We start from the raw sequence: 57671 nt of genomic DNA on the forward strand, positions 1-57671 counted from the left end.
TTAATATCATTAATGGCTACAATACTGGTGAAAGGCGTTACCCTTTGGAATGCAAAACCGGAACTGCTGGAAAAATCTTTCCCTGAAATATTGCACAGAAACCTCATATAGCTCAAGCCTCTTACCAACAAAGATTTTCCTGTTCCTCCCTCTATCAGTCCGATCTCATTAACAATACTATCAAGCAGTATCACAGCCTTTGCCAGTGCAGGATTTTGGAATGTATGAAGCATATAGCCAATCATTACCTCGAATGAAAGGATTCTCTCTTCTATATTTCCCGCAACATTGTGTATAAACGTTCTAAATGGAATAAACTCTTCCAAACAAGGCTCATTATAACTAAAACCTCTCTGAATGATCTGATCGTAAAAAACATGATGTTCTAAATCCTCATAATCTACAGTTTTAAGAGTTTTTGCCTGTACTTTTACCACTGTATTTTGGTAGCAGAAATAACTTATTTCCTGCGTATCCCTAAGTGGATTAAGCTCTTCATGTCGCAAAAATGATAATGTCGCATCTTCTGAAATCTGCCGTGCTTTATTGATCCAAGCATTTTTGATTTCGTATTTGGTCACTCCGTACTCGAGTTCTGATTCCTGATCGAAGTTTTCATCAAGATATTCAAGTGCTGTCTGTATGATGTCCGACTTATTAACAATTTTTACAATATTATCCTGTATTCTGACAAGATGTTCAACTCCAAATATTTTGGCTCTTCTGAATCCCAAATCTTCGGTATATTCTATATAACCGTACGTATCAAACCGTACTTTACCCTTATCAGTAACTTCAAATGGAATTTCTATTTTTTTGCTATTCTCCATTTTATTTTTTCAACTTTAATTGATTAGACTTCAAGAATTCCTCTACCTCAGAAAGCTTATACCGAATATTCTTATCCATCGGATAAGTAGGGAAATCGGGATTAGCTTTCTTAAATTTGTAGAGGTGTGAAATTGAGATTTGAAGATGTTCGCATAACTGCTTATCTGTCAAAAGCTTTTCCTGACCCACAGGCGTCCCTGCTAGTCCCAAGCCTTGCTCCGTCAGTAGAGATAGTACTCTCTCTGCTATCCGAACCTCCAGCTCCGAAAAAACTTTTGTTAGATGATATGTTAGTGCGTTGTTATCCATGATCCTGTCTCAATTTGACGGATCAAAAGTAGAATAGCGAAGAATTTTTTGTAGTACGATGTGTAAAATCTCAACCGTATTTATACGTTTTACACATCAGGAATAAGTTTTTAATTTTTAGCAGGGCGAATACTTGTAGAAAAAGTATCAATGAATTGATCTACTGTATAATCGATATTTTTTATTTTCTTTTCAATATAATCCTCTCTGATGAAAGGAAATGAATTATACAGGACTTTTGTAAAATCTATTTTGCCAACCTCATTTAATGCGAAAGATTTTTTTAACTCTTCTAATTTTTCGGGTGTGGGATAAAATTTCTTACGGTTTTCATTCACTTCTATCGTTCTGCCTGTTTCAATAAGTAATCCTTTGCTGTCAGTACGTTTTTCTTTAATTACACCATTTTTTAATCCCTTAGCAAGATCTTCACAGTAATTGGCAAAGTACTTTTCATATTTAGCTTTTTCAGATTTATAAAATTTATTATAACTATCATAAAGCGTATAAGCCTTACTTTTGAAATCTCCTACATTGTGAACTTCTATATAAAGTAATGAAACAAGGTAAGGATTGAACTGAAAATCGAAAGAATTATTAAAAAATCTTTCTATATCATGATCGGAAAAAATATCTCTGAAAATTTCAAATACTTCCTCTTTGAATCTGTTTTTATTTTGTGAAAATGTTTTATGTCTACTTTCAAAGTCTTCTATAGTTTGAGGAACAAAATAGAGAGGTATTCTGTAATCAATAATTTCTTCTTCATAAGGAAATTGCAGATCCTTAAAGTTTTTATACTTTCTTTTGTGGTTTTTGGCGATTCTCTCCAACGAATTCTTCATTCCCTCTACACTGGATAAGAATTCCTCTGAATTTTCCTGAATTCTTCTTACAGTTTCATCTTCCATTCCCCAATCATCTTTTTGTTTGTTTAACCACGAGGTAAGTTTAGGTTTAGAATAATATTCAACTCCATATTTACAGATAAAGTACTGTTCCAAAATAGTAAACCTTTTTATTTTCTCCTCAAATACATCCAAATCGAGAAATTCTTCTAAAGTATTCTCCAAAAATGTAAATATTTTTGGAAGTGATTCTAATGGTAAATCAGTTAATTCAAGAGTAATAATATCGTTTCTTTTCATATAAAGACTTTCGGAAGAACTAAGATAAAAATATTTGGTGGAATCTGAGGGAATATCGGAGATTGACGAAAATGGAAATTTTCTCAATCTCTTTAGGCAAAAGGGATAGAGATATAAAATGGAGAAATGATTTGATCAATTTTATAATCACAAAATCATTTTAATTTTTATTTTAAAATAGAACCATATTCTTGCGAAGTCAATCCAGCAAGGCTTTTCCGAGGAAGTTTAAGCGTATATTTCAGCGTTGTGGTTTTGGGAAATAAAAAAGCCCCATAAATAGGGGCTTGTCGAGTTTTTGTAGTGGTCCCACCTGGGCTCGAACCAGGGACCACCTGATTATGAGTCAGGTGCTCTAACCAACTGAGCTATAGGACCTCAAAACTTGGTTAAATTTTGTGATTGCAAAAATAGCAAAATTTCTTTCACTACAAAACTTTTTATTGCTTTTCTTGACAAAGTTCTACCAACACTCCGTTCGTGGATTTTGGGTGCAGGAAGACAACTAATTTGTTATCAGCACCTTCTTTAGGTTCTTCGGAGATAAACTGAAATCCTTCTTTTTTTAATCTTTCAATCTCTTCAAGGATATTTTCTACACCAAATGCCAAATGATGGATACCTTCACCTTTTTTATCAATAAACTTCGAGATCGGGCTTTCCGGGTTACTGGCTTCTAACAGCTCTATTTTACTTCCTCCCGCTCCGTAAAAAGAAGTGACAACCCCTTCCCTTTCCACACTTTCTTTTTTATAAGATTCTTTTCCTAACAGTTTGGTAAAAAGGTCATCAGAAATTCCTAAAGATTTTACGGCAATACCGATATGTTCTAGCTTCATAAATACTAATAAATATAATTAAATCGTAAATTTGATACCGGAGCTGAATTTCAAAGGTATCAATTCAAACAAAAGTACTAAATTTGCATAACTTATGGAAAGTAACAGACAAAGAAAAGTAGCACAGATCATCCAGGAAGACTTCGCAGAGCTTTTCCGCAAACAGGCTTCAGAAAGCAAGCAGAGCATATTGGTATCCGTTTCAGATGTAAAAGTATCGGCAGATCTGGGTATTGCTAAAATTTATTTAAGTATTTTCCCGCAGGAATTCCGTTCCGCGGTGATGAAGGAAATTGAAGAAAACAAACCTCAGTACAGAAATTTTATTGGCCAGAAAATGGCAAAACAGGTACGTATAATTCCGCAGCTTAACTTTTATCTGGACACCGCTCTTGATGATGTTGAAAAACTAGAAAGAGAATTAAGAGGCGAAGGCGACAATCCGGTTTTATAAATCTTGAAAAATATTGCATTTTACATAGCATCCAGATACCTTTTGGCTAAAAAGGGAAGCACGGCCGTGACGTTTATAACGTGGCTTTCGGTAGGGGCTATGACGGTTGCTGTGACTGCAATGTTTGTGATCATTTCAGTGTTTTCAGGCCTTGAAACCCTGAACAAAGACCTGATTTCCAATCTTCATGCTGATCTCACCCTGAAAAGTATTTCAGGAAAAACAGTGAAAGATCTGGATAAGGTCACTACAGTTTTAAAAAACAATAAGGCAATCAGCAGTTTTTCCCGCGTCATTGAGGAAAAAGTATATGTCAATTATAAAGGTAAAGGTGATATTGCCTATTTAAGAGGAGTTGATTCCGCTTATATAAAAGTCAATCCCATTGATAAAGATGTATTCTATGGAACTTATCCAAGTTTCCAGTACTCCAATGAAGTGTTAATGGAAACAAACCTGCACAACAGGCTTTCAATTCCTATAGATTCTACAAGCAATTACGCTACAATCTTTATGCCCAAGCCGGGAACCGGTATCATTAACAAAGAGGAAGACATCTATAATAAAAGAGATTTTCTGGTAACAGGAGTTTTCCCGGGAAAAGAACAGCTGGACAGCTATATCATTGCCCCAATAGAGCTTACCGAAGAATTACTCAGCCTGCCAAAAAAATCAGCGTATCAGATTGTCATCAAATTAAAAAATCCGGAAAATGCTGATGCCGTAAAACAGAGCCTTCTTACTTCATTGGGAAAAAATATTGAAATAAAAACCAAGGAAGAAGAAAATGCTGCGTTCTGGAAAATGATCAATACGGAAAAGATGTTCATCTATCTTATCTTTGCCCTGGTGATTTTCATTACGACCTTCAATCTGGCCGGAGCGATCATTATTCTTCAGCTTGATAAAAGAGAACAGTCCAGATCCCTTATTTCACTGGGCTTTCCAATCAGCCATTTAAGAATGACCTATTTCTATACCGGGCTGCTTATCGTGATTTCCGGAGTAATCTCTGGCCTGATCGCAGGAACCCTACTCTGCTATTTCCAACTTTATACGGAATTCTTCAGAGCTAATGAAATGCTCCCTTTCCCTGTAAAAATCGTTGGAAAAAATTATCTTATCGTAGCTTTCACTGCTTCCCTGTTTGGGATCATTATCTCCTGGTTTTTTTCCAAAATCAGCAAAGACTATATTACTAAAAGTTAATATATCCGATTTGAAATAAAATCAGCTTCATTTTCAATTTTTTGTACCTTTACGGCCCAATTTTTTTTAAATGAAACGAATTTTATCTTTTTTCTTACTGAGTGTCACATTTATTTTCGCCTCAGCTCAGGCTCCTGCAGGTTATTATGATAACGCTGCAGGGCTTACGGGTGCTCCACTTAAAACTGCACTTAAAGGCATAATTGAACAAGGGCATCAGGATCATGGCTACGGTGGCCTATGGACAGGCTATGCAACAACTGACCGTGACTTTTTTTACGAAAATGACGGAACTATTTTGGATATTTATTCTGAAAAGCCAAACAGCTCTGATCCTTACACATACACTCTGGGTACAAACCAGTGTGGCAGCAGTGGGTATAACAGCGAAGGAGACTGCTACAACAGAGAACATATTGTACCTCAAAGCTTATTCGATGAAGCCAGTCCAATGGTATCAGATATTCATTTCATCCGCGCAACCGACGGAAAAGTGAATGGGATGAGGTCAAACTACCCTTTTGGTAAAGTACAAATTGCCTCTTTTACATCAGAAAACGGATCTAAACTCGGAAATTCAGTATCACCAGGGTATGGAGGGACTGTATTTGAGCCTATTGATGCTTTTAAAGGTGACGTAGCTAGAATGATCTTCTATTTTGTAACGAGATATGAAGCTGGACTTCCAGGTTTCAGTACCGGAAATATGCTGGGTGGATCTACCTATCCTGGGCTTCAGACATGGGAATTGAATCAGCTTTTGGCGTGGCATATAATGGATCCCGTTTCATCTGAAGAAATTGCCAGAAATAATGCATCTTATACTTATCAGGGAAACAGAAATCCATTTATAGACAATCCTTCTTATGCTGAGCAGATCTGGGGAACACCGGTTATAGACACACAGGCTCCAACTGCTGCGACCAATCTTATTACCCAGAACCCAACTTCGAATACGATTTCTTTAAGCTGGACTGCTGCTACAGATAATGTTGGTGTTACAGCTTATGATGTTTATGCTAACGGAATACTGAAAACTACAGTTGCAGGAACTACAGCTACTGTTCAGGGACTATCTCCGTCTACTACCTATACTTTCTATGTGATTGCTAAAGACGCTTCAGGAAACTCTTCTCCACAAAGTAATTCTGCAGACGGAACAACTCTCGCAGGGCAGCCTAGCGGAAATACAAGCTGTGGAACTGAAAACTTTGAGAATATTCCGGCATCAGATTCCCAATATTCAACAAGAACATGGACAAACAATAATATTTCATGGACAGCTAACTTCGCAAGAACAGATCAGACCATTAACGGAAGAGCAATTACTATTCAAGGTGGAGATTTGACAAGTTCTACAATTTCAGGAGGAGTACAGTCTATAACAATAACCACTCAACGAAAATTCACTACGGGTTCAAATGGTAATTTAAATATTGAAGTTAATGGAACTGTGATAGGAACTGTTCCATACAGCACAACAGTAACTACAACAACAGTTAACGCAAATATCAGTGGAAATGCAATTATTAAGATCACTAACCCTGGTTCAAACAGAGTTGCCATAGATGACCTTACATGGACATGTTTCGGTTCACTGGGAACTTCTGACATTAAAAAAGACAATTCTGAATTCATCATCTACCCTAACCCGGTAAAAAACAATGAATTATTTGTAAAAGGTGAAAACTTAAGCAAAATTTCAAAAGCTGAGATTTATGATCTTTCTGGAAAACTGATAGAAGTTATTGCAAATCCTTTCAAAAACTCCAATAAGATCAATATTAAAGGACTTACTAAGGGAAACTATATATTGAAAACAGACCGGTTCTCTACAAAATTCATGGTAGACTAAACCGTAAAAATATTTGATAATAAAGACCGATTTATTCGGTCTTTTTTTTATTTTTGATACATGGATTCCAATAAAAAATTAGGACTGATAGGAAAGAATATTTCCTATTCCTTTTCCAAAAAATTCTTTGAAGACAAGTTCCAGAAGCTGATGCTGAAAGACTTTACCTACGATATTTTTGACCTAAATGAAATTGATGAAGTAGAAACCCTTCTGAATGATCCTGAACTTTTAGGATTCAATGTTACTATTCCTTACAAAGAAAGGGTCGTTGACTATCTCGACGAACTTAGCGACGAAGCAGAAAAGATTGGTGCCGTCAATTGTGTTCTGATCAGAGATGGTAAAAAAACAGGTTACAATACTGATGCTTTTGGTTTTGAAAAAACACTTCTGCTCCACAAAAAATCCCATCAGGACAAAGCATTGATTCTGGGAAACGGAGGTGCTGCAAAAGCTGTGAAATATATTATGGATAAGCATGGAATTCCATCCGTTACTATTTCCAGAAATTCCGAAATCAATTTCATGAATCTGGACAGGGAGACGGTCCGCGACCATAAGATCATCATCCAGTGTACTCCTGTAGGGACATTCCCAAATGTAGAAGACTGCCTGGAATTCCCTTTTGAAGGAATCACCCCGGAACACCTGATTATTGACCTGATCTACAACCCGAACTACACCCAGTTCATCATTAAAGCCTCCGAAAAAGGAGCCAAAACAGTGAATGGTTATTATATGCTTGAGCAGCAAGCAGAAAAAGCTTGGGAAATTTGGAATTTTCAAAAAAAATAAACTAAATTAGTACCTTAATTGGCTTTACTGCTATATACAAAAGGATATTAACGCCACTCACATAAAAGATTTGCTATGATTACAGAAAACAATCTTTCTGAAAACGAAGAAAACAAAAATTCTAACGAAGTATCTCAAGAAGAAACATCTGAAACACCTGTACCTCATGGTGAAAGCGCTCATGAAGATGACGCAGAACACCTGGAAGAGGATCATGCTGATGATATTTCCCTGGCCGATGCTTTAAAAGAAATGGAAACCATCATCAACTCGGCTAATGCAGGCGAGAATTTCAAAAGATTCAATCAGTTAAAAGAAAAAGCAGGTCATTACATTCATGATGAAGTGGAAGACAAAAAGCATGAGTATGTAGAAGGCGGGAATCCTCCTGAAAACTTTAGCTACGAGCATCCTTTACAGTCCAAATTCTCCGCTCTGGTTAATATTTTCAGGGAAAAACATGACAGCTACCAGAAATCTCAGGATGAAGAACAGAAAAAAAACCTTGAGCACCGCCAGAATATCATAGAAAGACTTAAAAACCTTTATACCAATTCTGAACCGGGAACCAATCTTTTCAAATCCATCCGTGAAATCAAAGAAGAATGGTCAAAAGCCGGCCAGGTTGCAAAATCCGAATTCAAGATCCTTAATAATAATTACTTCCACCATCTGAACCAGTTTTATCAGATGCTGGATCTGAATAAAGAATTTCTGGAGCAGGAATTCAGCCATAATTTAGAGAAAAGACAGCATATCATTGCGCGTGCTAAAGAACTGGAAAGTGAGCCTATAATTCAGAAAGCCCTGAACGAGCTTCAGTATCTTCACAAGCTTTGGAAAGAAGAAGCTGAGCCTGTAGCAGAAGAATTCCGTGAAAAAACATGGGAAGAGTTCAAAGAAATCTCCAACAAGATCCACGAAAGAAAATCTGAGCTCTCTGCAGCTATTGAAGGCGAACAGAATGATAATCTTGAAAAGAAAAACCAGATCATCGCAGAGATCAAAAAATTGTCTGAGCCTTCCGAAACTCCTAACCACAGCTACTGGCAGAATTCTATCAAAAGAGTTGAAGACCTTCGTACTGAATTCTTAAAAACAGGAAGTGTTCCAAGAAAATTATCCAACCAGAACTGGAATGATTTCAAAACAACACTCAGAGCTTTCAATACAACAAAAAATAATTATTATAAATCTCTCAAAGGTTCCCAGCAAACCAATCTGGAAGAGAAATTAAAACTGATCCAGACTGCACAGGACAATATGAACAATGAAGAATGGGATATTGCCGTTCCTCTGTTCAAAAAGCTTCAGGAAGACTGGAAAAAAATCGGACACGTTCCAAAGAGCATGACCAATAAAATCTGGGACGAATTCCGTGATGCCTGTAATACGTTCTTCAATAATTACAGAGAGAAAAACAATGCTTCTAACGATAATTGGAAAGAGAACTATAAACAGAAAAAAGAAATTCTCGAGGATCTGAAAACCGTTTCCAATGACGAAGGCAGTATTGAAAGAATAGAAGCAATAAAAACCGCCTGGAACAACATCGGGAAAGTACCAAGAGACAAAATCTCAATCAATACCGAGTTCAACAGAACGTTAAGAGAAAAGCTGAAGCTGAATAAGATCAACGAACTTGAGCTGAAAGAAGAAGGTTTAACAGAAAACCAGCTTACAGACAAGGCAAGAAAGATCAAGAGCCAGATTTCTGACCTTGAGGGTGAGATTGTAAAACTGGAAAATAACCTGGCATTCTTTAACAAGCCTTCAAGAGAAAATCCTCTTCTTAGAGATACATTCAATACAATCGACGAGAAGAAGGCTCATCTGGAAACCTTAAAGCAGAATCTTCACAATATCATTACCGGAGATTAATCTATTAAATAATATAAAAAAGGCGAAGCAAAGAAATTTGTCTTCGCTTTTTCTTTTTACTTTATGAACAACGACGAATTATACATCAAAAGATGCATTGAGCTTGCTCAGAAAGCACTGGGCAAAACCTACCCCAACCCTCTTGTAGGCAGCGTGATTGTCCATAACGGAAAAATCATCGGGGAAGGATACCATCATAAAGCCGGAGAAAACCACGCTGAGATTAACGCGATCAATTCTGTAGAAAATAAAGATCTTATACCCGAATCTACGATCTATGTTTCACTGGAGCCCTGCGCCCATTACGGTAAAACGCCACCATGTGCTTTAAAAATTAAAGAACTTGGTTTCAGGAAAGTTGTCATTGGCGCCATGGATTCTCATGACAAAGTGAACGGGAAAGGGAAAAAAATCATTCAGGATGCAGGTATTGAAGCGGTTTCAGGAATACTGGAAAAAGAATGTATCGAGCTGAATAAAAGATTTTTCACCTATCATGAAAAGAAAAGACCTTACATTATCCTGAAATGGGCCGAATCAGGAGACAGGTTTTTAGATAAGGATTTTAAACCAACAGCCATTTCAAATTCTCTGGCCAATCAATTTGTACATCAACTAAGAGCCGACGAACATGCTATTTTAGTGGGAACACAAACCGCTTTAAATGACAATCCAAGCCTGACCGTAAGAAATGCTGAAGGAGTAAATCCTATAAGAATACTCATTGATTTTGATCTGAAAGTACCGGAAAATTTCAAAATCTATAATGATGAAGCAACAACTTTGGTAATCAACAGCAAAAAAGAAGGGACTGAAAACAACATTAAATTTATCAAAGTAGGAAAAGAGAATTTCCTGCAGGATCTGATGGCTACACTTTATAAGGAACAGATACAATCCATCATTATAGAAGGAGGCAGCTATACCCTATTACAATTCATCAATGAAGAACTTTGGGATGAAGCTATTGTAATCAAAAACGAAAACCTGAAACTGGAGAATGGGACTAAAGCACCTAAACTAGATTTGAGGCCTTACGAGAGTAAAACCATTAGAGATAATACCATTTTATTTTACCAGCCCGATAACTTAGATTAGCATCATATAATTTAAAATATTTTTAAGTCATTTATGTAACATGATACCAACAATATCTTCAAAAGATTGACTTAACATAATAAAACTCCCGCAAAATTATATTTTCAGTTGAAATTAATTAAGTAACTTAACGGTGAATTAAATAATTAAACTCTAAATTATCATGAAAAACTTAAAGAAAATTTCAAGAACCGGTTTAAAAAATATTAGCGGTGGTGCATTTGTATTTGTAGACTGTACTTTACCTACCGGGGAATCTACCAGATGCAGAGACAAGTGTCCTCAGGATTATTGCGGACCGACAAGCTATATGTGTCTACTTCCTTTAGATTATTGCGGATCATAGGGAGGATTCAATATCACATTAAAAGATTTAGGAAGCTGTCAAAATATTGATGGCTTCTTTATTTATGATTGCGTAACTTATGTTGTATTTATACTTTTGCATTGATAAAGCCGGCTATAATGACGTTCGAATATAAAACCATAGAAAAACCCATAGAAAATACTTTATTAAAAGAAAAAGGAAGCAAATTCATTGGATTTGCCTTTCCGGTCAATAACGAAAGGGAGCTGAAAGAAGCATTGGAAAAAATCCGGACAGAACACCCTAAGGCTACCCATCACTGTTACGCTTTCAGAATGGGCCTGGAAGGTGAAAACTATCGGGCAAATGATGACGGTGAGCCATCAGGAAGTGCAGGTCTTCCTATCTACAATCAGCTTTTAGCACACGAAATCACCAACGTTTTGGTTATATCGGTCCGTTATTATGGCGGAACAAAACTCGGGGTTTCAGGGCTTGTAAAAGCCTATAAAGAATGTGCAAAGATCACATTGGAAGAGGCCAATATCATCACAAGAGAGCTTGAAACAGAAATTGAAATCCAGTTCAACTTCAATCAGCAGAATACTATTTTTACCCTGCTTTCCAAATTTGATGCTAGGGTTCTGAATTTTGATGCTAATGAAAACTGCATCCTCACTGCATCTTTAAAATTAGCCCAAAAAGAAAGCATTTCAGATAAATTATCCGAAATGCAGTATGTTTCATTTGAATTTAAAGATTAATTCCTTCTTCCACCAAGGAGTAATGAACCCCAATAAAGAAGCTGAGCCAGTGATCCAAGGGCTGCCACAACATACGTTCTTGCTGCCCATTTTAAACTGTCCTGTACTCCTACAAATTCTTCCTGGGTAACTGTTCCCGTGTCTTTAATCCACTTCATTGCTCGGTTACTGGCATCATATTCCACTGGAAGGGTTACAAAAGCAAAAAGTGTAGTCAATGCAAACATTGCCACTCCTATCGCCAGAACCGTCGTATTTCCGTTGGGATCATCAATAGATCTTGTTGCTGCCATAATCCCGATACCTGCGATAAGGACAAACTGCATCAGATTAGAACTTATATTCACAACAGGAACCAGCTTTGAACGCAGGTTCAGCATCGAATATCCTACAGCATGCTGCACTGCATGCCCACATTCATGCGCAGCCACAGCCGCAGCAGCTGCATTTCTCTGCATATAGACTCCTTCTGAAAGGTTAACTGTTTTATCTGCCGGGTTATAGTGATCCGTCAGCTGGCCGGGAACAGAAATTACCTGTACATCAGTGATTCCGTTATCTCTCAGCATTTTTTCTGCTATCTCTTTCCCTGAAAGTCCATTTCTAAGATGTACATTGGAATAGTATTCAAATTTCGATTTTAATCTGGACGAAACCCACCAGCTTATCAGCATTGAAACACCGATAATAATATAATAACCCATCATTTTATATAGATTTTTTGTGTTTAATTTTAAACATAATGATGTAAAAACTGTGCCAAAGTATTACATTTTATTATCTATATTTGCTCTCTAATTATCCCTTTATCTATGTCTAAAGTTTCAGTTATTGAAGTGAAAAATCAAGACGAATTAAAAAAATTCGTAAGATTTCCAATGGATCTTTATAAAAACAATCCCTATTATGTTCCTTCCTTTATTAAAGACGAATTTAAAATTTGGGACGCAAAAGAAAATCCGGCTTTAAATTATTCAAAATCCAGGCAGTTTCTTGCCCTGAAAGACAATAAAGTAGTTGGAAGAATAGCCGTGATCATCAATCACAAGGAAGAAAAGGAATTAGGCATCAGAAAAGTACGTTTCGGATGGATTGATTTTATTGATGATAAAGAAGTTTCTCAGGCGCTGATCCAAAAAGCAATAGATTACGCCAAGGAAAATAATATAGACAAGATTGAGGGCCCAATGGGCTTTACCAATCTTGATAAAGCAGGCATGCTTACCATGGGCTTTGATAAGCTGGCCACCATGATTGGAATCTACAATTATGAATACTACCCAAAACACATGGAAGATCTTGGGTTGATCAAAGAAAAAGAATGGGTGGAGTATGAAATGAATTTCCCAAAGGTTTTACCTGAAAAAGTAGAAAAATTCAGTGGTCTGATTGCTCAGAAATACAAACTTAAAGTTCTCAATTTCAAATCAAAACAGGAGATTCTCCCGTTTGTAGAACCTATGTTTAAATTGCTTGACGAAACTTATAAGCACCTTTCAACCTATACCCCTATTTCGGACGAACAGATACAGACTTACAGGGAAAAATACTTCCCTTTTATAGACAAAAACTATGTGATCTGTGTAGTGGATGAAAATAACGAACTCGTGTCATTTGCCATTACAATGCCTTCTTATTCTAAAGCCCTACAAAAATCTAAAGGAAAGCTGTTTCCTTTCGGATGGTGGCATTTTTTACAGGCAGGAAAGAAAAACGACCGTGCGAACTTTTATCTGATCGGAATTCATCCCGAATACCAGAGAAGAGGCGTTACAGCCATTATATTCAAAGAAATTTTTGTGCGTTTTACCAGCATGGGAATTGATTTTGCAGAAACCAATCCTGAACTGGAAGAAAATAAAAGTGTTCAGGTGCTTTGGCAGGATTACAATCCCGTCAATCACAAAAGAAGAAGAACCTATTCACTAGCAATTAATCATCAGTGATAAATGATGAGTTATTAGTGACTTATTTTAAACCGAAAGCTGATAACTCATACTTTACACTTCAGAAAACTTCCCTTAAAAACCTGAATTCTTTTCGTAAATTTATCCTATGAAACCACATCTCATTGTTTTCGCTGTTCTGATTGCAGCATTTATCGCTTACAACTTGTTTTTTCGGATCGAAGATGACCGAATGAATACCGTAGTCAATATAACACTGGTCAGCATTCTTTTTGGATACATATCGTTCATGGCCTACTCTCTCCTCAAAAAAATGAAGAAATAAGCGCTATTTTTATTGATTCTAAATTACCGCTTTTCCCTATTTTAATCCCACTTTTAAGCTTATTAATTTCATGCTTTCTTGTTTATTCGCTAAATTTGCAAATTGAGATAATAATGCAAAAATGAATTTACCTGAAAGTTATATTCCAATCCTTATTCAAGCAGGTGTAGCTATCGCATTCGTAGCCGTTTCTTTGCTTGGAGCCCATTTTCTGGGACCAAAACAGAAAAAAGGAAATTCTGTAAAAAACCAAAGCTGGGAATGTGGAGTTCCTGTAGAAGGAAATGCGAGAACACCGTTTTCCATCAAATATTTCCTGACAGCAGTATTATTCGTGCTATTCGATATTGAAATCGTATTTTTTTATCCATATGCTGTAAACTTCAGAGAATTCGGAATGGAAGGATTCCTTGCTGTCTTAACCTTCGTCGCAATTTTCTTCATGGCGTTTTTCTATGTATGGAAGCGTGGCGCATTAGATTGGGATAAATAAAGAATAGAAATTTTAAATGACAATTTTAGATCAGAAAATTAGAGTTAAGTTAACATTAACACCAATTTAGAATCTAAATTTAAATCTTAAATCAATCAAATGTCAGATAACAAACCAGTAATAAGAACAGATGCACCTGCTCCCGAAGGATTTGAAGGAGAAGGGTTTTTCGCAACGAAACTGAGCAGTGTAATCGGGATGGCCAGAAAATTCTCTCTTTGGCCTTTACCATTTGCTACCTCTTGTTGTGGTATCGAGTTTATGGCTACCCTGAACCCTACGTATGACGCTTCAAGATTTGGTATGGAAAGAAACTCTTTCTCACCAAGACAGGCGGATATGCTAATGGTTTGCGGGACTATATCTAAAAAATTAGGACCTGTCCTAAAAGAAGTGTACACTCAGATGGCCGAGCCAAAATGGGTGGTTGCTGTTGGAGCTTGTGCTTCCAGCGGTGGTATTTTTGACACCTACTCTGTTTTACAGGGAATTGATAAAATTATTCCGGTTGACGTTTATGTTCCGGGATGCCCTCCAAGACCGGAGCAGATTATTGAAGGCGTAATGCAGGTTCAGGCTTTGGCAGAAAGCGAAAGCATCAGAAGAAGAGATATGCCTGAATACCAAAAATTGTTAGATTCTTACAACATTAGCAACTAAAACGGAAATGACGAACGAATTTGTATTAGAAGCAATCACAAGAGAATTTCCGGAGTCTGTAATCTCTAGTTCAGAGCCTTATGGAATGTTAACTATTGAAGTAAAAAAAGATGATATCAAAAAGATTATTCATTATCTGAAAGATTCATCGTTGGAATTTAACTTTCTTACCGATATCTGCGGTATCCATTACCCTGAATTTCCGGACAAGGAAATCGGTGTCGTGTATCACCTGCACAATATGATGGCTAATGTCAGATTACGCCTGAAGATCTTTATGGCCAGAGAAAATATCGAAGTGGATTCTCTTGTAGATTTATTTGCCGGAGCCAACTGGATGGAAAGAGAAACGTTTGATTTCTACGGAATTAAATTTAAAGGACATCCTGACCTGAGACCTATCCTGAATATGGAAGATCTCGGATACCACCCTATGCTGAAGGAATACCGTCTTGAAGATGGAACCAGAACAGATAAGGACGATAACATGTTCGGAAGATAAAAAAATATAAATGATTAATGATGGTTGGTTCATGATCAATTATCGCTTATCGATTATCAATTATATATTATGAAAGATAACTCATTATCTAATATACTTAACCAATACGAAAGTAAGGAGCAGATTGACGGGCAGCTTTATACCCTCAATTTGGGACCTACCCACCCTGCAACCCACGGGATCTTCCAGAACATCTTAACGATGGACGGAGAAAGAATCCTTCACGCGGAGCAAACAGTAGGCTATATCCACAGAGCATTTGAAAAAATTTCTGAAAGAAGAAATTATGCTCAGATCACTACCCTTACCGACCGTATGAATTACTGTTCAGCACCAATCAATAACCTTGGCTGGCACATGACAGTAGAAAAGCTGATCGGTGTACAAGTTCCAAAACGTGTAGATTATATGCGTGTGATTTTAATGGAATTGGCCAGAATCGGTGATCACCTGATCTGTAACGGGGTAACCGGAATGGATGCAGGAGCCATTACAGGTCTTACTTATATGTTCATCGAAAGAGAGCGTATTTACGATATGTACGAGCAGATTTGTGGTGCAAGAATGACGACCAATATGGGAAGAATCGGAGGTTTTGAAAGAGATTTCACTCCAAAATTCCATGAGTTATTAAAAGACTTCCTGAAAACATTCCCGGGAAGATTTAAAGAATTCTGTACTTTATTGGAAAGAAACAGGATTTTCATGGACAGAACCATTGGAGCGGGAGCAATTTCTGCTGAAAGAGCATTAAGCTACGGTTTTACAGGTCCAAACTTACGTGCAGCAGGCGTAGATTATGATGTAAGAGTTGCACAGCCCTATTCTTCTTACGAAGATTTCGATTTCATCATTCCGGTAGGAACTGCAGGTGACACTTACGACCGTTTCATGGTTCGTCAGCAGGAAATCTGGGAATCACTTAAAATTATCAATCAGGCATACGACAATCTTCCTGAAGGACCATTCCATGCGGATGTTCCGGATTTCTATCTTCCTGAAAAGGCGGATGTTTATCAGAAAATGGAAGCCTTGATCTACCATTTCAAAATTGTTATGGGAGAAACCGATGTGCCAAAAGGAGAAGTTTATCATGCTGTAGAAGGTGGAAACGGAGAATTAGGTTTCTATTTAGTGAGCGACGGAGGAAGAAGCCCGTACAGACTTCACTTCAGGAGACCATGCTTCATCTACTATCAGGCATATCCCGAAATGATCACTGGTTCTGTAATTTCAGATGCGATCGTTACGATGTGTAGTATGAATATTATTGCGGGAGAATTAGACGCATAATACATTAGACAAAAAGATAAAAGAAGAAAGATAAAAGACTTTCTTCAACCCAATATAAATACGAATTTAGAATAACGGACTTCAGAATCTTTTTTCTTTGTTCTTTACTCTTTAATCTTAGATAAAAAATGAGCGAAACAATAGCTTTTAAACCGGAAAGTTTAGAACAGGTACACAAAATTATCGCAAGATATCCTGAGGGAAGACAAAAGTCTGCTCTTCTTCCTGTACTTCACTTAGCACAGAAAGAATTCGGAGGATGGTTAGACGTTCCTGTGATGGATTATGTTGCTGAATTATTAAGTATTAAGCCAATTGAAGTATATGAAGTAGCTACTTTTTATACCATGTTCAATATGAAGCCGGTTGGTAAATATGTTTTGGAAGTGTGCAGAACAGGGCCTTGTATGGTTTGCGGAAGCGAAAAGATCCTTGATCATATCAGAACCAAGCTGAACATTAAAGACGGAGAAACTACTGAAGACGGTATGTTTACCCTAAAACCTGCTGAATGCCTCGGAGCTTGCGGATATGCACCAATGATGCAGTTAGGGAAATTCTTTCATGAAAATTTAACGATAGAAAAAGTAGACGAAATCCTTGATCTTTGCAGACAGGGACAAGTTGCTTTAGATTAATTAAAATATACGATGAGTAAAAAACTTTTACTTAAAGATGCACATATAGAAGGTATTCGCTACTTTGAAACTTACCGCAAACAGGGAGGTTACACCGCAGCAGAAAAAGCCTTGAAAATGACCCCCGACGAAATTCTTGAAGAAGTAAAAGCTTCAGGACTTCGTGGACGTGGTGGAGCCGGATTCCCAACAGGAATGAAATGGAGCTTTCTGGCAAAACCGGAAGGCGTGCCAAGACACCTTGTTGTCAATGCTGATGAATCTGAGCCGGGAACTTTCAAAGACAGATATCTGATGGAGTTTCTTCCTCATTTGCTGATCGAAGGAATGCTTATATCCTCTTACTGTTTAGGTTCCAATGTTTCTTATATCTACATCCGTGGAGAATACTCATGGATTCCTGATATTTTGGAGGAAGCTATTGAAGAAGCTAAAGCGGCAGGATTTTTAGGTAAAAATATTTTAGGAACCGGTTTTGACTGTGAAATTTACGTTCAGAGAGGAGGAGGAGCTTATATCTGCGGTGAAGAAACTGCATTGCTTGAATCCCTTGAAGGTAAAAGAGGAAATCCAAGGTTAAAACCACCATTCCCGGCTGTAAAAGGACTTTGGGAAAGACCAACGGTGGTAAACAACGTGGAATCTATTGCAGCTATCGTTCCGATTATTGATATTACAGGAGCTGAATACGCAAAAATAGGAGTTGGAAGATCTACAGGTACAAAATTAATTTCTGCTTGCGGAAATATCAACAAACCTGGAGTTTATGAAATTGATATGACGATCACTGTTGAAGAATTCATCTATTCTGATGAATACTGTGGTGGTATCAAAGACGGGAAAAGGCTGAAAGCCTGTATTCCTGGAGGAAGTTCTGTTCCGATTGTTCCTGCCAATTTATTGTTGAGAACCGTAAACGGAGAACCTAGATACATGAACTACGAATCACTGGCAGACGGTGGTTTTGCTACCGGAACCATGATGGGTTCAGGAGGTTTCATCGTTTTGGATGAAGATCAGTGTATCGTAGAACATACCATGACTTTGGCAAGATTCTACAATCACGAAAGTTGCGGACAATGTACCCCTTGCCGTGAAGGTACAGGATGGATGTACAAAATTTTAAAGAAGATTGAAAAAGGAGAAGGAAAAATGGAAGATATTGACCTTCTTTGGGATATACAGAGAAAGATTGAAGGAAACACGATCTGTCCGTTGGGTGATGCAGCAGCTTGGCCAGTTGCAGCAGCGATCCGCCATTTCAGAGATGAATTTGAATGGCATATTAAAAACCCTGAGCTGTCTCAGACACAAAATTATGGATTGGCTAATTATGCTGATCCGATTCCGGCTGTTGAAAAAAATGCATAGCTAAAAAAATGAAGAAGTTATTGGTTGTCGGCTTAATGATGTCGGGGTTTGCTTTCGGGCAGGTAAAACAGGATACATTAGACAAAGAATATAAACTGGAGGTAGCTCCAAAGAAAGAGAAAAAGCAGAAACCCAATCCTTTGAGCAAGAAAGGTCAGGTGTTTGTTTTTTACGGATGGAACAGAGGAGCTTTTAGCAATTCTGATATCCATTTTACAGGAAACGGTTATGATTTCCAGCTGAATAACGTACAGGCAAGAGATAAACCTACCAAGTTCGGAATCGTTTATATCGATCCAAGCTGGTTTACCGTAACGCAGTACAATTTCAGACTGGGATATTTTATCAAAGATAATTTAGCCCTTGTTTTAGGGATAGATCATATGAAATATGTAATGAAACAGGACCAGACAGTTGATTTTTCAGGTACAATTTCAGATCCTAAATATGCAGGAATGGTACAGAACGGACAGGTTAATTTAGCTGATACACAGTTTCTTACTTTCGAGCATACAGACGGATTAAATTATGAAAATTTGGGTCTTGAGAAATACAGGAACCTTATTCATAAGAAAAATATAGATCTGGTATGGTCTTATGGAGCAGGAATCGGGGTGATGTTTCCTAAAAGTAACATCAAGCTTTTTGGAAATGAAAGGAGCGACCGTTTTCACGTTGCAGGTATGGGAACCGATCTTAGAACCAGCCTTAACATGGTTTTCTGGAAAAACTGGATGATCAGGGCAGAGGCAAAAGCAGGATATATCAATATGTGGGATATTAAAACTACATTAAATAACAAGCCGGATAAAGCCCGTCAGGATTTTGTTTTCGGACAGGTCCTTGCAGGAGTCGGATATACATTTAACACGAAGAAGTATAATTAAAATATAGCTTAACGCCTTAAAAGCATAAGCGAAAGCATAGAATATGAGCGAAGAGGTTAAAAAATTCAAAATAACTATAGACGGACAGACTACTGAAGTTTTGCCTGGAACTTCTATTTTGGAAGCAGCCAGACAAATCGGTGGAAAATCTGTACCTCCTGCAATGTGCTATTACAGCAAATTGGAAACCAGTGGAGGGAGATGTAGAACTTGCTTGGTTGAAGTTTCAAAAGGTTCCGAAGCAGATCCGCGCCCTATGCCAAAACTAGTCGCGAGTTGCAGAACTAACGTGATGGATGGTATGGAAGTGAAGAATCTTTCTTCCGAAAAAGCTCAGGAAGGCAGAAAAGCCGTTACCGAATTTCTATTGGTGAACCACCCTTTGGACTGCCCTATCTGCGACCAGGCCGGTGAATGTCACCTTCAGGATCTTGGGTATGAGCATGGAAACCTTGAAACCAGAACCGAATTTGAAAGAAATACGTACGAAGCAGATGATCTTGGTCCGAATATCAAGCTGAATATGAACCGTTGTATTCTTTGTGCAAGATGTGTATTGGCTGCCAACCAGTTAACAGGTGAAAGAGAGCATGGTATTCTTTTCAGAGGAGATCACGCTGAAATTTCTACTTATTTAAATAAAGCTTTGGATAACGACTTCATCGGAAACATTATTGATGTTTGTCCGGTTGGAGCCTTAACAGACAGGACTTCCCGTTTTGCAAGCAGAGTCTGGTTCACAAAACCAATGAATGCTACCTGCAAATGTGATAAATGTTCAGGAAAAGCCGTAGTTTGGATGAAAGGTGATGAAATCATAAGAGTTACTGCCAGAAAAGACCAATGGGGAGAGGTGGAAGAATTCATCTGCGACACTTGTCGTTTCGAAAGAAAAGAACTTTCTGACTGGAACATCGAAGGTCCTAGACATATCGACAGACACTCAGTAATTTCATTGAACCACTATGAAAAACCAAAGGATGAGCTAAGAGTATTAGACAATCCTATGGCAAAAGAAATCAGTGAAAAAGACGAAAAATAATTAATAAGACATCAGATTTCAGACACCAGACTTCAGACAATAGATTTTAAATCTGATATCCAGCATCTGACATCTTAATATCTAAATAAAAAATGGATTTACTAACATTTAAACTTATACTTGTACTGGCACTTTTCCTGCTGTCTCTTACGATAGCCGCCTACTCTACCTGGGCAGAAAGAAAAGTAGCGTCTATCATGCAGGATAGAATTGGTCCCAACAGAGCCGGACCTTTCGGATTGCTGCAGCCTCTTGCTGACGGTGGAAAGTTTTTCTTTAAGGAAGATTTTACCCCTGCCAATGCAGAAAAATTTCTTTTCGTGTTGGGACCGGCATTGGTTATGTTTATTTCACTAATCACAGGAGCAGTTATTCCCTGGGGTAAAAGTTTAAATATTGCAGGTACTTCTTTTGATTTACAGGTTGCCAACATCGACGTTGGGGTACTTTTCATCATCGGAATGGCCTCAATCGGTGTATACGGAATCATGATCGGAGGTTGGGCTTCGAATAACAAATATTCATTATTAGGAGCTATCCGTGCTTCTTCACAGATGATTTCTTACGAATTGGCGATGGGATTAGCTTTACTTTCTATCATTATGATGACGGGAAGTTTAGACTTAAAAGAAATTACTGAAAGCCAAACGACAGGAAAACTTTGGGGAGTTATTCCCTGGGTTTCCGGACTGAACTGGAATATTTTCTATCAGCCAATCGCTTTCCTTGTATTCTTTGTGGCAGCTTTGGCAGAAACCAACAGACACCCTTTCGATTTACCTGAATGTGAATCTGAGCTTGTAACAGGATATTCTACAGAATACTCATCAATGAAGTTAGGTTTATACATGTTCGGTGAATACGTAAACATGTTTATCTCCAATGCTTTCATGGTCGTTCTTTTCTTCGGTGGATACAACTATCCGGGAATTGAATGGGTAACTCAGAACTGGGGTGAAAACGCTGCAGGAATTTTGAGTATCGTAGCATTCTTAACAAAAACGGTAATCGGAATTCTGATCTTCATGTGGATCAGATGGACGCTTCCAAGATTTAGATATGACCAATTGATGCACTTAGGATGGAAAACTTTAATTCCAATGGCATTGGTAAACTTATTAATTACAGGTGCTGTAATTTTAGCGTTTGGAAATTAATTAAACCGTATCTAAACCTTATAGGTTTTAAAAACCTATAAGGTTTGTGTAAATTAAATATTAAAAATTAAGATAACAGGCAAGATTAGTCTAAAATCTAACGTCTAACATCTAACATCTATAATTAAATGAAACTTACGAACAGATCAAAAGTTGTTTCCAATAAAGAAATGACCCTTGCTGAAAAAATCTACCTTCCTGCTATCTTTACAGGGATGGGGATTACATTCAAGCATGCTGTAAGAACCGTGATAAAAGGAGCTCCCGCAGTATATTCGTATCCTGAGGTACAAAAGCCAAGAACTACTATCTGGAGAGGTCAGCACGTTCTGAAAAGAGACGAGGAAGGCAGAGAAAGATGTACAGCTTGCGGTCTTTGTGCTGTAGCCTGTCCTGCAGAAGCTATTACGATGACCTCTGCTGAAAGAACGAAGGAAGAAAAACACCTTTACAGAGAAGAAAAATATGCATCAGTATATGAAATCAATATGCTGAGATGTATTTTCTGCGGAATGTGTGAAGAAGCCTGTCCGAAATCTGCCATCTATCTTACAGACAGATTGGTAGATGTAGAAACTAACAGAGGTTCTTTCATCTACGGAAAAGATAAGTTGGTTGAAAAAATAAATGAAAGGATTGACATTACGACAAGACAGTCCGAGAAACAAAAAAATGCGGTAAAATAATGGATCAGATTTTATTTTTCTTGGTGGCGTTTTTAGCAGTGGCAAGTGCGGTTTACTTTGTGTTTGCAAGAAATCCTCTTTATGCTGTTTTGTCATTAATTGTTACGATGTTTTCCATTGCAGGGATGTACATCCTTCTGAATGCACAATTCCTTGCCATCATCCAGATTATAGTGTATGCCGGAGCCATCATGGTATTATTCCTTTATATCCTGATGATGCTTAATCTTAATAAAGAAGACGAAAGTAAGAAGGGCAATACTTTAAAATTTGTCGGAGTTTTTACAGCCGGTCTTTTATTAATTGGGGTTTTAGGCGTATTCAGAGGTGTTCAGGACAACCACATTGTTGTTGACAATGTAGACAAAGGTGTGGGTCTTACGAAAAATCTGGGAAGGCTTTTGTTTAACGAATATGTTTTGCCGTTTGAGCTTGCATCCATCCTTATTTTGGCAGGTATTGTAGGTGCGGTATTAATCGGTAAAAAAGATTTATAAAATTATGGGAGAAGTAAATACATTTATACAAAGCGTCCCTCTGAATTATTTCATCATTCTTTCTTCAGTATTGTTCTGTCTGGGAGTGTTGGGAGTATTGCTGAGAAAAAACGCTATTGTTATTTTGGGCTGTGTAGAGCTTATGCTGAATTCTGTAAACCTTTTATTGGCTGCTTTTTCAGCATATAAAGGAAACGGAGACGGACAGCTTCTAGTTTTCTTCATTATGGTGGTAGCCGCCGCTGAAGTAGCGGTAGGTCTGGCAATTATTGCTATGCTGTATAGAAATACCCGTTCTGTAGATGTTAGTATATTTAATAAATTAAGAGGATAAGGAATGGAAAATTTAGTGTATGCAATAGTACTTTTACCACTTTTAGGGTTTCTTATTAACGGTTTATTCGGGAAAAATCTTCCAAAAATATTCGTAGGCTCTCTGGCTACAGCAATGGTTTTCGGATCATTCTGTATCGCGGTAAGTCTTTTCCTGAATATGAATTCTGAAAGCCAGCCGGTTATCGTAAAAGCATTTGAATGGTTTACAGTAAACGGAGTTCAGATCAATTTCGGATTCCAGATTGATCAGCTTTCTTTGATGATGGTAATGATCATTACAGGGATTGGATCTTTAATTCACCTGTATTCTATCGGATATATGAGCCACGACAAAGGTTTCTATAAGTTCTTTACTTATCTGAATCTTTTCATCTTCTCTATGTTACTTTTGGTAATGGGAAGCAACTACCTGATCCTGTTCATCGGATGGGAAGGTGTAGGTCTTTGTTCTTACCTGTTGATCGGATTCTGGTATACCAACGAAGAATACGGTAAAGCGGCAAGAAAAGCTTTCATCATGAACAGAATTGGTGACCTTGCATTATTGATCGGTATTTTCATGATCGCTTCTCAGACCAATGCTGTAGATTACCTTACAGTAGCACAGAACGCTTCAAAATTTGAATTAGACGGAACAGTAATTATCTTTATTACAGCCAGTTTATTTATCGGGGCTACCGGTAAATCAGCTCAGGTTCCTTTATATACATGGTTACCGGATGCGATGGCCGGACCAACTCCTGTTTCAGCATTAATCCACGCGGCAACGATGGTAACTGCGGGTATCTACTTAGTAGTAAGATCAAACTTCTTATTTACTTTGGCACCTACGGTTCAGGGAGGAATTTTATTCATCGGATTCTTAACAGCTGCTTTGGCTGGATTCTATGCACTTCGTCAGAACGACATCAAAAAAGTATTGGCCTACTCTACCGTTTCACAGCTTGGATTTATGTTCATTGCTTTAGGATTGGGAGCTTATACTACAGCGATGTTCCACGTAATGACACACGCATTCTTCAAGGCTTTATTATTCCTTGGAGCAGGTTCTGTGATCCACGCGATGAGCAACGAGCAGGATATGCGTTTCATGGGAGGTCTGAAAAAATACATTCCTATTACACACGCTACTTTCCTTATCGGAACATTAGCCATCTCAGGTTTCCCTTTACTTTCAGGGATGATCTCAAAAGACGAAATTTTAGTAGCAGCATTCGCTAAAAACCCTGTCTACTGGGTAATTTTATTTGCTTTAGCGGCAATGACTGCAACCTATATGTTCAGACTGTACTACCTGACATTCCACGGAGAGTTCAGAGGTACGGAAGATCAAAAGCATCACTTACACGAAAGCCCTTCCAATATGACCCTTCCGTTGATCGTTCTGGCTATCCTTTCAGTACTTGGAGGTTTCATTAACCTTCCTCACTTCATAGGACACGGTCATTATGCAAAATTAATGGAATGGCTGAAGCCTGTTCTTACTGAGCAAAGTTATAACCAGATGGAAGCGACTCTTTCGGGAGTTCCGTTTGGTACCGAAATGATATTATTGGGAGCTACAGTGCTGATGTTCTTCTCCGTATGGTTTATCGTAAAAAATACCTACGTAAAAAAGAAAAAGATGGCGCTGGCAGAAGAAAGCTATACCGGATGGGAAAAGCTTTCTGCTAAGAAATTATATGTAGACGAACTTTACAATGCATTGATTGTAAAAACTGTTGAAGGATTAGGACGCGGAGGAAAGATGTTTGATAAAGGGATCTTAGACCGTTTTGTAGACTTCGTAGGCGAAGGCGCTGAAGACAGCGGAAAAGCGATGAAGCGTATCCAAAACGGAAATGTAGAGACTTATATTCTTATCATGTCTTTAGCAGTGGGAATTATACTGATTGTTAACTTTATATTACAATAATGTCTGGTTTATTATTAACATTATTACTATTACCTCTAGTAGGTTCGGGATTAGTTTTTGCATGGAAAAATAAATCCAGCAAATATTTGGCGTTGGGAATTGCATTAGTCCAGATGCTTATTACTTTCTACATCACAGCGGATTTTAATTTTAATCCAACGGTAGACAGTGTATTGCAGCACGAAATCAATTATCCTTGGTCGCAGTTTATTAAAAGCTCACTTCATTTCGGAATTGACGGAATGAGTCTGCTTCTTTTATTGTTGACCAATATTTTGACGCCCATCATTATTTTATCTTCTTTCAACGAAAATGTAAGCTACAGAAATACATTCTACGGCCTGATCCTGCTGATGCAGTTCGGTCTTGTTGGAGTGTTCACTTCTTTAGACGGACTATTATTCTATATTTTCTGGGAAGTAACTTTGATCCCGATCTGGTTCATTGCCGGACTTTGGGGCCAGGAAAACAAAAGATTTGAATTCACTACGAAATTCTTCGTTTATACATTCGTTGGATCATTATTTATGTTAGCCGGATTGATCTATGTGTACAACCACTCTGCCTCATTCGCTTTAACAGATCTATATAATGCTCAGCTTAATGAGGCACAACAAACGGTGGTATTCTGGTTTATCTTCTTTGCATTTGCAGTGAAATTACCGGTATTCCCTTTCCATACATGGCAGCCGGACACGTATACCTACTCTCCTACTCAGGGATCCATGCTTTTATCAGGGATCATGCTGAAGATGGCGGTGTACGGTGTTATCCGTTACCTTCTTCCAATCACCCCGCTTCCTATTGCCGGCATTTCAGGACAGATTGTAATTATCCTGGCTATTGTAGGAATTGTCCATGGTGCACTGATTGCCATCATCCAGACCGATACGAAGAGAATCATTGCATATTCTTCTTTCTCTCACGTAGGATTAATGGTAGCAGGGATCTTTTCTTCTGCAGTGATCACTTTAAGAGGAACATTCAATATCGAAGGAGCTGAAGGAGCATTGGTACAGACTTTTGCCCACGGTATCAACGTAGTTGGATTATTCTACTGCTGTGATATTTTATACAAACGATTTAAATCAAGAGATATCAGACAAATGGGAGGTTTAGCGAAAGTAGCCCCTAAATTTGCCGTTTTGTTCCTGATTATTATATTAGGTTCAATGGGAGTTCCATTGACTAACGGATTCATCGGAGAATTTATCCTGTTGAAATCGGTATATGATTTTAACGGTTTGGCTGCAGTGATCGCAGGTCTTACGGTAATTCTTGCTGCTGTATATTTATTGAGATTCTACGGAAAAGCAATGTTTGGTGAAGGAAATGAAGCTGTTTTAAGTACTGTAAAAGATTTATCTGCAGTAGAGTTTTCCGTATTGGCTAGCATAGCGGTTTTTGTAATTGTATTTGGTATCTTCCCTCAACCGATAATCGATATGGTGAATAGTTCGCTGACGTTTATCTACACAGCGATGGCCAGCTAAAAAATTAAAAGATTTAAAAATTAAAAAATTAAGAGATTAGAGAAGAGTAAAAAGAAAGGAAACAAGGAGATTAGAGACGGGAGATTATTCTACTGAACTTTAAACTCTGAACCTTAAACTTTAAACTCTCAACTTAAAATCTCACATCTCAAATCTATATTATGAGTGTTTTAATTATTGTTTTCCTAACGGCAGTTATTGCGTTATTTTCAGGAGTTTTTGAACAGGGAAAATTCGCAAGATACATTGGGATTTTAGGATTGATCGTCGCTTTATATGTAAGCTTCTTACCTGAATGTGCTTTCTTCGAAAAGTACAGACACATGTATGAGTATACTGCAAATACAGCGTTATTCACCAAAATATCTATTGTAACAACCTTATTGTTATTCTTCCTGGGAGGTTTTGCATTCAGCAACCACAGAAGCCACCAGTCAGAATTATATGCACTGATGCTTTTTGCATTATGCGGAGGAATTATCCTATTTGGATTCCAGAATATGGTTACTCTTTTCTTAGGAGTAGAAATTCTTTCCATTCCGTTGTATGTAATGGCCGGTGCCAACAAAACTGATTTAAGATCTAATGAAGCTTCGATCAAGTATTTCCTGATGGGTGCATTTGCAACAGGTTTCTTACTGTTTGGTATTGCATTTATTTACGGAAGTACCGGAAGTTTTGATTTATATAAGATCCAGGATTTCGGAGTTAAAAACCCTAAAGACGTTATGTTCATTTTAGGAGTTCTTCTTATTCTTTGCGCACTGGCATTCAAAGTGGCATTGGCACCCTTCCACATGTGGAGTCCTGATGTATATTATGGAGCCCCTTCACTCATCACTGCATTTATGGCGAGTGTGGTAAAGATCTCAGGATTCTTTGCTTTATTCAGATTAATGACTATCGGATTTGGAGGTGTTACTGAAGAATGGATCAATGTGTTTGGCGTATTCCTGATCATCACATTACTTTTAGCCAACGTTATGGGTCTTGCCCAGACCAATGCAAAAAGAATGCTCGCTTACTCCTCTGTTTCCCACGCAGGATACATTGGATTGGTTTTCTTTGGAATGACGAGCCTTTCTACTTATAATTTAGCGTTCTATTTATTTGCTTATGCTTTATCAACGGTAGGAGTTTTCATGTGTTTGATTTATGTTGAAAAATTAAAAAGAGAAACCTCTTTTGGAGCTTTCAAAGGATTGGCAAAGTCTGAACCTCTATTGGCCACAGCTGCGGCGATCTCTATGCTTTCAATGGCAGGAGTTCCGCTAACAGCCGGTTTCATGGGGAAATTTGCTTTATTCTCTCAGGCAATGAATTCAACGCACGGAGTTTTCTTAGTATTGGTAGCTGTATTAGGTTCTGCAGTATCTATTGCCTATTATTTAAGACTGATTATTTCAATGTTCTTCTTCAAAGAAACAACATTCAAATCTTCAGAAAAAGTAACCCTTACTTACAATATCGTAGCGGTATTTGTAATTGCATCAATTATCATATTAGGAGTTTTTCCTGATTTGTTTGCTAGACAGTTCGGATTATAAAATCTCAACATAAAATATACGGAAGCACAACTTTTTCGGTTGTGCTTTTTTATGTCGGTGCCAAATACTATTGCTCCCTTATTATAAAAATTGAGTTTTTATTTTAAATATCCCGGAAAACAGTTAAATTTGAATACCATAATCCATCATGAAAAAAATCCTGATCACCTTATTTATCGGTTTACTTATGTCTGCAATTGTTTTTTTCGTCAGCAAGGATAAAACAGACATGGCAAATGATCGAATGCTTATCGCAGCTTTCGCCCTCATATTTACAGTTCCGCTTATGAAATTTCTGTTTCCAATAACCAGGGAATTAAAAATTGGAACTTTAGAGTTTTATCCTAATCTTTTTCGCAAAACTGCAGGATTTTTCAAAAAAGAAAAGAAGTAACAGATAATGCTTTATCTATATCTGAATTTTATTTAAGAAAAATAAGCAAAGCTCTTATAAAGATGGTTTTCATCCATTTAGTGTGCACTTGAAAGTGGTGTTTTTTTCATAACTTTACTTTAAATTCAAGCTCTTGGCTAATCTTTACAAAAAAGACGCTCCATTTCAGGTTCTCATATCATTCAAAAAATATTTGGATGTACTGGAACATATCCGTTATAACGACCGTTTGGAGTACAGGGTTAATTATGCTGAATCTTTAATTGAAAGAACAAAAAAATTTCCTGAGCTAAGAGATGGATTCCTGGATGAAGCCCTTCTTGAAAAACATGAAGACCTCATCAGGCAAATTCTTGCAGACCTCTTCCCCACTGGTCTTACACACAATGAAATCAAAGCGGCCAGTATTCCGCTTTCCAAAACTACTTTCAACTATACCGAAAGATTTAAGGGTATACTTAAAGATGCCGGAAAGGACTTTGAAATAGAGCTGAGGAATATCGGGGACGATGAATTTTATGTATTCTGCTGCTGTCTTATCCTTCAGAGTTATTTCAAAAAAGACATCAAAAGTACCATGCCTCTTTATTATGATATCCCCAACAGGCTGGGAATCATGAAACATTATAAAATTACGGTCAATTCAGATTTTACAGAGATTTATCCTACTGAAGAGGCAAAAATTCCAACGGATGATGTCCTGGATATGCTGCTTGAAAATCTGGACGATTTTAAACTGTGGAAAAAATATTTCCCTTCAAAATCATGGGTTTTAAAAGGCTTCACTATTGTTTCCCTGGTAGACTGTACTTCTGAGGTGGCCCTGTCCGATCTTAAATCGAGCATGATAGAAATTGATCCGGAGGATTTGAGCCCGGATGAAAATCTTGTGGAAATTTTCAAATCTTACTTCGATGTCCCGGAACTTAATTTCGGGCTTATGCTTTTCGATAAGAAAGATCAGAAACTCGGCAGACTTCCGATCTACGAAAATGTTTTCACCCATCATGTCCTGGATTTCTGGATCAATGCATTTGACGAGGAAACCCGGAAAAACACTTTTACCAATTTAAATCACAATTCCAAACCGATCGTCATCTCGAATGTTGATAACCTGGATGACAGCATCAAACAACTTCCTTCTTTCAGTATTTTAAGGGACAACAATATCAACAGCTTCATGGTAATTCCTATCATGAAGGATAACGAGCTTTTGGCCATCATGGAATTTACATCTCCGCAAGCCAACAGTTTCAACGGTTTAAAGCTGAAAAAAATGGAATTTTTCACGGATATGATCCTATTTTCCCTGAACAGATTCAGCTTTGAAAAAAACTACCAGATAGAAGCTATCATCCAGCGTGAATATACCTCCATCCACGACAGTGTAGTGTGGAAATTCAGAAATGAAGCCGAAAAATATTTCAATGCTTCACTGGGGAAAAAAATGTACACACTGAAACAGATCTCCTTCAAAAACCTAACACCACTATTCGGATTCTCGGATATCCGTTCCTCTTCAGAGAAGCGCTTTAATCTGATGCTTGAAGACCTCAACCAACAGCTTGAAAGCCTTCATGATATTTTCACGCTCATCAATTCCGATTCAGAAAAATACCTTCTGGCTCTTGATGTTTTTGAAAATGAATTGAACAACGAAATCAAAGCTGATACGGAACAACGCCTTCAGAGACTTTTGAGAGAGGAAGTCCATCCTTATCTGCAGGGAAAGCTGGAACTGAAAACCGACAGGGAAATAAAAAATAAAATCAAAGATTATTTTGTGCAGGTTTTTGCTCAAACCGATCTGTTTTATGCCAACAGAAAAAATTTAGATGATTCCATAACGCTGGTCAACAGAAAACTTGCCGACATGCTAGATGAAAGCCAGGTCAAAGCCCAGCAAATTTTTCCGCACTATTATGAGAGGTTTAAATCTGATGGTGTAGAGCACAATCTATATATTGGACATAATATTGCTCCGGATCTCAGTTATACTTCAAAAGTAGTCCACAAATTAAGATATTGGCAGCTGAAGACGATCTGCAGTATGGAACGTGAATTCCAGACCTTTAAAAAAGATCTGCCGATACAGCTCGATATTGCCTCACTGCTTTTTGTTTATAACGAAAAGATAGATATCCGCTTCAGAATGGATGAAAAACGTTTTGATGTAGATGGTGCCTACAATTCGTATTATGAGATTGTAAAAAAACGTCTGGATAAAGCCCATGTCAAAGATTCTTCAGAAAGAATTACCTGTCCCGGAAAAATTACCATCGTTTATTTCGGTATGGAAAACCAGAAAGAATACCTGGAATACATCAATAAGCTTCAGAAAAAAGGAATTCTGCAGAATGATATAGAGTTTTTAAAAGTTGAGGATTTGCAGGGAATTACGGGATTGTTGGCATTAAGGGTGTCTTTAGCTTAAAATAAAAATAGCAGAATTTTATTCTGCTATCAATACTTTTTATTTTTTTTCATACAGTTCTCTCCATAGTTTTACTAAATCTTCAACATATCTTCCCATGATTGGGATTGCCTTACCATTTTCTATTTTGTAATATTTTTCAGGGAATCTATACTTTTTTAATTGAGCAATTTGTTCTTCAGACGGATTATTATTACTTCTTGATAAGTCGAAACTGACTGATTTATCAAAAACTATATTTTTTGGCACAAATGTTTCGGGTTTGTAAAAATATTCGTCTCTAGAAATTATAGAACTTGCCCATCTTCCATCTACTGTTTTATACACCGGGAAAAACTGATATTTGAGTTGAATTAAATCACCACAATATTCTCCGATAAAAATCAAAACATTATCATAATTTCTAAAATCATATTCATACATGCTATTATGATCATAAGCCGTAAAAGTAATTGTTGAATTAGGGTAATGATCACCAAGTTCCTGTTCAATCTTATATTCAGCTTTATATTCACTATCCATACTCTCTCCACAATATTTAGAACTATCCACAGATGTAACGTTTATTTTTTTTCCAACGAAAATATATAATTTTGCAGGAATTGTCTGATCACATTTTTTATAAGGAATACAAGGCACAGGTTTTAAGATAACCTCAATATTGTTTTTTATTATATCTGCAACTTTATATTTCTGTGTAATATATTTTCTTTTAAAAAAATACAATGTATCGGTAATTTTCACTGTTATTCTATAGTTTCCAATTGAGTCAGGATGAGTGATAAATTTTTCATCGTTAATTAAGTTGCTAGGTCTATCCCAGTTTTTATCTTTAAATTCCTGATCCTTAGATGCTCTGTCTCTAAATTTTCTAATTGTATCATTAACACTAATTCCTATACCGATTGTTCCTAAGGAATCTTTAGCAATTCCTTGGACAGTAATTGTTTGGGACTTGCAAATGATTGCACAGAAAAGTAATAGAGAGAAAATTATTTTCTGTAGCATATTCGTTATTTCTCTTATTGTTTAGTTAAAACAATATTTTTAGGAAGAGGTTGGGGAAAGGGGTTGGAATTATAATATTGGCAGGTAGAGTCTATAATATCTGTTGTATCTATAAACTTCCAATCTAATTTTGATTTAGTAATATCTAGAAAATTAAAATAAATATTCCCTGTAATATTACAAATATCAGGATCAATGTAAGACAACATATATTTATTTGTATTTTTTATAAATCCTAATCCTTCAATTTTAGTGTCTTGATCTGGTAGACTCGTATTATCAAATAAAATATTACCCGAAGAATCTAAAACTTTGAATCGGCCTGCTAAAATATCTTTATAATAAGGATTATTTTCTTTATGATCCATAAATTTTTTAACCCTTTTTAAATTAAGAAAAAAAGTTTTATTGTCCCATGTTCCTTTCCAAATTCCTTCATAGGGAATAAGCTCATTATTTAAATCTTTTATATAGGCATTATTTGGCACATCTGTATTAGTATTTAATGGATACACTTGTGCACAGCTTAAAAAAACAAAATGCAGGATTAATAGTATAGGTATTTTTCTCATTTTTTTATTATTTAATTTTATATCTGTGGACAAGGGGTAGGAATAACATTATTGCTAGTATCCAAATCTAATCTTTTTGCATTTCCAGTTAATTTTTCAACTTGAAATAGTTCTATATTATCTATTTGGACTTTTTCTTTTAAAAATCTTAAAAATACTTTTTCTACATTGGATTGAGTTACTTCATTCTCTAGAATTAATTTACCCATTTCTCTGTCATACCATTTATTCCAAAATTTTATGGTATTTGGCCCTATGCCAAAACCTGAAGATAAGCCCGTAAACTGAAGAATATAATTTCCTTCAGATGTTATTACCATTGCGTAAGCATCTGCAATATTACCATGTGTATCGGCATTAGCAACACAACTTGTTAGAAAAGTGGCTAAATCTCCAGGTGAAAATATTTTCACAGGATCTCCACCGTTACTCTCATTATTATGAGAATGAATAAATCCAAAATACTGATCTCCCTCAGGAAGAATGACATTATGTGTTCCTAATCCATTCTCCATTGGTTGATATTGTGTTTCTGTAATCCCCGTATTTGGGGGAGGATACCCTGCTGCATAGCCCATTTCATGATCATAATTGAAAACTTCTGGTTTATCAATAGCAGCTATTTTCTCTTTGAATTTAGCATTTTCAAATTTACTTTTTATTTTTACACAAGGATTTAGCTCCGGTGGATCTGGATATTCATACCCATCATCATCTCCGCCACCGCCGCCATCCAGTCCTATAGGATCAAATGTCTTTGGAGGGACTCCTCCACCCTGCAGTACACAATTGGTAACGTGTGTTGTATAAGGCACACAATTCGGTTCACCATCAGAACATCCTATAGTAATCCATTTGGTAGTACAGACAAAAGCAGAAGTTTTGGATGCTGTATCTCCTTTTTCATTCATTTTTTCACCATATTGGGTAACCTTTGAATAGATGACAAGATTGAAAAATTCAATAAGGTCCTTGCTGTCTTTTTCATAAAGAAACAACCTGTCTCCTCTTCTTACTGCTTCCATCAGAACAACAACTTTGTTGTTCTTAGTGATGGGTACTAGAAGATAAGTTTCATTAAAGTTTCCAAAGCTCATGGCATAGTCCCAATGCAGGTCTCCATATTTGGACCTTACATGCTCCGGATTGGCAATTTTCAAAAATACCTGCTGTACCTTATTAATGTATACTTCGTCTTCTTTCCAGAAACTTCGGGAAGCATATTTGGCCGAAGTTTGGGCAGATGATCCGGCAGGGGTTTCCTGCGGAAGGAAATCTTCACTGCGGCAGGACCATAGCAGGGACATAAAGGCTGTCAGCAGCAACAGTCGGAGAATAATTTTTTTTCTCATAATCATTTGTTTGTTTTAAGTTGTTAAATATATATAATTTTCACAAACGTATGAATAAATATAAAACTAAAAGTAGGCAAATTTGCTTACCTCTAACTAATTACAAAATCCAAATTTTATCCTGTGAGAAATTTGGATTTCATAAGACTGCAAAATATTGGAAAACGGCTCCAAGAATTGCGTCTACAGAAAAATCTCACGCAAAAGGAGCTTGCTTTTATATTAAACATAGAAATTTCACAGATTACCAGAATAGAAAGAGGCGTCATCAATACTTCTGTTCTCAGCCTTATGAGGATTTCTGATGCTCTCGGAATGTCAGTAAGTGAGTTTTTAAAAGAAATAGACTAATAGTTTTTAATCTATGAAATCAAAAACCGCCTTTCAGCGGTTTATATCGTTATTATTTTGCGAAGATTTAAAGTGAAAGAAAAGCATAGGCAAAAGAAAGTACGGAAATAATAATTCCTGCCATAAAGATCTTATACGTTATAGATAAAAGCTTGTATTTTCTGTCAAGGACTTTCCCCAGGAAATAGAGATCTTTCACCATAGAATCGTAGATATAATCTCTATCCTTGATGAGATCTTTCATGGCATCTTGAAAATCTCCAAATATCATTTGATGAAAGTTTCCAAAAAACAGCAGGTTTACTTTTCTGTCTGTAATATCCTGCGCCGTAAAATTGGTTTTCGTTACATTCGGTTTTGTGGACAGGATCGCAAATATGATAGTCAGAACACTTGAAGTAAGCAATACAAAGCTAGGAATGATAAGGTGTGCATTCTTAGGGGTATCCAATTTAGGAACCAGCACGGAAAGACAGACTGAAATAATGATAGCATTAACCGAAAGAAGAATATTCGCCTTACTGTCAGCAATATCACTCAGCCTAGTATGATTGTTCAATGTTACCCTGAACAAAGTATCTACACTTCGGTCAGGCTTTGTCTCCTTGGACTCTTTCTTATTGTCTGAATTTTCTTTTTTATCCTCTTCCTTTTCAAGCTTTTTTTCTATTTTCTTGATGTTTTTCTTTTTCAGAGGTTCCCAGTTTTCCTTTGCATATTCTGTGTAATAATGATGCTTGTTTTTAAGCATTTCAAGATTTCCGGCGTTCCATTCATCATTGGAGAAGCATTTTACATTGGTAAGCTCCCATTCTTTTCTCAGCGCATCGGAAATATCATTATAATCGTGGCTGGCAAAATGACTGCAGTCCGCATCTTTTACAATCTTTTCCAGAAGGTTCTGCGGTTCATAGGTTATTTTAGTGGCCAGGATCAATTGAGAAACATCCTGAATAGAGCTTTCAGGATAATTTTCCTTCTTCAGAAAATCAGTCAGGATGGCTACTCCTTTTTCTTCATGATTCTGTGCACATTCTACGTAACCCGTATCGTGGAACCAGAGTGCCAGAAGCACCTTCTCCTGATCCTCTTTGGAAACAGGCGTATTTCGCATGATCTCTTCGGCCTTGTTTACCGTATAGGTCGTGTGAATAAAATTATGATAAAAGTATACAGAAGATAACTTATCTTTGAATAAGATTTCTACATAATCTTTAGCTTTGTGTAAAATATTCATCCCTGAATTTTTGTTAATGTAAATTTATGAATTTATCCTTTAAAACTCATTTAAAAAAAACCTCTATTGCCTTTCGGACAGTATTATCTGCAGGAGTTCTCTATTCGTGCGCAACATATAACGTAAAAAAGGGTAAAAACTTATTTGAAATAAACAATTCTGATGTAAAATCTGAAAATGATTTTAAAATTTTTCTGATCGGGGATGCCGGAAATGCAGATGAGCCTCAGGCGCAGAACACCTTAAATTTACTCAAAAACAAACTGGATTCAGCAGACAGCAATTCCATGCTGATCTTCCTGGGGGACAATATCTATCCCAATGGATTGCCTAAAGAATCTGATAAAGAGTATGCACTGGCTAAGCAAAAACTGGAAAATCAGCTTTCCATTGCCAAAAATTTCAAGGGGAAAACATTAGTTATTCCGGGAAATCATGACTGGAACAGCGGCCTGGACGGATTAAAAGGACAGGAAGATCTGGTGAAAGCCTATTTCAATGATAAGAAAGCTTTTCTTCCTAAAAATTCCTGCGGAATTGATGACATCAATTTATCAAAAGATATTAAACTTATTGTCTTAGATACCGAATGGGCGCTTGCAAACTGGGATCAATATCCCGGGATCAATAAAAACTGTACAATTAAAACACGTGAAGATTTCTTCACAGAGTTTAAAGATCTTGTTACCAAAAACCAGGATAAAAAGATTATTGTTGCCCTGCATCATCCTGTGATCAGCAGCGGAACGCATGCAGGATTCAATTCTGCAAAAGCACATCTTTACCCGTTGAAAAGTAAGATTCCTTTTCCCATTGGAGCAAGTTTCATCAATATATTAAGAAGTTCTTCAGGAGCAAATCCGGAGGATATTAATAATCAGCACTATGCAGATCTTGCCAACCGTTTAAAAAGCATTGTTCAGGATAAGGAAAATATTATTTTTGTTTCCGGACATGATCATAATCTGCAATATCATGAAGAAAGGAATATCAGGCAAATTATTAGTGGTGCAGGCTCTAAAACGGATCCTGCCACTATTGCTGAAAAAACCGATTTTTCTTACGGAGGAAGTGGATTTGCCGTTCTGAATATCAGAAAAGACCAGAGTACAGATGTAGAATATTTTTCAACAAAAGATAACAACATTAAAAGGCTTGCCCATATTTCTGTGATCTCAAAACCGGATGTTTTTGTAAATAATTATCCGAAAGATTTTCCGGCCACTGCCACTTCAAGTATCTATCCGGTAAAGCTTACCCAAAAAGGACCTGTTTACCGTTGGCTGTGGGGCGAGCATTACCGGAAATATTATGGCATTCCAATTGAGGCACCTACGGCAGATCTGGCTTCCCTGAATGGTGGTTTTACTCCTTTCAGAGAAGGCGGAGGCAATCAGTCGAACAGCTTAAGGCTGAAAGCGGCAGACGGACAGGAATTTGTAATGCGGGGCGTGAAAAAAAGCGCCGTCCGTTTTCTGAATAATATGGCTTTCAAAAAGAGCACTTTCGGGAACGAGCTGAACAATACATTTCCTGAAAAATTTCTGCTCGATTTTTATACGACCAATCATCCGTTTACCCCTTTTTCAGTAGGAAATATGGCTGATAAGCTCGGTATCTTCCATAGTAATCCGAAATTATATTACATTCCGAAGCAATACGCTTTAGGAGAATATAATAAAAATTATGGCGATGAAATGTACATGATTGAAGAACGCTTTTCTTCTGACCCTAAAACACTGGCTTCGCTGGACAATGCTAAAGATATTGTTTCTACGGATGATGTTCTGAAAAATTTCACCAAAAATTATAAGTATTCCGTAGACCGTGAATCGTACATAAGAGCAAGGATATTTGATATGCTGATCGGTGATTGGGACAGGCATTCAGATCAATGGAAATGGGCGGAATATCAGGATGGCGATAATGTAGTTTATAAACCGATCCCGAAGGACAGGGATCAGGCTTTCAGCCGGTATGACGGTGCCGCCTTCAAGCTTATTATGAATGTTCCGGCTATCCGTCATATGAAGACTTTTAAAGAGGAGATCAAAAATGTAAAGTGGATCAATATGGAACCGTATCCGCTGGACCTTATCTTTTTAAAGGGCGCTTCACAGGAAGAATGGACTGCGCAGGCAAAGTATATCCAGGAACATCTTACTGATTCGGATATTGATGATGCATTCAGCAATCTTCCTAAAGAAGTAAAAGATGAGTCCATTGCCGATATCCAACGTAAATTAAAAATCAGAAAAACAAAGCTGCAGGATTACGCCGCCCAATATTATGATGTACTGCAGGAAAAAGTTCCTCTTGCCGGGACGGTGAATCCAGATAAGTTCGTCATTACAAAAACGGCACATTCCATCAATGTAAAGCAGTATAAATTAGACAAAAACAAAGAGAACCCTGAATTGGTTTTTGAAAAAACGTACGAGGATTCCCAAACAAAGGAGCTCTGGATTTATGGTCTTGAAGATGATGATATTTATGAAGTATCAGGAGAAGGAAGACCTAAAACGAATATCAGGCTGATTGGCGGTTACAACCATGATGTCTACAATATTGCAGACGGAAAAAGTGTGAAGATTTATGATTTTAAAAGTCAGAAAAATACTTACAACGGTTTCGGAAAGAAAAATATTTCTGATGATTACGATATCAACACCTACAATTATAAGCATCCGAAATATAATTTCTTTGCCGGCTATCCAAATGCAGATTACAACCCGGATGACGGTGTGATCTTAGGAATTCTGGCTAATTATACGGTGAATAATTTCATCCGTGATCCTTATACCCAAAAGCATAGTCTTAAAGTTAATTTTTATACTGCAACCGGAGGATTTAATGCAGCTTATAAAGGAATTTTCAAAAAAGCAATATCCGGATGGGATTTCAATCTTGATGCGGCTTATACAACACCCCGGTTTTCCGAAAATTTCTTCGGACTGTCCAATGAAAGTAAATACGACAAGGAAAATACGGAGAGGGAATACAACCGGGCAAGGATTTCTAAATTCAATTTTGCCCCTTCTATCTCTAAGAAGAGCTGGATGAACCTTCAGCATCAGTTTCAGTTGACCTTTGAAGATAATAAGGTACAGAGAAACGGTGACCGTTTTATAGATCAGTCACCGGACGTGAGACCTGAAGTTTTCAAAAGCCAGCAGTTTGCAGGGGCCAATTATACCTTCAGCTTCAAAAACCTTGATAATAATGCCTTCCCGACTTTGGGACTGGAATTACTGATGAATGCAGACTGGAAAACCAATCTGTCCGATACCAAGAAAAACTTCTTCACCCTGAACGGAACACTGACGATAGACCACAGACTTGACAAAAGAGGAAATTTTGTGTTTGCGAATTCCAGCAATGCCATGTGGATCAGCAATAATAATTTCGAATTCTACCAGGCAGCAAGCATAGGCGGCAATAATGGGATGAGGGCTTTCCGGAATGACAGGTTTTCAGGTAAATCTTATTTCACCAACAATTCTGAGATCCGCTGGGATTTTGGGAGAGTAAGAAACAATATTATTCCTGCCAATATGGGTGTACTGGTTGGATATGATCTTGGACGCGTCTGGAACGATGGTGAGGATTCTAAAAAGTGGCATCAGTCTGTAGGAGCAGGATTCTGGCTGAGCGTTGTAGAAATGTTTTCTGCAAGACTGAATTACTTCTATGGTTCTGACGGAGGAAGAATTTCTGCCGGAGTAGGAATGACTTTTTAAATTTTATCGCTTTCTTATATTTCATTCTATATTAATTATACAAAAGAGGGACAATTTTTTGTCCCTCTTGCTTTTTATTAATGCCGGATTTAAGCTTTTGCAGCTGTCATTATTTAGTTTTGGAGTCAAATTCAAACCTATATACATTTCCGCCTGTTTCCTTATCTTTTTCGTCCGCGATCAGCAGAGTTTTATCATCTAGGAAAACAACAGCTTCTTTCTGCGAATTATGATTTAAAGATACTTTCTCAATTTTCGCAGTATTAAAATTATCAGTTGTGAACCCGGAAAGTACATGAATGTTTTTATGGGTAAGCAGAACGATTTTATCATTGGTACTGTTGATGGCGGCAGAAGTGATGGCAGCATCACTGTATTTCCCTGCAAGCTTAAGTTTCCCTATCAATTTGGCTTCAAAATCCCCTTCTTTATTAGGAATCTGAAATACAAGGAAAGTTCCGTCAAAACCTTTGCTTCTGTTTTTGGTGAAAAGATAGAAGTTTCCGTTCATTTCTACGAAAGCTTCACAGTCATACAGCCAGTTTGATTTCTTTGGAGGAAATTCAGTCTGCCCTTCGTAATGAAATTTTGTTGTCTGAACAACTTTTGTTGTTTTCTGGGAAGCATCCTTCAAATCCAGCTTTAAAATAGCCAGATTCTGTCTGTTGTTATCATTATTTCCAAAATCACCGAGGTAAATGTTTCCCTGGGCATCTTTGGTAATATCTTCCCAATCGTTGTTTTCAGCATTTTCTACCAAAACATCTGCTACCAGCTTGCCCTGCTTATCCAAACCGTAAACTACATTTTTATTTCCCTGATCTTCTATCGCCCAAATGGTATTTTTATCCTGAGACAGAACGATTCCTGAAACTTCTTTCAATTTTTTCGGAAGGGAAAATTCAACTTTGATTTCGTCGGTTTTAGGAGAATCCTGTGCTTTTGGATTACAACTCCATAATAAGAATGCAGATAGGGTAAGAATGCGCAGCATAGCTATTTTTTTAATTTTTAAAACTGAAAATACGGATACCGTATATTTTTCTCTAAGGTATTAAATAATCTTGTTGATAACGAGACTTGTTTTTGGGTTCCATCAATCGTAATAAGAATTAATCGGTTTGCAGGATCAAAGAACACGATGAGCCATGCAAAACCTATTCCAATAAGGATTCTCGGAATACTTCTATGTCAGGGTTTTATTTATGACAGCAGTTTTGCTTTTTCCCACAATACATCCATTTCTTCCAAAGACAGGTCGGCCAGCTTTAGATTTGATTCCTCTGCCAACACTTCCATTTTCTGGAATCTTGAGATAAATTTTAAATTAGTTCTTTCCAATGCAGAATCCGGATTCAGTCCTGAAATTCTTGCATAGTTGATGAGTGAGAAAAATACATCGCCCAACTCCAGCTCTTTTTTATCTGAATCGGTTTCTGCATGAAATTCCTGAATTTCTTCATCTACTTTTTTCCATGCATCTTCTGCATCGTGAAATTCAAACCCAATTCCTTTTACTTTATCCTGAATCCTGTAGGCCTTTACCAAACTTGGAAGACTTTTCGGAACACCACCTAAAATCGATTTATTCCCTTCTTTCAGCTTCAGCTTCTCCCAATTCTGCTTTACTTCTTCTTCATCTTTCACTTCTGTATCACCATAAATATGGGGATGACGGAAAATCAGTTTCTCGTTTAAAGAATTGATGACATCTGCAATATCGAAACTTTCTTTTTCAGAACCAATTTTGGCATAAAAAACAAGATGAAGCAGAACATCACCCAGCTCTTTTTTGATTTCCTGCAAATCTTCCTGCAGAATAGCATCTGAAAGCTCGTAGGTTTCTTCAAGGGTTAAATGACGAAGGGATTGCAGGGTTTGCTTCTGATCCCATGGGCATTTTTCGCGCAGATCATCCATGATGTCCAATAATCTTCCGAAGGCTTCTAATTTTTCTTGTCTGGTATTCATAATTGAGGATTCAAAGTGATGCAAATTTAGGGTAAATCTTTATTTAATTAAGTTCTGTCTTGAAACAAAAAGAACGGAAAATAAAGCTTAGGAGTTTGTGTTTAAAATAAAAACCCTGTCAAGATTTTTGACAGGGTTCTGTATTTACAATCGGGATAAATTATCCCTTCTTAGTATGTGTACTTTTTGGAGCGGCTTTAGCTGCAGAAGTAGCTTTTACTTTTGGAGCTGCAGGCTTTTCTGCTTTTAACGCTGCTTTTTTAGGAGCTTCTTTTTCAATGCTCACTTCTTCCTTTGCACCATCCAGTGTTTCAGGCTCTGCTTTTACGAAGCTCTCAGGAGTAATGTATCCTGCTTTCTGAAGAAGGTTATACCACTGAGCCAATTTTTTGATATCTGAAGCATATACTCTTTCTGTATCATAGTTAGGAAGAGAAGCCGTCATGAATTCTTTCAGAACATCGTCAGAAGATTTGTGAGAAATCGTTTCTTTATAATCGTAGTTTTTAGCAATATTTTCAAAAACCTCGAACAAAGGAACTTCTTTATCAAATGTAAACATAGCGATATTATCCAATAAACTCACCTGACTTGAGTTTCCAATGCTTACTTTTTTCTTAGTCGTAACATCTTCAATGATAAAACCGTTTCTTAGTTGAGAAACTAATTTGAAAAGTCCTGGCTTTCCAGAAATTGAAATTATTTTTTCTAACAGCATAATTTTATTTTTTGTAAATTCTGCAATAGGCACGGGGCTTTTTGCTGTTTATTATTTTGTTTTTTAATCCTTGTTTAAATTACTTTGGAAATCTCATTTTATAGCTGATGCTTACATCACCCTGTGAGATTTTTGCCAGCTTACCTTTTACGAGTTTCTTCTTCAATATACTCAGATGATCGGTAAACAGCACGCCTTCAATATGATCATATTCATGCTGAATTACGCGGGCTCTAATATCGGAAAAAGTTTCTGTATGTTTCACAAAATTTTCGTCATAATATTCAATAACGATTGTTCCTTTTCTCTTCACATCTTCTCTTACGTCCGGAATAGAAAGGCATCCTTCATTGAATTTCCATTCTTCACCAGATTCTTCAAGGATTCTTGCGTTAATGAAAACTTTTTTAAACTCAGCCAGCTCGTCTTTGATGTCTTCATAATCTTCGTCATCTGCAAGTGGCGTTACATCAATCACAAACAATCGCAGGTCCAAACCGATTTGTGGTGCTGCAAGCCCTATGCCATTCGCACTGTACATCGTTTCGAACATATTATCTATAAGTTCCTGTAAACCGGGATAATCTTTGTCTATATCTTTCCCTACTTTTCTTAAAACAGGATCCCCAAAAGCTCTTATCGGTAAAATCATCTTATTCTTTGTTCTAAAAAATTCTGCAATATAATTGTTGCACTTACTTTATCTATTAATCCCTTTTCCTGTCTCTTTTTTTTACTTTTCCCGCTTTGGGAGATAAAAAAAGAAGCCATTTTAGAGGTAAATCTTTCATCTAAACGGTGGACCGTGATACCGGAAAATTCCTTCTGAAATTCTTCAATGAATTTTAAAATATCTGTCTCCACTTCGGAAATATTTCCTTTCAAATCTGTAGGAAGGCCTACTACCACATCATCCACTTTGTTTTCTGTGAAATATTTTCTCAGAAACTCCATCAAAAACCGGGTTTCGATAGTATCCAGACTGCTTGCAATAATCTGCATATCATCTGTTGCAGCGATACCGCAGCGTGCCTTTCCATAGTCTATTGCAAGGATCTGTCCCATAAGTGTGCAAATTTAGTAAAATTTAATGATTTTATTCATAACGCAGTTTTTTTATAAAAATCATGTTTTATTCCATTATTTTTTTTATAATTTTAATCTTCCAAAAAACGAAAATATGAAGAAACTCATCCTCGTAAGACATGCGAAAAGCGACTGGCCGGAAGAAACGGAGGACTTCGACAGACCTTTGGCAGACAAAGGATTGAAAGATGCTATGAACATGTCTAGATTCATGAAAAACAATAATATTTCTATTGACCAGTTTGTTTCCAGCCCGGCTGTGCGTGCCCTGAATACGTGTAAAATCTTTAACCAAGCCTATCAGCTTAATGTCTCTACGGAGGATAAGCTTTATAATCCCTCGGAAAGAAATTTTGAATCTGTGATCTACGACCTGGATGACAATGTGAATTCTGTGGCTTTTTTCTCTCATAACAATGGAATTTCCAATTTTGCGAATTCCATTTCAGAAGATATTTTCCATTTCCCCACTTGTGGAGTTGCCGGTTTTGAAATAGACTGTAATTCATGGTCTGAATTTGATGGCGCCAAGAAGAAACTCCTGTTCTTTTATGAGCCAGGGAAAATTTAATTGTATCTTTTTTTGTCTGATCCTACTCCTTTTTTCATGTGCTAAAAAGGATAAGACCTATATTGAAACTATTGCGGTAAATGATGTTAAGCTTCCCAAGGCAAGACCTGGTGACTGGCGATATTCCCGTGATGAAAAATTCCAGACTTTTGAGGATTTTCAGAAACTAGAAAAAATAAAGCCGGAGCCCCAAAAAAACACAATTTATCTTCAGCCTATCGGAGAATTCAATGAGCTGCAGAAAAAGGAGATAGACCTTACCAAAGAATATTTAAGCAAATATTTTCAGCTTAAAACAAGGGTTCTTCCTGTTTTACCCAACAGTATTTTTCCAAAAGCAGCAAGAAGAATCTTTAAAGACGGTCAGGAACAGATTCTGGCAGGTTATGTACTGAACAGTATTCTGATTAAACAAAAACCTAAAGATGCGGTAGTTGTTATGGGAATTACTGAGAAAGATCTTTTTCCAAAACCTGAATGGAATTATGTATTTGGGCAGGCTTCTTATGAAGACGGTGTTGGAGTAACTTCTATGTATCGGTTTTCTGATGGTCATCTGTCTGATCTTAACTTCAATGAAAGCCTTAAAAGACTGATCAAAATAAGTTCACATGAAATCGGGCATATGTTCGGAATCAGTCATTGCCTCAATGCAAATTGTGTAATGAATGGAACCAATAGCCTTTCTGAAACTGATTATCATTTTGCAAGAGCATGTTCACTTTGTCAGCAGAAATTAAATTCAAGCCTCCATTATGATCATAAGAAACGACTTTTGGATCTGAAAGACTTTTTTGAAAAACAGCATTTGAATTCTGAATATTCACTTGCCAAAGAGGATTTTAATTTGCTCAGATAATCTAAAAAAATCCTGATATAATGTTTTGGCTAAAGCCAAATGTATTATTCATAAAAAGCGGGCTTTAGCCCGCTCCTATTGAATTTTATATTTTTTGTGATTTATAATTTTGTTCAGCAATTGTATTTTATCCCAATTTACTTTCTTTTGAGATCCAGATCATCAAAGTCAAAACTGAAATCTGTAACATCTGAAATAGGCTTTAGCTTTGCAGACTCTGCCTTTCCATTTTCATCATAGCTGAAAATAATATAAGCATCAGCGTCATAACTTCTGTCGTCCCATTTTACAATAAAAGAATTACTGGAATAGGGAAGCAGTTCTCCTTTCAGTCTTGGAGAGTTTTGGCAGGAAATTCTGTATGTATTTCCCTGTTGAGAAATTTCTACATCGCCAAACCATTGGTCACTGTATTTTCCTGCAAATTGTTCGGCTTTCGGCTGAAGATTTTTTTCTTTTTTAAAGGCTTCTGATTTGGCGTAAGCTTCTTTTTTCTGCTTATTATATTCGGCATTTACTTTTGCCATTCTTTCACCATAGGTTTTCAGCCAGTTTCTGTCTGCTACTCCCAGGTAAGAATCTTTTACCGTGTTGGTAATTGTATTAAAAGCGGCTCCGGACTGTTGGTTCGTTAATACTACGATTCCCAATTTCAGATCCGGAATCAGTGTAAATTGGGTAACAGTACCTATTAATCCTCCCGTATGCTGAATCTGCTTGTGTCCTTTCACATCGCTTAAAAACCATCCTAACCCATATCCGTAAAAGCTCGTATCGTAAGGATTTTTTAAAGCAACTTTATCCGGGATCTGCAGACTCCATAGCTGCTGTACATTTTTATCTGAAACTAATTTTTTACCGTCTTTGGTTGTGAAATTATTTAAAAGAAAATCTGCCCAGGTGGTCATATCCTTAATATTACTCATGATTCCTCCTGCTGCATTCCCTGTTTCATTCCAATCGTGCGGAACGGCAACAGCTTTCCCGTCTACAGGAGCATGGGCATCAATTTTGTTTGATACGGCTTTAGCTCTGCTGTAGCTTCCAAAACTGGAAGTCATTCCGACAGGCTTCATAATTCTCTGCTCAATAAATTCGGCCCAGCTCAGCCCGGAAATCCTGTGGATCACTTCTCCTGCTACAATAAACATAATATTGTTATAATCCAGTGTCGTTCTGAAAGGGTTTTCAGGTTTCAGATATCTTACATTGTGAACAATATCATTTACCGTCAGGTTCCCACCTTCAGGGAAGAACATCAGGTCACCCTGTCCCAAGCCTAATCCAGCTCTGTGGGTTACAAGATCTTTAATGGTTACATTTTGGGAAACATAGGGATCATACATCTGAAATTCAGGGATGTATTTTGAAACTTTATCGTCCCAGCTCAATTTTCCTTCATCGGCTAAAATAGCCAGTGCAGTGCAGGTAAACCCTTTTGAATTAGATGCAATTCCTACCAATGTATTATCATCCATCGGCTGTTTGGTGGTTAAAGAACGTTGTCCGAAACCTTTGGAATAAATCACTTTTCCATCTTTTATGATTCCTACTGACATTCCAGGAACGTCAAAGGTTTTTAAAGTACTCTGGATCAGTTCATCCAATTTTTTTTCTTCAACCTGGGCATTGAAAAGCCCTACGGCTAAAAGAAAAAGTAAAAGAGAAAATTTCTGCTTCATTTTTTTAATTTTCTCAAATTTAGTAAATATTAGGCGATGCAGGCTTCTCCTGTAAAACTTTGTGTATTTAAAAATAATCTGACCCTTAATAGAAAATAAATCTTTCCTAAATTTGTAAAAATTTCAAATCTTCATGACGAAAATTCTTCTTCTCTCCGATTCCCATTCCTATATAGATGACAGGATTTTAGAATATGCCCGTCAGGCTGATGAAATCTGGCATTGCGGGGATTTCGGAAGTATAGAAGTGATTGAAGAACTGGAAAAAATAAAACCTTTAAAGGGTGTTTACGGAAATATAGACAATGCGAAGATCAGAGCTGAATTTCCTGAAGTGAACCGTTTTTTCTGCGAAGATCTTGAAGTTTTAATGATCCATATCGGTGGATATCCCGGAAAATATACGCCGCTGGCAAACAGAGAAATTTCTGCAAAAGCTCCAAAGCTGTTTATTTCAGGACATTCCCATATTTTAAAAGCCATGTTTGACCAAAAGAATAATCTCCTTCACCTGAATCCCGGAGCCTGTGGAAAACAGGGATGGCATAAAACGAGGACCATGATGCGTTTCGTAGTGGAAGGTGAACAGATCAAAGATTTGGAAATCATTGAACTGGGACCTAAGATTTAATTTTGAAAACAATAAAAGAAGGAGTACAATACATGAAAATCGGGGACAAAGTTTCTGTAGTAGATGAGGATTTAAGCGGGATCATTACTTCCGTGAACGGCAATATTGTTGTTTTCAAAGATGAGTATGGTTTTACCTACCAATATCCGAAAGAGAAACTGGTTCCGAAAAACGCAGAACTTTATGAAAATATCCGGGTAGTGAGAAAAGCAGAACCGAAGAAAGTGACTTCCAAAAAACATCAGAAAAATCATATGGTTCTGGATCTGCATTTTCACAATCTCGTCAGAAATCCCAGTGATTATGACAGTTTCGAAAGACTCTTTATCCAAAAAGCGAAATTAACGGAAGTTCTTGATTTCTGCAGAAAGCATCATCTGAAGAGGCTGGAGATTGTTCACGGTATTGGTGACGGAACGCTGCAGAGAATGGTTATGGATGTTTTGGAAAGCCAGAGAGATATCGATTTTTATAATAAGGAAATACTTCACCATCAATCCGGTGCCGTTATGATAGAATTTCACTAAATTTGCAGCAATTGAAATATGAACGTACTTAATTTACTTTTTACCAAAGACGGATTAATCTACCAGATTGCAAAAAACAAAGGCATTCAGGAAGAAAAGTCTTATTTCGTTACTGAAGAAACTCCAGAGAATCTTATTGAAGATAAGCTTGATGAAATTCTTCTTAAGCAGAGGTTTGACGAAATCCATGTGATCTCGGCACTGAATCACTTTACCCTGATGCCTGAAGGATTTTCTGAGCATGAGGCAGGATTTGAGCTGATTGCTTTCAATGCTCCGGCTGACAGGGAAAAAGAGGAGCTCATGCTTTCTGTCAATAAAAAGTTCGGGGTACAGTTTTATTATACATTCCCTAAAAACTTTTACAAAAAAATAAAGGAGCTGGCCATTCCGGTTCATTTTAATTTTTCAGGGGAAAAGTTTTTGAATTCACTCAACAATAAAAACAGTAAGGAGATTCACATCAACCTGTACCATAACCAGTGTGAGTTTTTTGCTATTGATAACAAAAAAGTTATTTTATACAACAACCTGGATGTGAATTCTGAGGTTGATTTTCTGTATTTCGTGATGTTTACGCTCAGTAAAATAGGCTTTGGAATCAATGAAACCAATTTTTACGCCTATGGCGAAACTACTGAAAATGAAACTTTTATTTCCGAACTTCAGAAATTCGTCAAAAATATGAGAATTATTTTTGACAATATTCCCAATAAGAATTTTATACTTAATTAAAAGGGACCAAGAATTAGGGATGAGGGCTTAGGCCCGACATACTTCCCTGATCCCTAATTCCTACCACCTAAACCCTAAAAAATATGTTCAGAATAATCTCAGGCAAGTGGAAAGCCAAAAAAATAGCCGCTCCTAAAAATTTTGATGTAAGACCTACTACAGATTTTGCCAAGGAAGCGCTTTTCAGTATCCTGGAAAACAAATATGATATGCAGTCGGTTTCTGTGCTTGATCTTTTCGCAGGTATTGGCTCTATCACTTTCGAATTTGCGTCCAGAGGATGCCAGGATGTTACTTCGGTTGAACTGAATCCAAAGCATACAAGTTTTATCAATTCTACGGCTTCAGAGCTTGATATGTCACTGCAGATCAATGTTCAGAGAGGTGATGTTTTTGACTGGCTTAAAAAATTCAGAAATAAGAAAAGCTTTGAAATTGTATTTTCCGATGCTCCTTTTGAAATGGAAGAGAAGAAATACTATGAGCTGCTGTCTCTGGTTTTAAACAATAAATTTGTTAAACCTAACGGAGTTTTAATCGTAGAACATCAGAGCAGAATGAAACTGGAACATCCTAACTTAATAGATACCCGGAAATACGGAAATGTAAGTTTCAGTTTTTTCGAAGCAAATAAAGAAGATAATCAGGAAATTTAATTCCTGATTATTTTTTTTACGGAAAGACCCGGTGCAGCTTTTCCCCAGTTTGTAATAGCTTCTATAACGGGTTGGAGAGTCTTTCCAAAATCCGTCAGCGTATATTCTACCATCAGTGGAGGCTTTTCGGTATATACCTTTCTGTTGATGATGTGATCTTCCTCAAGCTGTTTCAGCTGCAGGCTCAATGTTCTTTCTGTGATGGTAGGAATTAATTTCCTAAGTTCATTATACCTTTTGGCGCCATCTGTAAGATGGAATAAAATAACGGCTTTCCATTTTCCTCCTATAAACTTCATGGTGACACTGGTGCAGCACGGGTATTCTTTGTTATCTATCGTGTACATTTTTATACTATCCTTTTTTACCGTTATTGCAAAGATATTAAACTTAAATTACTTTTGTAACTATAAAATTGATAGTATATAAATTATGAACTTTTTAGAACAAATGAAAAAAAGGTATACGGTAAAAAAGTATAACCCACAGGAAAAAATCAGTGCAGAACAGATTGCAGAATTGAAAGAGATCCTTAATCTAAGCCCTTCTTCAATCAACAGCCAGCCATGGAATTTTATTTTCATTAATAAGTCTGAACTCAGGGAACAGCTGGCAGAAGCATCATATTTCAATAAGGGAAAAGTATTAGACAGCAGCCATATTATTGTATTCCAGGTGATAAAGAATCCCGAAGACTTTGAAAAACAGATCGAAGAAAATCTTCCTGAAGGTTCCGTTAATTACTACAGAACTATGGTAAAACCACACGGCGAGGCTTCCATTCGGGCATGGATGGGGCATCAGGTGTATCTTTCGCTGGGCGTTCTTCTTTCTGCTTGCGCTGCTATGGGAATAGATTCCACTCCGATGGAAGGTATTGAAACTGAAAAATATGACGAAATCCTTAAAAATGATTCTTATGAAACACTTTTTGCAGTAGCCATCGGGAAAAGAGATGAAAACGACAGCAACCATCCTGAAACGACTCCTAAAAGAAGGCTGAAGAGTGAAATGGTTATTTTAGAGCCATAACTTTTTCAAAAGTTTTCATAAAATAAAAGCTGTTTCGGGCGAAACAGCTTTTTGTATTATAGTACTTTCAATTCCAGATCTATTGTCTTTCCAAAGAATTTCTTAGAGATTTTTTCAAAGTTCTTCGTCAGGTCCGAAAGATAAAAATGATAATTCGGTTTTGGATTATTGTCATTCAGAAGATGGTATTTATCCAGGATGATCTTAAGGTGATTGGCAACAATATTGGGTGAATCGATCACACGGACCCTGTTTCCGTAATACTGCTTAATCTCATCGATCAGCAAAGGATAATGAGTGCACCCCAGAATAAGGGTTTCAATATTCTTGAGCTTGTTATTGCTTAAATAATTATAAATGATGGCATGCGTAATCGGATGGTTTTTGAATCCTTCTTCAATAGCAGGAACCAATAACGGAGTCGCCAGCTCATCAACTTTGATCCATTTATTCTGTTTCCTGATGCTTTTCTTATACAATCCGGAATTGACGGTTGCTTTTGTAGCAATGACTCCAACATTATTGTGGATCTCATACGCTACTTTTTCAGCAACAGGATTAATAACGTCTATGACGGGAACTTTTCCATTCACAGATTGCATCACTTCGTTTAAAGCATTGGCTGTAGCCGTATTACAGGCAATGACAATGGCTTTACAGTTCTGCTGAAGCAGAAAATTGGTGATCTTGGTAGAATATTCTATAATCGCATCCTTCGACTTTTCACCGTACGGAAGGTGTTTGGTATCTCCAAAATAGATCAGATCTTCGTGGGGAAGAAGTCTTTTGATCTCTTTAGCTACGGTAAGTCCTCCCACCCCACTATCGAAAATACCGATAGGCTGGCTTGGTGAAAGATGTGAATAATCTTGCTTTTTAGTTTTCAAGTGAACTGAAATTTTATACAAAAATAGTGAATAATCGGATATTTAATTAAGATTACTTATTGAAAAATCTTTTGGATATCTTACTTTATAGCTTACCCTGAATTTTTTGGTTTCTGATGAGGAGATTTTAACGTTCCACAGTAAGAATCCTTTTTCTTTATCGAGTTCAGCATTATCACTTTGAAGAAGCTCAATTTTTACAGCTTCATCCTTACTCAAAGGAATCTGATCCCGTATCTCGATATTAATTGCTTCTTTTTTGTTATTCCGGACAACCAGATCGTAAGTAATGGTTTTTTCCTGATAGGAAGAAAATAATTTTTCACTTGCCTTATCATTTACCACTTCTTTGCGGATGCTAATCTTTTTGTCATCACCAAGAGTAATGCTCATTTTATCATTCGTCTGGTTGGGATTGATCCTTGTTTCGCCTACATACATATTTTCAAAGATCACGCTGGCAGCCCCTGAAATCAGATTATATTTATTAAAATCTTTAATATCTGCAACCAAATAGGCAGTGGTATTGTATTTTGGAACGGTGTAATATTTGTATTCAGCCGGAAGCTTTATCTGTTTCAGATTAATAAAATGATCTTCATCATTTGACAGAATATCATAAGGAATATCTGTATCAAAACTTACATTCAATTGATTTTCATTAATTTTAATTCCATAACCTGTCATTACAACTTCTTCAATCTCCATCGTGCGCATAGTATCTCTTTTACCAGAATAGCCAATGTTTGTCCTTTCTTCATTCTTATAAGAATTCAAAAACCAAGGATTCATAACTGGAGCTTCGTTATTTCTTGAAGATCTTGAATTGATCAGCGAAAGCTTCACTCCTTTCCAGTCAAGTCCTGTATCCTGTCTTACTTTTGCTTTAAAAGTGACATCCAAAGGTTCAGTAAGCTTATTGCCCCTCACTTCATAAAATGGTTCCCAGGAAACGTTTTCTGCCAGATATCCCAGATCCATTTTTGCATTTCCTCCCCCATTGCTTGCAATTCTCAGAACAAGAACGCCATCAGAAAAAGTTTCCTCAGCTTCTGTATTAGCTTTCAAACGATTTTTTAAAGCTTCAAGTTTCTGCACAGTTTGTGTATATTTTTTATTAATATCAAGCTGTGCTATGCTTATTTCATTTCTTTTCGTCTTATAATATTCTGTCAGCTGCATCAGCTGGGCCACACTGGAAGTATTACTGCCAATTAAAAGTCCTTGATTCTTGTCTAAAAGTTCCAATGTTTTTTCATTCGTCTGACGCTCGATATTGATTTTTGTACTGAGATTTTCTAAAATAGCGATGCTGTCCTTAATTCTTTTTCCGTTAGGATTATTATTTTCAAAATAATTCGAGTTGTAGCTGTCTCTGTATTGCGCAGAAAGAATTGAGACATCTTTATTGTTGGTATTAATCTGTATAGATTTCTCCACAATTTCGTCCGAAATATTGGTCACAACAACCTCAGAAGTTCCTGCAGGAAGTGAAACACTCACAGAATTATGGAGTTCAGCAGAAGTTCTGTAAACATTTACAGCATTAACTTTTGCTTTTGTAAAGATTGGTTTTTGAGAGAAATGTAAAGCGCTTAAAAAAAGAAAAAATAGGAGTAAGTTTTTTCTCATAGTTCATGGTTTTTATTTAGAGTATAATCTCAAATATACATTAATAAACGTTACACCAAAAATAAATCTGAAGCAATTCCATCCGCCATAAACCAATGCTTTTCCGGTATTTTCAGATGATTGTTCTCCTGGATTAAAATACCTTCTTCTATTTTAGATTTTACCTCGTGTTGGAAATGTTCAAGAATTTGATCACTGAATTTACTTTTCAGGCTTTCAAGATCTACTCCCCAGATTGTCCTCAAGCCAATCATAATCATTTCATTGAATTGATCATATTGTGAGAGAATCTCTTCTTCTTTGGCCAGAATTCCGGCATGAAGCTTCTTAATATACTGCTGATTGTTGGCCACGTTCCAGCTTCTGACATCAAATCCGTTGTACGAATGTGCGGAAGAACCGATTCCAAGATACTCTTTGTACTTCCAATATGCAGAATTATGCCTTGAATAAAAGCCAGGTTTTGCAAAATTGGAAACTTCATAATGCTCAAATCCGTTGCCTTTTAAGAAATCTGACATATAATAGAACTCCTTATTCTGTTCTTCTTCTCTAGGACTGGCAACTTTTCCTTTTGAAATCCAGTTTTCTAAAGCTGTTTTGGGCTCAACTGTCAATGCATAAGATGAAATATGCGGAACTTCAAGGGCTATGGTTTTGTTTAAATTCTCCTTCCAGATCTCCAGATTCGAGGTTGGAGAGCCATAAATAAGGTCTATACTTAAGTTTTCAAACCCAAAATCCTGTGCTCTTTTGATTGAACTCTCTGCTTCAGAAGCATTATGGGCACGGTTCATGAGTTTAAGATCTTCCTCAAAAAAACTTTGGGTACCGATGGAAAGCCTGTTGACCGGAGATTGAGCCAGTTGTTTTAAAAAGTTTTTATCCAGATCGTCGGGATTGGCTTCCAGGGTAACTTCAATATCAGTATCAAAACTGAAGTATTTCAGGACTTCATCGATTAAAGAATTGATTTCATCTGCTGAAAGAATGGATGGTGTTCCACCTCCAAAATACAGGGATTTCAGATTTTTATTCTGCAGTTCATCTTTTCTAAGCCGGATTTCGGTCTTCATAGCACGGATCATCTCATCTTTAAAATTCAAAGAGGTAGAAAAGTGAAAGTTGCAATAGCTGCATTTCTGCTTGCAGAATGGAATGTGAATATATATCATAAAAAAGCTCTGAAAATTTCAGAGCTCAAATTTATTTAAATTAAATCAAATTAATATCTATATCCTCTATGATTAATAAAGTTATCAAAGTTATAACCTAAGCTCAACATAAAGCTGTTTCCACCATACGTCTGGATATCAGACATTCCGATGTTATAAGTTGCTCCGATCATTAATTTATTAATTCTCACTTTAACAACTGGTGCAACCTGTAACTGTTGGCTGTCAAATCGGTTCTGTACCGTTCTGTAGCTTACCCCGGCAGAGAATGAGTTGATGTCATTAAAGAAAGTCGCCATTAAGTTGTAGTCGATCATTCTTGTTGAATTGGTATTCAGGTTAATCAACGCTGATGGCGTTACGAAGATATTGTCAGCAAAATGCCAGTCATATCCTAGGTTTAAGAAAAATTTAATTGGTGAAGGCTCAATTCCGTTTACTATAGCCTTGTCATTGCTTAGTGCAATATCGTTTACAGATACTCCTGCAAAGATATTTCTATAGGTAGCAGCTGCACCAAAGTTGGCGTAAGCCATAAAAATATTCCCTTCTTTTCCAATCAACAATGGATCGTAACCATCTTCAACGTTCACTGAAGTATAGTCGAAGTTCATATTATAAAATGAAACACTGGTACCGAAAGAGAACTGGTCTTTTCTGTCTCCCTCACTACTTAGTGGAATAAAGTATGAAGCTCCCGCTGTAATACCGCCTGCAGAAATAGGGCCATTGCTGTCTCTGAAAATAGAGAGCCCTGCTCCCACTCTGTCGAAAATGTTCCCGTTGATTCCTATAGACTGCGTATTTGGAGAATCGCTGAACTTGTCAAATTGTTTGTGGTAATTAGCATTAAGCTGTACGTAATCGGTCTTTCCGTACTGAGCTGGGTTGAACAGGAATTCACCATCCAAAAGATATTGCTGATAGTATGGTAGTGATTCTTGTGCTTTGTATGCATTTGACAAAAGAGCTAAACATACGATAGCATATAGTTTTCTCATAACAAATCTTGATTTCAATTCAACAAATATAAAAAAATTCTCAATATATTTTTAGTTTTCTAAATAATTTCTCCATTTTTTTACAGCATCCGCCATATCTTTGGGCATTGGGCTCTCAAAATATAATTCCTTTTTAGTAGTTGGATGTATAAACCCTAAAGTATGGGCATGGAGTGCATGTCTTGGCAGAATTTCAAAAACATTTTTTATAAACTGCTTATACTTAGGTAGATTCACTCCTCTTAAAGGCGTATGACCTTCATATCTTTCGTCATTAAACAAAGTATGTCCGATATGTTTGAAATGAGCACGGATTTGGTGTGTTCTTCCTGTTTCAAGTTTACATTCCACCCAGGTCATATATTTAAACCGTTCAAGAACCTTATAATGCGTCACCGCATGCTTTCCGTGGCTTCCGTCCTCGTAAACGGACATCTGCATCCGGTTTTTGGGATGCCTCCCGATATGCCCTCTTATGGTCCCTTCATCTTCCTGAGGATTCCCCCATACGAAAGCCCAGTATAATCTTTTTGTAGTTCTGTTAAAAAACTGTTTGGCTAAAAAGCTCAATGCATATTCATTTTTTGCAATCACCAAAAGGCCTGAGGTATCTTTATCAATCCTATGAACAAGTCCTACCCTGTCCAGATCAGATTTCTCACCGCTCTTTTCAAAATGGAAGGCCAATGCATTCACCAATGTTTTGTCCCAGTTTCCATGGCCTGGATGCACAACCATCCCCGGTTCCTTGTCTACTACTACCAGATCATCATCTTCATAAATGATATTCACAGGGATATCCTGAGGAATAATTACATTTTCCCTCGGCGGATGGGCAAGAAGCACCGAGATCTGGTCACCGGGTTTTACACGGTAATTCTGTTTTACCGGAGCACCGTTTACAACCACATTTCCGGCTCTGCAGGTCTGTGAAATTTTATTCCGTGAAGAGTTTTGTCTGTATATTAATAAGAACTTATCAATTCTTAACGGCTCCTGGTTTTTATCGACTTTGATATTAAGATGCTCATACAGTCCTTTATTTTCCTCATCAATATCGATGTTCTCCAAACTGTCGGAATCTAATAATTCTTCATCTAAAAAGTCTTCGTTATCTTCTGCCATTATTTTATTTTTTTACGCAAAAGGCCTCAACATTTTGCAGTTGAAGCCTATATTTTATATAATAAACTGTGATTATTCTACCACTACTTTTTTAGCCTTTGGCTTTTGGACCGGCTGCTGTGTTGCATTTCCTGTCGTTGTTGCCGGCTTATTTCCTGAACTCTGGCTGTTTGTTACAGCGGATTTAGGTTTTTCTGTTCCGGTTCCGGCAGGTTTGGCTCCAGTTGCTGCACTGCTCGTCTTTGCCGGCTCTGTTTTAGCAGGTTCAGATTTAGGAACTTCTTTTTTGGGTACAGGTACTGCTGCAGGTGGATTATAACTTGGTTCCGGATAGTTGGGAACTTCATCATAATGTACCGGAGGCAGTGATGTATCTACTTTCATTCGGTAGATAGAATTCAGCTGTTCTACTTTGGCCCTAAGCTCGGCAGGTGTTCTCTTACTTGCCCAAAGATCAATCTGCATTCCCTGATCTCGTACATCTCCGGAGGCCGGATCCTGATAATAGATAATATCAGATTCATCTTTACTTCCGTCTTCATGTTCTACCAAACCTACCTCAAATAAGCTTCTGGCGATTACAGCTCTTGCTTCTTTTACCGAAAGCCCTACCACGTTAGGAATAGAAATATTTCTCATAGGTCCTGAACCCACTACAACATCAATCACGGAGAATCTCGGAAGACGCGATCCGGGATTAACTGCATTACCTTTATATAACACTCTTAAAAGAGCATCTTTCTGAATACTCGGTTCATAGATGGTATCGCCGATCTTAAGACCAACCTGATCCAGTCTCTGAAAAGCCAGCCCTGAATATTTATTGATCACATCCGGAACCGTAATAGGAGCCCATGTTCTGGGATTAACTACAATTCTTACCAGCGATCCCGGTTTTACACGTGAACTGGATAAAGGGTGCATCTTCAAAACCTGAAAAGGCTTATATTTAGGGTTATATTCAGCACTGTCTACTTCATATTCCAGTCCGGTATCCTCTAATATTTTTACGGCATCATAAACCGATTTATTAATAACATTGGGCACAGGAATTTCCTGACCGTGATTGGTATGGTATTCCAGCCAGCGGAAAGTAAGCCACACTAACCCCACAAAAATACCGATGGCTACTGCTAAATTCAGTAAAACTTTCCAATTGAAAAGTGATTTAAGCATACTTAAAAATACTTTAATTATAACGGCAAATATAGCTAATAATTTTAAATGTGCTTTTATTTAACACAATTCATTTCAATTTTAAAATTTCTGAATTTCCCTTATTGCATTACATAAAATGATTAAATTTGCCTTAATTGATACTATAATGGTTATGAGCAAAAAAAGTGTTGCCGTTGTCATGGGAGGCTATTCGGATGAATATGTGGTTTCCTTAAAAAGCGGTCAGTTGATCTATGATTCTCTGGACAGAAATCTATATGATGTATATAAAGTAGTCATTCTTAAAGATGAGTGGTATTTTTTAGGAGAAAACGATCAAAAATATGAAATCAACCGCGGAGATTTTTCAGTGACTTTAGATAATCATGAAAAACTGAAATTCGATGCCTGTTTCAACATTATCCACGGAACTCCGGGTGAAAATGGAATCCTGCAGGCCTATTGGGACGCTATCGGACAGAAATATACCGGTTGTGGTTTCTACCAAAGCGCTTTAACCTTCAATAAAAAAGATACATTGGCTGTCTTATCAAAGTATGGAATTCCTTCTGCCAAAAGCATTTATTTAAGAAAAGAAGAAGACATCAATACAGACGAAATTATTGAAAGTCTTGGCCTTCCGGTTTTCGTTAAGCCCAACCAGTCCGGTTCATCTTTGGGAATTTCAAAAGTAAAGGAAAAGTCAGAATTAATTGCTGCAACGGAAATTGCGTTCAAAGAGGATGATGAAATTCTTATCGAAAGCTTCCTGGACGGAATGGAAGTTTCTGTAGGGGTCATAGATTTTAAAGGCGAAACCATCGTTTTAGGAATCACTGAAATCGTACCGACCAATGAATTCTTTGATTATGAAGCTAAATACGAAGGAGCTTCA

At 37.1% G+C, this 57671-nt stretch carries 58 protein-coding genes and 1 tRNA gene (2 of these 59 cut by a window edge); 37 read left to right on the plus strand and 22 right to left on the minus strand.

What is annotated here, in order from left to right; translation table 11 throughout:
* The 4 genes from V6R96_RS18065 to mce all read right to left on the minus strand — a co-directional run.
* Positions 1–830, minus strand: the 5' portion of a protein-coding gene (locus V6R96_RS18065) for a primase-helicase family protein (RefSeq protein WP_336379800.1). Its footprint begins 736 nt before the window's first position; the window shows 830 of its 1566 coding nt (coding positions 1–830); its start codon is at positions 828–830; its stop codon lies beyond the left edge, outside the window.
* Positions 831–1250: 420 nt separating this feature from the next.
* Positions 1251–2288, minus strand: a complete 1038-nt coding sequence (locus tag V6R96_RS18070; protein ID WP_336379802.1) for a hypothetical protein — start codon at positions 2286–2288, stop codon at positions 1251–1253.
* 304 nt (positions 2289–2592) lie between these two features.
* A tRNA-Ile gene (locus tag V6R96_RS18075) sits at positions 2593–2666 on the minus strand.
* Between the two features lie 62 nt (positions 2667–2728).
* On the minus strand, positions 2729–3127 hold the full coding sequence (gene mce / locus V6R96_RS18080) for a methylmalonyl-CoA epimerase (RefSeq protein WP_111960083.1): 399 nt from the start codon (positions 3125–3127) through the stop codon (positions 2729–2731).
* A gap of 94 nt (positions 3128–3221) precedes the next feature.
* Between mce and rbfA the strand changes: the two genes are divergently transcribed.
* From rbfA to V6R96_RS18120, 8 genes are all read left to right on the plus strand, one after another.
* Positions 3222–3581, plus strand: coding sequence for a 30S ribosome-binding factor RbfA (gene rbfA / locus V6R96_RS18085; RefSeq protein WP_111960081.1), 360 nt, complete (start codon positions 3222–3224; stop codon positions 3579–3581).
* Between the two features lie 3 nt (positions 3582–3584).
* A complete protein-coding gene (locus V6R96_RS18090) occupies positions 3585–4790 on the plus strand; it encodes an ABC transporter permease (RefSeq protein ID WP_111960079.1) in 1206 nt (401 codons plus the stop codon).
* Positions 4791–4860: 70 nt separating this feature from the next.
* On the plus strand, positions 4861–6645 hold the full coding sequence (locus tag V6R96_RS18095) for an endonuclease (protein WP_336379803.1): 1785 nt from the start codon (positions 4861–4863) through the stop codon (positions 6643–6645).
* Between the two features lie 60 nt (positions 6646–6705).
* Positions 6706–7443: a shikimate dehydrogenase gene (locus V6R96_RS18100; RefSeq protein ID WP_223560449.1), complete on the plus strand. Its 738-nt coding sequence runs from the start codon at positions 6706–6708 to the stop codon at positions 7441–7443.
* Between the two features lie 75 nt (positions 7444–7518).
* Positions 7519–9324, plus strand: a complete 1806-nt coding sequence (locus V6R96_RS18105) for a DUF349 domain-containing protein (RefSeq protein WP_336379804.1) — start codon at positions 7519–7521, stop codon at positions 9322–9324.
* Between the two features lie 63 nt (positions 9325–9387).
* Positions 9388–10422 (plus strand): bifunctional diaminohydroxyphosphoribosylaminopyrimidine deaminase/5-amino-6-(5-phosphoribosylamino)uracil reductase RibD, encoded by a 1035-nt coding sequence (gene ribD / locus V6R96_RS18110; RefSeq protein WP_336379805.1) that lies wholly within the window; start codon positions 9388–9390, stop codon positions 10420–10422.
* A gap of 163 nt (positions 10423–10585) precedes the next feature.
* Positions 10586–10768, plus strand: coding sequence for a bacteriocin-like protein (locus V6R96_RS18115; protein ID WP_223560452.1), 183 nt, complete (start codon positions 10586–10588; stop codon positions 10766–10768).
* A gap of 119 nt (positions 10769–10887) precedes the next feature.
* Entirely contained in the window at positions 10888–11493 is a 606-nt protein-coding gene (locus tag V6R96_RS18120; RefSeq protein ID WP_223560453.1) for a YigZ family protein, read from the plus strand.
* Here the strand turns inward: V6R96_RS18120 and V6R96_RS18125 are convergent.
* Positions 11490–12197, minus strand: a complete 708-nt coding sequence (locus V6R96_RS18125; protein WP_111960219.1) for a zinc metallopeptidase — start codon at positions 12195–12197, stop codon at positions 11490–11492. The genes V6R96_RS18120 and V6R96_RS18125 overlap by 4 nt on opposite strands.
* Before the next feature lie 108 nt (positions 12198–12305).
* On the opposite strand from V6R96_RS18125, the gene V6R96_RS18130 reads away from it, so the two are divergent.
* The 19 genes from V6R96_RS18130 (at position 12306) to V6R96_RS18220 (ending at position 31070) form a co-directional block, all read left to right on the plus strand.
* On the plus strand, positions 12306–13439 hold the full coding sequence (locus V6R96_RS18130; protein WP_336379806.1) for a GNAT family N-acetyltransferase: 1134 nt from the start codon (positions 12306–12308) through the stop codon (positions 13437–13439).
* Between the two features lie 109 nt (positions 13440–13548).
* Positions 13549–13725, plus strand: coding sequence for a hypothetical protein (locus V6R96_RS18135; protein WP_336379807.1), 177 nt, complete (start codon positions 13549–13551; stop codon positions 13723–13725).
* 121 nt (positions 13726–13846) lie between these two features.
* Positions 13847–14218: an NADH-quinone oxidoreductase subunit A gene (locus V6R96_RS18140; protein ID WP_048502955.1), complete on the plus strand. Its 372-nt coding sequence runs from the start codon at positions 13847–13849 to the stop codon at positions 14216–14218.
* Between the two features lie 99 nt (positions 14219–14317).
* Positions 14318–14878 (plus strand): NADH-quinone oxidoreductase subunit B, encoded by a 561-nt coding sequence (locus tag V6R96_RS18145; protein ID WP_047397471.1) that lies wholly within the window; start codon positions 14318–14320, stop codon positions 14876–14878.
* Positions 14879–14885: 7 nt separating this feature from the next.
* Positions 14886–15380 carry an NADH-quinone oxidoreductase subunit C gene (locus V6R96_RS18150; RefSeq protein ID WP_111960065.1) on the plus strand — a complete coding sequence of 165 codons (495 nt, stop codon included), beginning with the start codon at positions 14886–14888 and terminating at the stop codon, positions 15378–15380.
* Between the two features lie 69 nt (positions 15381–15449).
* Positions 15450–16673 carry an NADH-quinone oxidoreductase subunit D gene (locus tag V6R96_RS18155; protein ID WP_111960063.1) on the plus strand — a complete coding sequence of 408 codons (1224 nt, stop codon included), beginning with the start codon at positions 15450–15452 and terminating at the stop codon, positions 16671–16673.
* 128 nt (positions 16674–16801) lie between these two features.
* On the plus strand, positions 16802–17311 hold the full coding sequence (gene nuoE / locus V6R96_RS18160) for an NAD(P)H-dependent oxidoreductase subunit E (RefSeq protein ID WP_040996940.1): 510 nt from the start codon (positions 16802–16804) through the stop codon (positions 17309–17311).
* 12 nt (positions 17312–17323) lie between these two features.
* Positions 17324–18682, plus strand: a complete 1359-nt coding sequence (gene nuoF / locus V6R96_RS18165; protein ID WP_111960061.1) for an NADH-quinone oxidoreductase subunit NuoF — start codon at positions 17324–17326, stop codon at positions 18680–18682.
* A gap of 8 nt (positions 18683–18690) precedes the next feature.
* Positions 18691–19569, plus strand: a complete 879-nt coding sequence (locus tag V6R96_RS18170) for a hypothetical protein (RefSeq protein WP_111960059.1) — start codon at positions 18691–18693, stop codon at positions 19567–19569.
* Positions 19570–19612: 43 nt separating this feature from the next.
* A complete protein-coding gene (locus tag V6R96_RS18175; RefSeq protein ID WP_111960057.1) occupies positions 19613–20611 on the plus strand; it encodes a 2Fe-2S iron-sulfur cluster-binding protein in 999 nt (332 codons plus the stop codon).
* A 92-nt stretch (positions 20612–20703) separates the two neighbouring features.
* Positions 20704–21768 (plus strand): NADH-quinone oxidoreductase subunit NuoH, encoded by a 1065-nt coding sequence (nuoH, locus tag V6R96_RS18180; RefSeq protein WP_336379808.1) that lies wholly within the window; start codon positions 20704–20706, stop codon positions 21766–21768.
* Between the two features lie 128 nt (positions 21769–21896).
* Positions 21897–22454, plus strand: coding sequence for an NADH-quinone oxidoreductase subunit I (locus V6R96_RS18185; RefSeq protein ID WP_111960053.1), 558 nt, complete (start codon positions 21897–21899; stop codon positions 22452–22454).
* On the plus strand, positions 22454–22951 hold the full coding sequence (locus V6R96_RS18190; protein ID WP_336379809.1) for an NADH-quinone oxidoreductase subunit J: 498 nt from the start codon (positions 22454–22456) through the stop codon (positions 22949–22951). Before V6R96_RS18185 ends, V6R96_RS18190 begins: the two co-directional genes overlap by 1 nt.
* Positions 22952–22955: 4 nt before the next feature.
* Positions 22956–23285 carry an NADH-quinone oxidoreductase subunit NuoK gene (nuoK, locus tag V6R96_RS18195; RefSeq protein ID WP_034703571.1) on the plus strand — a complete coding sequence of 110 codons (330 nt, stop codon included), beginning with the start codon at positions 22956–22958 and terminating at the stop codon, positions 23283–23285.
* 3 nt (positions 23286–23288) lie between these two features.
* Entirely contained in the window at positions 23289–25202 is a 1914-nt protein-coding gene (gene nuoL, locus V6R96_RS18200) for an NADH-quinone oxidoreductase subunit L (protein WP_336379810.1), read from the plus strand.
* Entirely contained in the window at positions 25202–26695 is a 1494-nt protein-coding gene (locus tag V6R96_RS18205; protein WP_336379811.1) for an NADH-quinone oxidoreductase subunit M, read from the plus strand. Before nuoL ends, V6R96_RS18205 begins: the two co-directional genes overlap by 1 nt.
* A gap of 161 nt (positions 26696–26856) precedes the next feature.
* Positions 26857–28242: an NADH-quinone oxidoreductase subunit N gene (locus V6R96_RS18210; RefSeq protein ID WP_111960047.1), complete on the plus strand. Its 1386-nt coding sequence runs from the start codon at positions 26857–26859 to the stop codon at positions 28240–28242.
* Between the two features lie 148 nt (positions 28243–28390).
* Complete coding sequence (locus V6R96_RS18215; protein ID WP_336379812.1) at positions 28391–28636, plus strand: hypothetical protein; 246 nt, start codon at positions 28391–28393, stop codon at positions 28634–28636.
* Positions 28637–28769: 133 nt separating this feature from the next.
* Positions 28770–31070 (plus strand): GAF domain-containing protein, encoded by a 2301-nt coding sequence (locus V6R96_RS18220; RefSeq protein ID WP_336379813.1) that lies wholly within the window; start codon positions 28770–28772, stop codon positions 31068–31070.
* 39 nt (positions 31071–31109) lie between these two features.
* Here V6R96_RS18220 and V6R96_RS18225 read toward each other — a convergent pair whose 3' ends face one another.
* Genes V6R96_RS18225 through V6R96_RS18235 form a run of 3 tightly spaced genes read right to left on the minus strand, consistent with a single transcriptional unit; the run spans position 31110 to position 34002 of the window.
* The gene (locus tag V6R96_RS18225) at positions 31110–32078 is read right to left on the minus strand and encodes a hypothetical protein (RefSeq protein WP_336379814.1); all 969 of its coding nucleotides are present in this window, start codon (positions 32076–32078) and stop codon (positions 31110–31112) included.
* A 14-nt stretch (positions 32079–32092) separates the two neighbouring features.
* Entirely contained in the window at positions 32093–32650 is a 558-nt protein-coding gene (locus tag V6R96_RS18230; protein WP_336379815.1) for a DUF6705 family protein, read from the minus strand.
* A 17-nt stretch (positions 32651–32667) separates the two neighbouring features.
* Complete coding sequence (locus V6R96_RS18235) at positions 32668–34002, minus strand: hypothetical protein (RefSeq protein WP_336379816.1); 1335 nt, start codon at positions 34000–34002, stop codon at positions 32668–32670.
* 123 nt (positions 34003–34125) lie between these two features.
* Between V6R96_RS18235 and V6R96_RS18240 the strand changes: the two genes are divergently transcribed.
* Positions 34126–34353, plus strand: a complete 228-nt coding sequence (locus V6R96_RS18240) for a helix-turn-helix transcriptional regulator (RefSeq protein ID WP_336379817.1) — start codon at positions 34126–34128, stop codon at positions 34351–34353.
* Positions 34354–34420: 67 nt separating this feature from the next.
* On the opposite strand, the gene V6R96_RS18245 is transcribed toward V6R96_RS18240, so the two are convergent.
* Positions 34421–35590: a Pycsar system effector family protein gene (locus tag V6R96_RS18245; protein WP_336379818.1), complete on the minus strand. Its 1170-nt coding sequence runs from the start codon at positions 35588–35590 to the stop codon at positions 34421–34423.
* Between the two features lie 26 nt (positions 35591–35616).
* Between V6R96_RS18245 and V6R96_RS18250 the strand changes: the two genes are divergently transcribed.
* Positions 35617–39330 carry a metallophosphoesterase gene (locus V6R96_RS18250; protein WP_336379819.1) on the plus strand — a complete coding sequence of 1238 codons (3714 nt, stop codon included), beginning with the start codon at positions 35617–35619 and terminating at the stop codon, positions 39328–39330.
* 109 nt (positions 39331–39439) lie between these two features.
* On the opposite strand, the gene V6R96_RS18255 is transcribed toward V6R96_RS18250, so the two are convergent.
* The 5 genes from V6R96_RS18255 to ruvX form a co-directional block, all read right to left on the minus strand.
* On the minus strand, positions 39440–40324 hold the full coding sequence (locus V6R96_RS18255) for a hypothetical protein (RefSeq protein WP_336379820.1): 885 nt from the start codon (positions 40322–40324) through the stop codon (positions 39440–39442).
* Between the two features lie 209 nt (positions 40325–40533).
* Entirely contained in the window at positions 40534–41301 is a 768-nt protein-coding gene (gene mazG, locus V6R96_RS18260) for a nucleoside triphosphate pyrophosphohydrolase (protein ID WP_336379821.1), read from the minus strand.
* Between the two features lie 160 nt (positions 41302–41461).
* Positions 41462–42019, minus strand: coding sequence for a DUF5606 domain-containing protein (locus V6R96_RS18265; RefSeq protein ID WP_111960031.1), 558 nt, complete (start codon positions 42017–42019; stop codon positions 41462–41464).
* Between the two features lie 79 nt (positions 42020–42098).
* Entirely contained in the window at positions 42099–42671 is a 573-nt protein-coding gene (def, locus tag V6R96_RS18270) for a peptide deformylase (RefSeq protein ID WP_111960029.1), read from the minus strand.
* Positions 42668–43084 (minus strand): Holliday junction resolvase RuvX, encoded by a 417-nt coding sequence (gene ruvX / locus V6R96_RS18275; RefSeq protein ID WP_111960026.1) that lies wholly within the window; start codon positions 43082–43084, stop codon positions 42668–42670. The genes def and ruvX overlap by 4 nt, the downstream gene beginning before the upstream one ends.
* Before the next feature lie 115 nt (positions 43085–43199).
* Between ruvX and V6R96_RS18280 the strand changes: the two genes are divergently transcribed.
* Complete coding sequence (locus V6R96_RS18280; protein ID WP_336379822.1) at positions 43200–43676, plus strand: histidine phosphatase family protein; 477 nt, start codon at positions 43200–43202, stop codon at positions 43674–43676.
* Positions 43657–44535, plus strand: coding sequence for an archaemetzincin (locus V6R96_RS18285; RefSeq protein WP_336379823.1), 879 nt, complete (start codon positions 43657–43659; stop codon positions 44533–44535). Before V6R96_RS18280 ends, V6R96_RS18285 begins: the two co-directional genes overlap by 20 nt.
* 137 nt (positions 44536–44672) lie before the next feature.
* On the opposite strand, the gene V6R96_RS18290 is transcribed toward V6R96_RS18285, so the two are convergent.
* Complete coding sequence (locus V6R96_RS18290) at positions 44673–46217, minus strand: serine hydrolase (RefSeq protein ID WP_336379824.1); 1545 nt, start codon at positions 46215–46217, stop codon at positions 44673–44675.
* 133 nt (positions 46218–46350) lie between these two features.
* On the opposite strand from V6R96_RS18290, the gene V6R96_RS18295 reads away from it, so the two are divergent.
* The 4 genes from V6R96_RS18295 (at position 46351) to V6R96_RS18310 (ending at position 48766) form a co-directional block, all read left to right on the plus strand.
* Positions 46351–46848, plus strand: coding sequence for a metallophosphoesterase family protein (locus tag V6R96_RS18295; RefSeq protein WP_336379825.1), 498 nt, complete (start codon positions 46351–46353; stop codon positions 46846–46848).
* Positions 46849–46880: 32 nt separating this feature from the next.
* A complete protein-coding gene (locus tag V6R96_RS18300; protein WP_111960019.1) occupies positions 46881–47375 on the plus strand; it encodes a Smr/MutS family protein in 495 nt (164 codons plus the stop codon).
* Positions 47376–47393: 18 nt separating this feature from the next.
* Entirely contained in the window at positions 47394–48110 is a 717-nt protein-coding gene (locus V6R96_RS18305) for a DUF3822 family protein (RefSeq protein ID WP_336379826.1), read from the plus strand.
* Between the two features lie 83 nt (positions 48111–48193).
* The gene (locus V6R96_RS18310; protein ID WP_111960014.1) at positions 48194–48766 is read left to right on the plus strand and encodes an RsmD family RNA methyltransferase; all 573 of its coding nucleotides are present in this window, start codon (positions 48194–48196) and stop codon (positions 48764–48766) included.
* Here the strand turns inward: V6R96_RS18310 and V6R96_RS18315 are convergent.
* Positions 48763–49113, minus strand: a complete 351-nt coding sequence (locus V6R96_RS18315) for a helix-turn-helix domain-containing protein (RefSeq protein ID WP_111960012.1) — start codon at positions 49111–49113, stop codon at positions 48763–48765. The genes V6R96_RS18310 and V6R96_RS18315 overlap by 4 nt on opposite strands.
* 85 nt (positions 49114–49198) lie before the next feature.
* On the opposite strand from V6R96_RS18315, the gene V6R96_RS18320 reads away from it, so the two are divergent.
* Entirely contained in the window at positions 49199–49798 is a 600-nt protein-coding gene (locus V6R96_RS18320) for a nitroreductase family protein (RefSeq protein WP_111960010.1), read from the plus strand.
* Between the two features lie 56 nt (positions 49799–49854).
* On the opposite strand, the gene murI is transcribed toward V6R96_RS18320, so the two are convergent.
* From murI to V6R96_RS18350, 6 genes are all read right to left on the minus strand, one after another.
* On the minus strand, positions 49855–50685 hold the full coding sequence (murI, locus tag V6R96_RS18325; protein ID WP_048502928.1) for a glutamate racemase: 831 nt from the start codon (positions 50683–50685) through the stop codon (positions 49855–49857).
* Between the two features lie 42 nt (positions 50686–50727).
* Complete coding sequence (locus V6R96_RS18330; protein ID WP_336379827.1) at positions 50728–52317, minus strand: DUF4139 domain-containing protein; 1590 nt, start codon at positions 52315–52317, stop codon at positions 50728–50730.
* Positions 52318–52367: 50 nt separating this feature from the next.
* A complete protein-coding gene (gene hemW / locus V6R96_RS18335; RefSeq protein ID WP_336379828.1) occupies positions 52368–53492 on the minus strand; it encodes a radical SAM family heme chaperone HemW in 1125 nt (374 codons plus the stop codon).
* A gap of 50 nt (positions 53493–53542) precedes the next feature.
* On the minus strand, positions 53543–54493 hold the full coding sequence (locus V6R96_RS18340; protein ID WP_111960004.1) for a PorP/SprF family type IX secretion system membrane protein: 951 nt from the start codon (positions 54491–54493) through the stop codon (positions 53543–53545).
* 51 nt (positions 54494–54544) lie between these two features.
* The gene (locus V6R96_RS18345; RefSeq protein WP_223560467.1) at positions 54545–55618 is read right to left on the minus strand and encodes an RluA family pseudouridine synthase; all 1074 of its coding nucleotides are present in this window, start codon (positions 55616–55618) and stop codon (positions 54545–54547) included.
* Between the two features lie 72 nt (positions 55619–55690).
* Positions 55691–56794 carry a PASTA domain-containing protein gene (locus V6R96_RS18350; RefSeq protein ID WP_111960001.1) on the minus strand — a complete coding sequence of 368 codons (1104 nt, stop codon included), beginning with the start codon at positions 56792–56794 and terminating at the stop codon, positions 55691–55693.
* Positions 56795–56948: 154 nt separating this feature from the next.
* Here V6R96_RS18350 and V6R96_RS18355 point away from each other — a divergent pair, with 154 nt between their 5' ends.
* On the plus strand, positions 56949–57671 hold the 5' portion of the coding sequence (locus V6R96_RS18355; protein ID WP_336379829.1) for a D-alanine--D-alanine ligase. It continues 261 nt past the right edge of the window; 723 of the gene's 984 nt are visible here — the first part of the coding sequence; its start codon is at positions 56949–56951; the stop codon falls past the right edge of the window.

Source organism: Chryseobacterium sp. CCNWLW53 (assembly GCF_037083525.1).
GTDB lineage: Bacteria > Bacteroidota > Bacteroidia > Flavobacteriales > Weeksellaceae > Chryseobacterium > Chryseobacterium lathyri.

What these genes read in the sequence shown, in the direction of transcription:
- V6R96_RS18285 (WP_336379823.1), top strand. Translation starts at nt 43,657, where the DNA reads ATGAGCCAGGGAAAATTTAATTGTATCTTTTTTTGTCTGATCCTACTC.
- V6R96_RS18265 (WP_111960031.1), bottom strand. Translation starts at nt 42,019, where the DNA reads ATGCTGTTAGAAAAAATAATTTCAATTTCTGGAAAGCCAGGACTTTTC.
- V6R96_RS18230 (WP_336379815.1), bottom strand. Translation starts at nt 32,650, where the DNA reads ATGAGAAAAATACCTATACTATTAATCCTGCATTTTGTTTTTTTAAGC.
- V6R96_RS18340 (WP_111960004.1), bottom strand. Translation starts at nt 54,493, where the DNA reads ATGAGAAAACTATATGCTATCGTATGTTTAGCTCTTTTGTCAAATGCA.
- V6R96_RS18155 (WP_111960063.1), top strand. Translation starts at nt 15,450, where the DNA reads ATGAAAGATAACTCATTATCTAATATACTTAACCAATACGAAAGTAAG.
- V6R96_RS18330 (WP_336379827.1), bottom strand. Translation starts at nt 52,317, where the DNA reads ATGAGAAAAAACTTACTCCTATTTTTTCTTTTTTTAAGCGCTTTACAT.
- V6R96_RS18295 (WP_336379825.1), top strand. Translation starts at nt 46,351, where the DNA reads ATGACGAAAATTCTTCTTCTCTCCGATTCCCATTCCTATATAGATGAC.
- rbfA (WP_111960081.1), top strand. Translation starts at nt 3,222, where the DNA reads ATGGAAAGTAACAGACAAAGAAAAGTAGCACAGATCATCCAGGAAGAC.
- V6R96_RS18115 (WP_223560452.1), top strand. Translation starts at nt 10,586, where the DNA reads ATGAAAAACTTAAAGAAAATTTCAAGAACCGGTTTAAAAAATATTAGC.
- V6R96_RS18290 (WP_336379824.1), bottom strand. Translation starts at nt 46,217, where the DNA reads ATGAAGCAGAAATTTTCTCTTTTACTTTTTCTTTTAGCCGTAGGGCTT.
- ribD (WP_336379805.1), top strand. Translation starts at nt 9,388, where the DNA reads ATGAACAACGACGAATTATACATCAAAAGATGCATTGAGCTTGCTCAG.
- V6R96_RS18245 (WP_336379818.1), bottom strand. Translation starts at nt 35,590, where the DNA reads ATGAATATTTTACACAAAGCTAAAGATTATGTAGAAATCTTATTCAAA.
- V6R96_RS18185 (WP_111960053.1), top strand. Translation starts at nt 21,897, where the DNA reads ATGAAACTTACGAACAGATCAAAAGTTGTTTCCAATAAAGAAATGACC.
- V6R96_RS18235 (WP_336379816.1), bottom strand. Translation starts at nt 34,002, where the DNA reads ATGAGAAAAAAAATTATTCTCCGACTGTTGCTGCTGACAGCCTTTATG.
- ruvX (WP_111960026.1), bottom strand. Translation starts at nt 43,084, where the DNA reads ATGGGACAGATCCTTGCAATAGACTATGGAAAGGCACGCTGCGGTATC.
- V6R96_RS18175 (WP_111960057.1), top strand. Translation starts at nt 19,613, where the DNA reads ATGAGCGAAGAGGTTAAAAAATTCAAAATAACTATAGACGGACAGACT.
- nuoF (WP_111960061.1), top strand. Translation starts at nt 17,324, where the DNA reads ATGAGTAAAAAACTTTTACTTAAAGATGCACATATAGAAGGTATTCGC.
- V6R96_RS18315 (WP_111960012.1), bottom strand. Translation starts at nt 49,113, where the DNA reads ATGTACACGATAGATAACAAAGAATACCCGTGCTGCACCAGTGTCACC.
- V6R96_RS18305 (WP_336379826.1), top strand. Translation starts at nt 47,394, where the DNA reads ATGAACGTACTTAATTTACTTTTTACCAAAGACGGATTAATCTACCAG.
- def (WP_111960029.1), bottom strand. Translation starts at nt 42,671, where the DNA reads ATGATTTTACCGATAAGAGCTTTTGGGGATCCTGTTTTAAGAAAAGTA.
- V6R96_RS18070 (WP_336379802.1), bottom strand. Translation starts at nt 2,288, where the DNA reads ATGAAAAGAAACGATATTATTACTCTTGAATTAACTGATTTACCATTA.
- V6R96_RS18140 (WP_048502955.1), top strand. Translation starts at nt 13,847, where the DNA reads ATGAATTTACCTGAAAGTTATATTCCAATCCTTATTCAAGCAGGTGTA.
- hemW (WP_336379828.1), bottom strand. Translation starts at nt 53,492, where the DNA reads ATGATATATATTCACATTCCATTCTGCAAGCAGAAATGCAGCTATTGC.
- V6R96_RS18250 (WP_336379819.1), top strand. Translation starts at nt 35,617, where the DNA reads ATGAATTTATCCTTTAAAACTCATTTAAAAAAAACCTCTATTGCCTTT.
- V6R96_RS18100 (WP_223560449.1), top strand. Translation starts at nt 6,706, where the DNA reads ATGGATTCCAATAAAAAATTAGGACTGATAGGAAAGAATATTTCCTAT.
- V6R96_RS18125 (WP_111960219.1), bottom strand. Translation starts at nt 12,197, where the DNA reads ATGGGTTATTATATTATTATCGGTGTTTCAATGCTGATAAGCTGGTGG.
- V6R96_RS18300 (WP_111960019.1), top strand. Translation starts at nt 46,881, where the DNA reads ATGAAAATCGGGGACAAAGTTTCTGTAGTAGATGAGGATTTAAGCGGG.
- nuoL (WP_336379810.1), top strand. Translation starts at nt 23,289, where the DNA reads ATGGAAAATTTAGTGTATGCAATAGTACTTTTACCACTTTTAGGGTTT.
- V6R96_RS18225 (WP_336379814.1), bottom strand. Translation starts at nt 32,078, where the DNA reads ATGCTACAGAAAATAATTTTCTCTCTATTACTTTTCTGTGCAATCATT.
- V6R96_RS18150 (WP_111960065.1), top strand. Translation starts at nt 14,886, where the DNA reads ATGACGAACGAATTTGTATTAGAAGCAATCACAAGAGAATTTCCGGAG.
- V6R96_RS18215 (WP_336379812.1), top strand. Translation starts at nt 28,391, where the DNA reads ATGAAAAAAATCCTGATCACCTTATTTATCGGTTTACTTATGTCTGCA.
- V6R96_RS18350 (WP_111960001.1), bottom strand. Translation starts at nt 56,794, where the DNA reads ATGCTTAAATCACTTTTCAATTGGAAAGTTTTACTGAATTTAGCAGTA.
- V6R96_RS18280 (WP_336379822.1), top strand. Translation starts at nt 43,200, where the DNA reads ATGAAGAAACTCATCCTCGTAAGACATGCGAAAAGCGACTGGCCGGAA.
- V6R96_RS18320 (WP_111960010.1), top strand. Translation starts at nt 49,199, where the DNA reads ATGAACTTTTTAGAACAAATGAAAAAAAGGTATACGGTAAAAAAGTAT.
- V6R96_RS18345 (WP_223560467.1), bottom strand. Translation starts at nt 55,618, where the DNA reads ATGGCAGAAGATAACGAAGACTTTTTAGATGAAGAATTATTAGATTCC.
- V6R96_RS18105 (WP_336379804.1), top strand. Translation starts at nt 7,519, where the DNA reads ATGATTACAGAAAACAATCTTTCTGAAAACGAAGAAAACAAAAATTCT.
- V6R96_RS18310 (WP_111960014.1), top strand. Translation starts at nt 48,194, where the DNA reads ATGTTCAGAATAATCTCAGGCAAGTGGAAAGCCAAAAAAATAGCCGCT.
- nuoH (WP_336379808.1), top strand. Translation starts at nt 20,704, where the DNA reads ATGGATTTACTAACATTTAAACTTATACTTGTACTGGCACTTTTCCTG.
- V6R96_RS18130 (WP_336379806.1), top strand. Translation starts at nt 12,306, where the DNA reads ATGTCTAAAGTTTCAGTTATTGAAGTGAAAAATCAAGACGAATTAAAA.
- V6R96_RS18095 (WP_336379803.1), top strand. Translation starts at nt 4,861, where the DNA reads ATGAAACGAATTTTATCTTTTTTCTTACTGAGTGTCACATTTATTTTC.
- V6R96_RS18145 (WP_047397471.1), top strand. Translation starts at nt 14,318, where the DNA reads ATGTCAGATAACAAACCAGTAATAAGAACAGATGCACCTGCTCCCGAA.
- mce (WP_111960083.1), bottom strand. Translation starts at nt 3,127, where the DNA reads ATGAAGCTAGAACATATCGGTATTGCCGTAAAATCTTTAGGAATTTCT.
- V6R96_RS18190 (WP_336379809.1), top strand. Translation starts at nt 22,454, where the DNA reads ATGGATCAGATTTTATTTTTCTTGGTGGCGTTTTTAGCAGTGGCAAGT.
- V6R96_RS18120 (WP_223560453.1), top strand. Translation starts at nt 10,888, where the DNA reads ATGACGTTCGAATATAAAACCATAGAAAAACCCATAGAAAATACTTTA.
- V6R96_RS18170 (WP_111960059.1), top strand. Translation starts at nt 18,691, where the DNA reads ATGAAGAAGTTATTGGTTGTCGGCTTAATGATGTCGGGGTTTGCTTTC.
- V6R96_RS18255 (WP_336379820.1), bottom strand. Translation starts at nt 40,324, where the DNA reads ATGCTGCGCATTCTTACCCTATCTGCATTCTTATTATGGAGTTGTAAT.
- mazG (WP_336379821.1), bottom strand. Translation starts at nt 41,301, where the DNA reads ATGAATACCAGACAAGAAAAATTAGAAGCCTTCGGAAGATTATTGGAC.
- V6R96_RS18205 (WP_336379811.1), top strand. Translation starts at nt 25,202, where the DNA reads ATGTCTGGTTTATTATTAACATTATTACTATTACCTCTAGTAGGTTCG.
- V6R96_RS18135 (WP_336379807.1), top strand. Translation starts at nt 13,549, where the DNA reads ATGAAACCACATCTCATTGTTTTCGCTGTTCTGATTGCAGCATTTATC.
- nuoK (WP_034703571.1), top strand. Translation starts at nt 22,956, where the DNA reads ATGGGAGAAGTAAATACATTTATACAAAGCGTCCCTCTGAATTATTTC.
- nuoE (WP_040996940.1), top strand. Translation starts at nt 16,802, where the DNA reads ATGAGCGAAACAATAGCTTTTAAACCGGAAAGTTTAGAACAGGTACAC.
- V6R96_RS18210 (WP_111960047.1), top strand. Translation starts at nt 26,857, where the DNA reads ATGAGTGTTTTAATTATTGTTTTCCTAACGGCAGTTATTGCGTTATTT.